The sequence below is a fragment of the Streptomyces sp. NPDC045899 genome, assembly GCF_056431485.1.
Genome location: NZ_JBWKKP010000004.1, coordinates 225,609 through 283,279 on the forward strand (window position 1 = coordinate 225,609; position 57,671 = coordinate 283,279).

The following is a 57,671-nucleotide window of genomic DNA, read 5'->3' on the forward strand; positions in this document are numbered from 1 at the left end:
ATCCAACGGCGCGGAGTGTCGGGGTTCCGGTGATTGACACGGTGTCGTGGTCTGGGGGACTTTCGACTCCTCGAGCGTGGGTCACCCACGTCCCGGAACCGTAGAGCGTGGTCCGTTTCGTTCGACGCATGGGGGAATCCGAGTGGCTTTGGAGCGGTCCGTCAGCCCCGCCGGTCCCGATCCCTCCGCAGGCGGAGGGAATCCACCGCCCGGAGGCCGACGGCCCGCCGCGCCACCTCCCTCCGCCGCCTCGAAGTGGTGGACGCTGACCGCCGCCGTACTCGGAACGTTCATGCTGATGCTCGACCTCAGCGTGGTGAATGTGGCGCTGCCGGTGATCCGTCAGGAGCTGGACGCCGGTTTCGAGGAGGTCCAGTGGGTGCTCGACGCCTACGCCCTCACCCTCGCGGTGTTCCTGCTCACCGCCGGTGCGCTCGCCGACACCCTCGGCCGCAAGAAGATCTTCCAGGTGGGGTTCGTGGTGTTCACGCTGGCCTCCCTGGCCTGCGGTATGTCCGACACCGGCCTGGCCCTGGACATCGCACGGGGTGCCCAGGGCATCGGCGGAGCCGTGCTGTTCGCCGTGGCGCCCGCGCTGATCTCCCATCAGTTCCGGGGGAAGGAACGGGCGGTCGCCTTCTCGGTGTTCGGCGCCATCATCGGACTCGCGGTGGCTCTGGGCCCGCTGATCGGCGCCGCGCTGGTGACCACGGCGAGCTGGCGGTGGATCTTCTACCTCAACATCCCCATCGGGGTGTTCGCCATCGTCATCACCGCCGTGTTCGTCCGTGAGTCACGCGACCCCCGGGCCCGGGGCGTGGACGTCCCCGGTCTGCTGGTGCTCTCCGTCGCGTTGCTGGCCCTCGTCCTGGGGCTGATCCGGGGCCCGCAGGACGGCTGGGGCGATCCGCGGATCGTCGGGCTGGGGATCATCGCGGTGGCGGGCCTCGCACTGTTCGTCGTGGTGGAACGGAGCCGGGGTCCCGCCGCGATGCTGGATATGAGCCTGTTCCGCAATGTCACCTTCGTGGGACTGGCCCTGGTCGCGCTCTTCGCCTACATGGCCGGTACGACCTCCATCTTCCTGGAGGCCAACTACGTGGAGAACGTGCTCGGGCTGAGCGCGTGGGACACCGGTGTCCGGTTCCTGCCACTGACCTTCGGCATGCTGGTCGCCGGGACCGTCGCGGGTATGGTGATGAACCGTGTGCCGACCCGGCTGCTGCTGTTCGGCTGCGGTGTGTTCCTGTGCGCCGCGATGCTCCTGGTGCTGCTGGCCGACCAGCATTCGTCGTGGACGGCGCTGCTGCCGAGCATGGTCGCCGCCGGTATCGGGATGGGGGCCTTCAACCCGCCGCGCGCGTCCGTCGCGATGCTGGTCGCCGAACCGTCCCGGGCCGGGATGGCCTCGGGTGCGAGCGAGACCTTCCAGCAGATCGGCGTGGCACTGGGAATCGCCGCCACCGGTTCGCTGTTCCAGAACCATGTGGCGCGGGAATTCTCCGACAGTGCGGTCGGCCGGCAGCTCGGCGCCGCCGGAGTGGACACCCACACCCTCGGGGTCACCATCGCGGGTGGCGGCGCCAGAGAAGCGAGTGAGTCCATTCCGGAACCATTGCGGAATGACTTTCTCCGCTCCGCCGACAGTGCATTCGTCAGCAGTATGCATCTGTGTTTCGTGGTACTCGCGGTGGTCGCGGGGATCGGTGCCGTCACCGCTCTGCTGTTCATCCGGCGGCGTGACATGCGGGAAGACGTTCCCGAGGACGAGGAATCCGAGAACGCGCTGTCAACGCTGGCCGTTTCGGACCGGTGACGCGTAAGCTCTTCGCATCATCAGCGCACGGCATCATCAGCCTAGGGGAAGGAAACGGGGCGTGCCTGTCTTAACCCCCTCGATCGGCATCGCGGGGACCGGGAATTACCTGCCGAATGCGCCGATCAGCCTGGATTCGTACGTCGAGGCGGGTCTGGAACTGAGCCCGATGGACAACGGACCGCTGTTGCGCGCACCCCAGTGGCGCCACCATGTGGCTCCCGGCGACCGGGCCGGCGAGATGATCGAGCGGGCCGCGGTGCCGATGTTCGAACGGCTGGGTGTCGATCCCGCCCGTGAGGTGGACGTACTGGTCACCAATGTGCTGTTGCCCGACGACCTGTTCACCGGATGCGGTGCGGACACCGCCCACCGGATGGGGATGTCGCCCGAGTGGATCATCGATCTGCACAACGGCGGCTGTGCGTCCTTCCAGTACATGCTGAAGGTCGTGGCGGCCATCATGGCGAGCGAGGGCGCCAGAACCGCGCTGATAGCCAATGTGCAGAACACCGCGGGCCAGATCTTCGCCCAGGACGGCAACCGCTTCAAGTCCCACTCCGTCGCCGCCGGTGACGGGTGTGGAGTGGCCCTGGTCACCGCCGACCCCGGTCCCGGCACCCCGCGGCTGCTGGGCACCCGCGTCCGCCACACCCCCGCCACCGCGCGCGACCTCGGCATGGCGACCCCGGACGGCCGCCACCACTGGCAGACCGGTGACAGCGTGCTCGATGTGCGGTTCGACGCCGCGAAGACCAAGGAGACCCTGGAACTCGGCAATCGGCTGGTGCCCGAGCTCGTCCGGGAACTGGGGGAGCGGTGCGCGTTCGGCGTGGACGAGATCGACGTCCTCATCACCAACCAGCCGAACCGCGTCTTCCTGCGCAACTGGCGCAACGCGCTCGGGATCGACGCCGAGCGCCATGTCGACACCTATGACCGCTTCGGCAATCTCTACGGCGCCGGAGTGCCCGTCACCCTGCACGAAGCGGTCTCCGACGGCCGGGTCAAACCCGGCGATCTCGTGGTCACCGCGGGTTTCGCGCACGCCGGGGACTTCGCCGCCGCGGCCGCCTTCCGATGGTGAACCCGTGCCACACCGGGAAACGACCGCACACTCAATGATCCGAAAATGTCGCGGAGTTGACGTTGAGGAAAACCGGGTTATCCCCTCGTATGGCTGAACCGCCTGGCGAGCGCGTCGGGCGAGGAAAACCGACACATCATCCTCCCCTCCCGCCACCGGGGCCACCGGCCCCCTTTTACGGCCCGACCGAAGGTTCGTAGAAAGGGTGGACAACGTGGGGACTTCAGCAACCGACGGCACACCGTCCGGCGATTCCCTGGCCGACCGGCTGGCGGAAAGCCCGGCACATGAGCGGCTGCGGATCGTGCTCGATGTGGTGGTGGGGGAAACGGCGGCGCTGCTCGGCCGGCCGCCCGGCGACATCGACCCGGGGCGCCCGTATCTCGACTACGGCTACAACTCCCTCGCCGCCGTGGCGCTGACCGAGGAGCTGAGCTCCCGCTGTGCGGTCGAGTTGCCACTCACCATGTTGTTCGACCAGCCCACCCCCGACGCGGTCGCCCGCTATCTCCTCTCCCGTATGGGACTGTCGGACGACGAGTCCGCCCTTGAGTCCGATTCCCCGTCCGTGCGGGGCGCGGAGGATGCGGACGGGGAAGCGGACGACGAGAAGACGGACGACGAGAAGACGGACGACCCCATCGCCGTGGTGGGCATGGCCTGCCGCTATCCCGGTGGTGCCGGGACTCCCGAAGATCTCTGGCGGCTGGTCGACGAGGGCCGTGACGCGATCACCGGCTTCCCGGACGACCGCGGCTGGCCACTGGAAGAGCTGTACCACCCCGACCCGGACCACCCCGGCACCGCGTACACGCGATCGGGCGGTTTCCTCCACACCGCCACCGAGTTCGACGCGGAGTTCTTCGGCATCAGCCCCCGCGAGGCGCTGGCCATGGATCCACAGCAGCGGCTGCTGCTGGAGGGCGTCTGGGAGGCGTTCGAGGACGCCGGGATCGACCCCGGAACCCTGCGCTCCAGCCGCACCGGGGTGTTCGCGGGTGTCTCCGGCGTCGACTACAGCTATGTGGCCCGCTCCGGCGGCACCGGACTCCAGGGCTACTGGGGCATCGGCACCCTGCCCGCCGTGGCCTCCGGCCGGGTGGCGTACACCTTCGGTTTCGAGGGTCCGGCGCTGACCGTGGACACCGCGTGTTCCTCCTCGCTGGTGGCCACTCATCTGGCGATGCGCTCGCTGCGCGACGGCGAATGCTCGATGGCCGTCGTGGGCGGGGTCACCGTGGCAGCCACTCCCACTGTGTACCTGGAGTTCTCGCGGCAGCGGGCGCTCTCACCGGACGGCCGCTGCCGGTCCTTCGCCGAGACGGCGGATGGCACGGGGTTCTCCGACGGTATGGGTGTGCTGTTGCTGGAGCGGTTGTCGGATGCGCGTCGGAACGGTCATCGGGTGCACGCGGTGTTGCGTGGTTCGGCGGTGAATCAGGACGGTGCGAGTAATGGTATGACGGCGCCGAGTGGTCCGTCGCAGGAGCGGGTGATTCGGGGGGCGTTGGTGGATGCGGGGTTGTCGGGGGGTGAGGTGGATGTGGTGGAGGGGCATGGGACGGCGACGGTGTTGGGGGATCCGATCGAGGTGGGGGCGTTGTTGGCGACGTATGGGCGTGGGCGGTTGGGGGAGCCGTTGTGGTTGGGGTCGTTGAAGTCGAATATCGGGCATGCGCAGGCGGCTGCGGGGGTGGGTGGTCTGATCAAGATGGTGATGGCGTTGCGGGCGGAGCGGTTGCCCGCGACGTTGTATGCGGGGGTGCGGTCGTCGAAGGTGGACTGGTCTTCGGGTGCGGTGGAGTTGTTGACGGAGGCGCGTCCGTGGCCGCGTGGTGGGCGTCCGCGCCGCGCGGGGGTGTCCAGCTTCGGTGCCAGTGGTACCAACGCCCACCTCATCATCGAGGAGGCACCGGCCACGACGTCCGCCGGGTCCGTCCCCCCGGCCGACGGTCCCACGCCGCCCGTGGACACCCCGACCGTCTGGGTGCTGTCCGGGAAACAGCGGTCCGGACTCGCGGCGCAGGCACGCGCTCTGCGCGCACGGCTGCTGGCCGATCCCGGACTGGACCCGGTGGACGTGGGTTACTCCCTGGCCACCACCCGTGCCGCACTCCCGCACCGCGCGGTGGTCGTCGGCCACGACCGCGATGACCTGCTCGGCGGACTGGCCCGGATCGAACACCCGGACCCGGCGGACGAGACGACCGGTACCGGCGCCCGGCCGGGCCGGGTGGCGTTCGTCTTCCCCGGCCAGGGATCCCAGTGGGCGGGCATGGCCCAGGCGTTGCTGGTGTCCTCACCGGTGTTCGCCGAGCGGATGCGGGAGTGCGGGGAGGCTCTGGAGCCGCACACCGGATGGCGTCTGTCCGATGTGCTCGCCGGTGGCCCGGACGCTCCCTGGCTCGACCGGGTCGATGTGGTCCAGCCCGCCCTGTTCGCCATGATGGTGTCCCTCGCCGCCCTGTGGCGCTCCTACGGTGTGGAGCCGGACGCGGTGATCGGCCACTCCCAGGGCGAGATCGCCGCCGCCTGTGTCGCCGGTGCCCTGACCCTCGACGACGCCGCCCGGGTGGTCGCGCTGCGCAGCAAGGCGATCGCCACCCTCGGCCGCGGCGGCGGGATGCTGTCCGTCGCCGAGTCCGTGGAAGAGGTGAGCGCACGGCCGGCCGTGGTGTCCGGCGAGGTGTCCGTGGCCGCGGTCAACGGTCCGTCGTCGGTCATCGTCTCCGGTGACACCGAGGCGCTGGACCGGCTCTTGGAGGACTGTGTCGCGGAGGACGTCTGGGTCCGCCGGATCCCCGTCGACTACGCCTCCCACTCACCGCGCATCGAGGAGCTCCGCGAACGGCTGCGCACCGCGCTCGCGCCGGTGCGACCGCGGGCGGGGCAGCCGGCCTTCCACTCCACCGTGGCGGGAAAGGCCGTCGAGACCACCACACTCGACGGCGACTACTGGTACGCCAATCTGCGCAACCCCGTGCTCTTCGAGCAGACCGTCCGCGACATGGCCGACCGGGGTTTCCGTGTGTTCATCGAGATCAGCCCGCATCCCGTGCTGACCGCCGCTCTCCAGCAGAACCTGGAGGCGGCCGGGGACGGCCTCGACACGGTGATCCTGGGGTCGGTGAGACGGGATCACGGACGGCTCGAGGACTTCCTCGGCTCGCTCGGCGAGGCATATGCGCGCGGTGTCGCGGTGGACTGGTCGGCCGCCTTCGACGGGCGGTCCGCCCGCCGTGTCGACCTGCCCCGCTACGCCTTCACCCGGCAGCGGTACTGGGCCACCGGTGGTGAGGGCACGGGCGATCCGCGTCCCGCCGGACTCGTCTCCGCGCGCCATCCACTGCTGGCCGGGCAGGTGCGGCTGGCGGGCGGACTCGGCTCGGTGTTCACCGGGCGGCTCGCGCTGGATCAGGTGCCGTGGCTCGCCGACCACACCGTGTTCGGTGAGGTGTTCGTGCCGGGCACGGCGCTGGTGGACCTCGCCGCGAGCGCGGGCCACCGGCTGGGCATGCCCGTCGTGGTGGAACTGACCCTGGAATCACCCCTGGTGGTGCGGGAGGCGGGGATCGCCATCCAGCTCCAGGTGGCCGAGCCCGACCCGGCCGGGAGGGCCGCCTTCACCCTGCACTCCGAGGACGGCGCGAACGGCGAGGACGGCTGGACGCGGAACGCGTCCGGGGTGCTGGCGGTGGCCGCCGACGCACCATCCACCGAGGCGCCGCCCACCGACGTGGCGCCCGCCGTCTGGCCCCCGGAGGGCGCGGTCCCCCTCAGTACCGGCGACCTGTACGACCGCCTGGCCGACCGGGGCATGGAGTACGGCGGGATGTTCCGGGGGCTGCGGGCCGCCTGGCGGTGCGGGGACGAGATCTGGGCCGAGGTCCGCCTCGACGGCGGCGATGAGGACATCGACCCCCGGCACCTCCTCCATCCCGCGCTGCTGGACACCGCCTTCCACGCGGCCCTCGTCGATCCCGCGGACGACGGCGGACCCGGCTCCGCGTGGCTGCCGTTCGTCTGGTCCGGGGTGCGGATCCGGCCTGGTGACCGCACCGCGACCGCTCTGCGCGTCCGGCTGACCCCCCTCGGCGCCGACACCCTGCGGATGTCCGCCCGGGACGTGGACGGACTCCTCCGCGTCTCGGTGGACTCGGTGCTGGCACGGCCGGTGTCCTCGGCCCAGCTCGCCGCCGCCCGTTCGGTGACGGCCGACTGTCTGTTCGGTGTGGACTGGGTGGCCGCCACCCCGGCCGCCCCGGTGTCCGCCGACGCCATGGCCTTCCTCGGCACCACGGAGGGGCTGGAGGCGAACCGCACGCCCCTGCACACCTGTTCCGGTCTCGGCTCGCTCCCGGCGGGCGACGACGGCGCCCCACCCCGGTGGGTCGTCGTGCCCATCGGACCGCCCGCCGCCGCGACCCCGCCCGAGGCGGTGCGGACGGTGACGGGCCGTGTGCTGTCACTGCTGCGGGAGTGGCTCGCGGATGAGCGGCTCCAGGGCTCCGGCCTGGTGTTCGTCACCCGGACCGCGGTGGCGGCGCTCCCCGCCGACGAGCCTTCGCTGGAACTGGCTCCGCTGTGGGGTCTGGTGCGCAGCGCCCAGTCCGAGAACCCCGACACCTTCCGGCTGATCGATCTCGACGCCGCATCGGGCATGGACTCCCTCGCCTCCGCCCTGGCCGTCGACGCACCCGAGCTGGCCGTGCGGGGCGAGGCGTTGCTGGTGCCCCGGGCGGTCCGGATCCGGCCCGCGCCGTCCACCCCGTCCTTCGACCCGGGAGCGACGGCCCTGATCACCGGCGGCACCGGCGGTCTGGGAGCGCTGGTGGCACGCCATCTGGTCGCCGAACACGGGGTGCGCCATCTGCTGCTGGCCAGCCGCCGCGGTCCGGTGGCAGAAGGTGCCAGGGCCCTGACGGACGAACTCACCGCCCTGGGCGCGCGGGTGAGGATCGCCGCCTGTGATGTGTCCGACCGCGGCGCCGTGGCAGAGCTGCTCGCCAAGGTCCCCGCGGACCATCCGCTGAAGGCCGTCGTCCACGCCGCCGGGGTGCTCGACGACGGCCTCATCCCCGCCCTGACCGATGAACGGCTCGATCGGGTGCTGAGCGCCAAAGCCGACGCGGCATGGCATCTGCACGAGCTGACGGCCCATCATGACCTCAGCACCTTTGTGCTGTTCTCCTCGCTCGCGGGGGTCCTCGGCGGTCCCGGACAGGGCAACTACGCGGCCGCCAACACCTTCCTGGACGCCTTGGCGCACCGGCGCCGCGCGCGGGGCAGGCCCGCCGTGTCCCTCGCCTGGGGGCTGTGGGAGGAGGCCGGTGAGATGACCGGCCGGCTCAGCCGCGACGACACCGACCGGCTGGCCGACAGCGGGGTGATCGCCCTGACCGCCGGGGAGGGGCTGCGACTGCTGGACGCCACCCTCGGAGCGACCGCCCCGCTGGTCCTGGCCGCCCGGCTGGACACGGCTGCCCTGCGCGCCCAGGCCGCCGCGGGCGCGGGCCCCGCCCTGCTGCGCGGTCTGGTGCGCGGTGTGCCCACCCGTACCCCCGCCACCTCCGCGGCGCTCAGGGAGGAGCTGGCCGAACGGACCGGACCGGAGCGCGCCCGCCTGCTGCTGCGGCTGGTGCGCACCGAGATCGCCGCGGTGCTCCGGTATCCGGGGCCGGACGCGGTGCCCCCGGACCGGGCCTTCAGCGAACTCGGCTTCGATTCCCTGGGAGCCGTCCAACTGCGCAACCGCCTGAACCTGGCCACCGGCCTCGGCCTGCCCGTGACGGCGGTGTTCGACCACCCCACCCCGCGGGCCGTGGCCCTGTTCCTGGCGGGCAGGCTCGCCCCCGCCGGAGAGAGCACCGGGAGCGGTGACGGCCGTCACGGTGACGGTTCCCGTGGTGAGGGCTCCCGTGGTGACGGCGCGCCCGACGCGGCGGCCGAGCTCGACGACATGGACGCCGAAGGCCTCGTCCGCCTGGCCCTGCGCGGCAACGACTCGTGATTGGACCCGTACCGATGCCCGTCGACCATGAGGATGTCGTAGAAGCACTGCGCGCGGCCATGAAGGACAACGTCCGGCTGCGTCAGGAGAACGAACGGTCCCGGGAGCCGATCGCCGTCATCGGCATGGCGTGCCGCTACCCCGGCGAGGTGATGTCCGGTACGGATCTGTGGGAGCTGGTGGCCGAGGGCCGGGACGCCATCTCCGGTTTCCCCGACGACCGGGGCTGGGACCTGGACGCCCTCTACGATCCCGACCCCGGCCACCCGGGCACCAGCTATGTGCGCACCGGTGGCTTCCTGTCCACCGCCACCGAGTTCGACCCCCGCTTCTTCGGCATCAGCCGCCGTGACGCCCTCGCGATGGATCCACAGCAGCGGCTCTTGCTCGAAGGTGTGTGGGAGGCGTTCGAGGACGCCGGGATCGCCCCCGACGCGATGCGCGGCAGCGCCACCGGGGTGTTCGCCGGGGCCATGTTCCAGGACTACGCCTGGCTGGCGCGCCAGCGCGAGGACCAGGTCGGTGGCCGCTGGGGGCTGGGCAACCTGGGCAGCTTCGTCTCCGGCCGGGTGGCGTACACCTTCGGTTTCGAGGGTCCGGCGCTGACCGTGGACACCGCGTGTTCCTCCTCGCTGGTGGCCACCCATCTGGCGATGCAGTCGCTGCGCCGTGGCGAATGCCCGATGGCCCTGGCCGGCGGGGTGACCGTGCTCGCCACGCCGGGCGTCTTCGTGGAGTTCTCGCGGCAGCGGGCGCTCTCACCGGACGGCCGCTGCCGGTCCTTCTCCGCATCGGCGGACGGCACCGGATGGGCCGAGGGCATGGGTGTGCTGTTGCTGGAGCGGTTGTCGGATGCGCGTCGGAACGGTCATCGGGTGCACGCGGTGTTGCGTGGTTCGGCGGTGAATCAGGACGGTGCGAGTAATGGTATGACGGCGCCGAGTGGTCCGTCGCAGGAGCGGGTGATTCGGGGGGCGTTGGTGGATGCGGGGTTGTCGGGGGGTGAGGTGGATGTGGTGGAGGGGCATGGGACGGCGACGGTGTTGGGGGATCCGATCGAGGTGGGGGCGTTGTTGGCGACGTATGGGCGTGGGCGGTTGGGGGAGCCGTTGTGGTTGGGGTCGTTGAAGTCGAATATCGGGCATGCGCAGGCGGCTGCGGGGGTGGGTGGTCTGATCAAGATGGTGATGGCGTTGCGGGCGGAGCGGTTGCCCGCGACGTTGTATGCGGGGGTGCGGTCGTCGAAGGTGGACTGGTCTTCGGGTGCGGTGGAGTTGTTGACGGAGGCGCGTCCGTGGCCGCGTGGTGGGCGTCCGCGCCGCGCGGGGGTGTCCAGCTTCGGTGCCAGTGGTACCAACGCCCACCTCATCATCGAGGAGGCACCCGCGGACCAGGCCCCGCACCGGGACCGGCCCGCCGCCACCGCCCCCGGTGAGCCGGTGGTGTGGGCGCTGTCGGGCAAGATGCCGTCCGGACTCACCGCACAGGCACGCCGGTTGAAGGAGTGGCTGACCGCCCACCCCGGACTCGACCCGGTGGACATCGGCCACTCACTGGCCACCGGCCGTGCCCAGCTCTCGCACCGCGCGGTCGTGGTGGGCCGGAGCCGCGAGGAGCTGCTGACCGGCCTGGACAAGGTGATCAGCGGCGAGGCGGCTCCCGGGGTGCTGCTCAACTCCGGCGCACGGGCCGGGAGCACGGCGTTCGTGATCCCCGCCCCCGACAAGCAGTCGCTGGAACCCGCCCGCCAACTCCTGTCCACCGCACCCGCGTTCGCCGCGCGGATGGCGGACTGCGTCCGGGCGCTCACCCCGCACACCGGCTGGGACCTGCTCGACGTGGTCAACGGTGTCCCAGGTGCCCCCTCCCTCGACGACCCCGGTGTCTTCGGCCCCGCCCTCTTCGCCGTCCAGGTGTCACTGGCGGCGCTGTGGCGCGCCTACGGTGTGGAGCCCGATGCGGTGACCGGTGAGCCCGGAGCCGAACTCGCCACCGAGGTGATCGCCGGACGACGTGGTCTCGAGGACGCGGCCGCCGCCGTGGCCACCGGCACCGGCACGGCGGGGGCCGCCCCCCTGCGGGACACCCTCCGCACCCAGGTCGAACAGGGCTTCCGCGCCTTCATCGAGATCAGCCCGCGACCGACCCTCACTGCGGCCCTGACCGGCGCCGTCACCGCGGCGGGCGGCGATCCGGCGGAATTCATGATCACCCAGGCGCCACCGGACGCGCCCGACGGCTCGGCCGCCTTTCCGTACACCCTGGCCCAGGCGTTCGTGGGCGGCGTACGGGTCGACTGGTCGCCCTCGTTCGCCGGGCGTGACCCTCGTACCGTCGAACTGCCCCGCTACCCCTTCCAGCGCCAGCGGTACTGGCTGGCCGGGGCCAGGGAGAGGCCCGCGGCGTCCGCGCCGGAGCGGCCTGCCCCGGCCATGACCCCGGCCCAGGACAGCCGTGGCACCCTCACCGTGCTGCTGCGCCGCGCCCATGTCGAGAACGCCATCCCGGAGGCCGTGCCGATGGTGATGGCCGCCTCGCGGTTCCGGCCGACGTTCTCCTCGACGGCGGAACGGGGCGGTGCGCCGGGTGCGGTGCTCGCGGCCGAGGGCGCGGCGTCGCCCGCGGTGATCTGCGTACCGTCGTTCCTCGCCGGTTCCGGACCGCATCAGTTCGCCCGGCTGGCTTCCGAGTTCAGCCCGCGGCTGCGGACCTCGGCGCTGATCATGCCGGGCTTCGGCAAGTCCCCCCTGCTGCCCGCCTCCTGGACGGTGGCGATCGAGGCGCTGTCGGACGCCACGGTGACGGCCGCGGCGGGCGAGCCCTTCTTCCTGGTGGGCCACTCCGTCGGCGGGCTGGTCGCCCAGGCCGTCGCGGAACGTCTGGAGCGCGGCGGACACCCGGCCCGGGGCGTCGTCATGGTCGACACCTATGACATCGACGTCCGCAGCGAACGCGAGGCCCTGTTCGTCTGGGCGATGAGCGAGATCCTCGACCGCGATCCGACCGGTCTGGTGGTCAATGACAACAACCTGATGGCGATGGGGTGTTACCTGCGGCTGTACGACGAGTGGTCCCCGGGCAGCTGCGGCGCCCCGACCCTCGCGGTGCGGGCGACCGCCGCCGACACCCCGCTGAAGCTGCCGGTCGAGCCGGTCTGGAAGGCGGCGGACACCGATGAATCCGTCCTGGCCGACCACTTCTCGATCCTCGAGGACAAGGCGGCGACCACCGCCCGGGTGATCGGGGACTGGTTCACCCGGATGTCCGCCCCCTGACGGACGGCCGGCCCGCGCCACCGACCCACCCGCCACCTCGCAGCACACGGAGCACAAGCCACCTCGCAGCACATGCGCCACAAGAGCAGCACATGCGGCACAAGAGGAGAGCTCATGGCCAAGACGGTGTTCGACCACGTCTCCGACACCGCGCGCTGGGTCGCGGAGTACCGGGCACAGGAGACCCTCCGCCCGGACGCGCTGTTCCACGATCCACTGGCGGCCGGGCTGGCCGGGGAGCGCGGCAGGATGATCGCCGAAGCGGCCAGGCGGTCGTTCGGCAACGGCTGGTTCTTCATCGCGCGGACCAGGCTGATCGACGACCTGGTCGAACGGTCCCTGGCCGAGGGGTGCGACCGGGTCGTCAACCTCGCCGCGGGTCTGGACACCAGGCCGTACCGGCTGGACCTCCCGGCCTCGCTGGAGTGGATCGAGGTGGACCTCCCGGGGATCATCGAGGAGAAGGACCGTGTGCTCGCCGATGAGTCCCCCCGCTGCAAGCTCTCCCGGGTGCCGGTCGACCTCACCGACGGGGCGGCGCGCCGCCGTTGTCTGGCCGAGGCGGTCAAGGGGGCCGCGAGGACGCTCGTCATCACCGAAGGGCTGCTGCTGTACCTGCCGGAGTCCGAGGTGCGCCGGCTCACCGCGGAGCTCAGGAGACCGGAGATCGCCTGGTGGGTCGCGGACATCATCGGACCCGCGATCCTCAAGATGTCCAGCGGTGCGGGCCGGGCGAACAACGCACCTGTGATCTTCGGTCCGGAGAACGGGATCGCCTTCTTCGAACGGACGGGGTGGACCGTCGAACGTTTCGCCTCACAGTTGCCCGCGGCCGCGCGCTGGAATCGGCTGTCGTCCGTGATGCGTTTAGTGGCCCGGCTCCCCAAAGGAAATCCGCGCCGCCCGGGCCGTTCTCTCTGGTCCGCCGTCGTCCGGTTGACTCCATGAAAAAGGCTTTGTCGGCGATGCGTTGTCGCTCGACGTCGTATCCAGGGCGACGGAAGTCGGAAACACTCCTTGACCCTGGTCAGTCCTGATCACGCCTACTGTTGGGATGTTCTATGCCCGAGATGGCTCATATCAGTCCCTTCCGTCGACTGGTGGTTGTTGTCACCGACAGCGATGTGATGGGCCCGGCTGCGGGCCGCGCGCTTTCCGATCTGGCCGGAGCGCGAGATGTCGACATCGATGTTCCACCGGCCGGGAACCCGGCGAATGACGAATATCGCGAAGTGGTGAAACGTGGTTTACGATTCCTCGATCTCGTCGCGCCCGAGGACCGGTTCACCCTTCTCACCGTCGATTCCCTCGACGCCGTCCGGGACGCGGTCCTGGAGGCGGCCCAGGCGGCCCAGGACCAGAAGACCGTCCTCAGCCTGCTGGTGATCGACCACACGGACCACCGCTACCGCATGACCTCGCCGGACGAGCTCAACGAGCGGCTGTGCGCCATCTCCCGGGAGCTGGGCGAGACGGTCGAGTTCGAGCCGAGCCCGTACACGGTGCACGTCTACACCGACGCCGATGTGGAGAGCTTCTACTCGGTGGAGCACTTCACCCCGCGCTGGAAGCCCGCCGAGGAATGGGTCGTCCCCGCCGACATCGCCTGCGCGTTCACCGACTCCGTCCAGCTGCGGAGCAACAGCCGTCTGCGGCCCGCGATGAAGCCGAGCACCATCGCCGACGCCATCGCCGACTTCCTGACCGCCCGCGCCGGTTCCGCGTGGGGGCTGCACTACTACACCGGCTCCGGCGTCGCCACCTTCATCGACGACATCGAACAGCGCGCCGTCGCGGGCGGCAATCCGGTCGTCCGCGGCCCCAGCGAGCACAGCCTCGCCTGCTCCGCGCTGGCCCGCTACACCCTCGACGGCGCCCCGTTCGCCATTGTCGCCACCAGCGGTATGCACGAGGAGTTCCGGGGCACGCTCGCCAACCACGTGGCGGTGCGCACCAGGGGCTTCATCGTCTGCTGCGACTCCCGGACCGACCAGTGGCACCCGTTCCAGGGCACCATCCACCAGACCGAGGACAGCCGCCCCTCGCTGCTGGCCCGCGGCTTCCCGGTGGTCCACATCCCGCGCTCCGACGACATCCCGCGCGGTCTCGACGAAGCCTTCGAGGCGTACTCGGCCGACCGGGGGCCGGTGATGGTGATCGCTCCCCGCGATGTCCTCCAGACCACCCTCGACCTCGACCGGCCGCCCGGGACGGCGGCCGCGGCGGAGCCGGCGGTGGAGGCCGTGCGCACTCCCGAGGTCGAGCGGCTGGCCCAGCTGCTCAACTCCGAGCGCCGCAGGCTGCTCTGCCAGGTCGGCCCGCTCGGCGACACCGCCAAGGAGCTGCTGTACGAGCTGGCGCACCGGGCGGGCATCGGCCTCGCCGACTCGGTGGCCCAGCCCGGCACCGTGACCCGCCACCACGACGGGCGTACCGTCGAGGAGTTCATCGGCACGCTGAGCATGTACGGCTACTCGGCACGCGTCCATGAGTACCTGTACCGCGACGGGCGGCTCCGCCCTGGGGACGAGCAGTCGGTGATGTTCCTCGGCACCCAGATCCCGCAGATCGACACCCCGTTCTCCGAGTCCCAGCTGCGGCAGCTGGCCCCGATCCAGATCACCGAGCGGGAGGTCGACCGGGCGCCGTTCACCGGACTGGGCATCGTGGCCGATATCGAGGGCGTGCTGAGGACCCTGCTGGACCGGCTGCAGGTGGATCCGGACGTACTGGCCTACCGGCGGGACGCCATGGCGTCCACCACCGACTCCGACGGCGATGTGATCAGTCTGCTGCCGGTGCTGCCGATGACCACCAACTACTTCTTCCGGCGGCTGCGCGGCGTCCTGGACGGCATCATCCGCGAGCATGACTACCGCTACGTCGGCGTCTACGACATCGGCCGCGCCGGACTCTCCGCCGTCAACAGTCTGCCGCGCACCGGCCCCTGTGTCTCCGGCTGGTTCGGCCGGGGGCTGATGGGGGACGGTCTGATGGCCCTGCCCGGCATCCTCACCCGGCGCGAGGAGAACGTCATCTCCTTCACCGGCGACGGCGCCGCCGCCATGACCCCGGACATCGTGCCGACCCTCGTCCAGCAGATCGCGGTCGACCGGGAGCCCTTCCGCCGCAACCTCAGCATCTTCCGTTTCGTCAACGGCAGTCACTCCGTGATCCGCACCTACCGGGAGAGCGTCAAGCCCTCGGCGGTCAGCGGCCAGACCGGGGTGCTGACCTTCACCCCGGAGGACTACGAACGCCGCTACGGCGGGCTGACGGTCCGGCACCGCCGGATCGCGGGCTTCGACGACGTGCCGTTCACCGAGCAGCTCCGGGACCCCGGGACCATCAACCTCTACTCGGTGCTGGTGGGGCACAACAACGAGGGCGACGGACTGAGCCGGTTCTCCTCGCTGGGCTGGCAGCGCGATGAGCTCTCCCCGAAGGCACTGGCCATGGCAGGGGTGCCGGTCTCGGCACAGCCCCCGGCCCCGGCCCCGTGACCGGCGGCGGGAGCGGCGCCGGAACACCGACCGAAGGAGCGGATATGGAGCGCGCCCAGTTCGAGGAGCGTGTGATCACGCTACTGGCCGAGGCCGTGGTGATGCCGCGGGAGGACGTGGCGGACCCGCGGACCGATCTCCGGGAAGACCTCGGCATGGACTCGATGGACTACGTCGACCTCATCACGGTGCTGGAACGCGAACTCGGCCGGCATGTGGAACGGGAACAGCTCTCCTGGGTCCGCACCGTCGGCGATGTGGTCGACCTGGTGTGCGAACTCGCGGCCCAGCGGGATGACAGCCAGACCCCGAGTGGCTGAACGAAGGATGCCGGGCCCGTTCCGGTGATCGGAAACGCAGCTGTCGGCCGACCGGAGGAATCCGGTCGGCCGACGTATCGCGGGCGTAACAGCGAAGCGCCGTCTTCCGGCCGTTCGTCAGCAACGGGTAAAGTGCGGGGCCTCATGGGCCGTCAGGCCGTATGGCAACGCCAGCGATTCCAAGGAGCCCACTTCCATGGCCACTGCGCGCGCACAGCGTGTCGACATTCCACGAGCACTGCTGGACGGGAAGAAATTCACGGGATTCCAATATGAGTCGGCCTTTGAATTGCCCGTCGAGGACGCGCGGGGGTCGACTCCCGAACAATGGGGACGGGCCACTTTCGAGCACGCCCCGGCCGTCCTGCGGTGGTTCCTCCGCTTCGGCTGGACCAAGGTCCTCGGTTTACGGATGGGACCGAAGACCCCGTCACCGGGGCATGTGCTGGGCTGGCACATCTCGGACACCGACGACAGCACGATGACACTCGAAGGCCATTCCGGAATCGTGGCCACCTACAACATCGTCGTCGTGAACGACGGACATGTCATCTGGGTGACGTTCGTGCGCTTCAACAAGGGGATCGCACGCGCCGTCTGGGGTATGGCCAAGCCGATCCACCAGATGGCGGTGCCCTATCTGCTGCGGCGCGCCGACCGCTTCCGCGCCACCCGCTGACCCGTCCTCCCGCGGACCCGTCCTCTCGCGGGCACGAGGAGGCCGGCCCCTGCCGGGCTCGCGCCTCCTCGTGCCGTTTCCGCGGGGGAGCACACCGCGGAGCTTCAGGGCAGCGCGACGACGGTGGCCGCGTACGACAGCCCGGCGCCGTAGCCGACCAGCAGCGCCAGGTCCCCGGGACTGGTCGCGTCCGAGGACATCAGCGCCTCCATCGCCAGCGGGATCGACGCGCCCGAGGTGTTCCCGGTGGTCACGATGTCCCGGGCGATGACGGTGGACTCGGGCAGCTCCAGCCGTTTGGCCATCGCGTCGATGATCCGTGTGTTGGCCTGGTGCGGGATGAAGGCGTCGAGATCGGCGGGCGAGATCCCAGCGGCAGCCAGGGCCTGTTCGGCCACCTTGGACACTTCGTAGACGGCCCAGCGGAACACCTTCTGGCCCTGCTGCTGGAGGGCGGGCCACCGCAGATCGCGGTCCCCGCGCAGCGCGTCCCACGGCACCGTCTGTGAGATCGCCTCCGTCTGGGAGCCGTCGGCGCCCCAGACCACCGGGCCGATCGCAGGGGTCCGCGACGGTCCGATCACCACCGCGCCCGCACCGTCACCGAAGATGACGGCCGTCGAGCGGTCGTCCAGGTCGAGCAGATCGGTCATCCGCTCGGCCCCGATCACCAGCACATGGCCGCCCCGCGACCGCACCGCGTCCGCGGCCAGCGACAGACCGTGCACGAACCCGGCACATCCCGCGGACACGTCGAACGCGGCGGCGTGCGTTCCCAGCCGGTGGGCCACCTCGGCCGCCACCGCGGGCGTCTGCCGCAGATGGGTGAAGGTGGCCACGATGACGCAGTCCAGCGCGTCGGCCGGAACCCCCGCGGCGGCCAGCGCCTTGCCCGCGGCGGGCACCGCCATATCGGCGATGGTCTCGTCGGGATCCGCCCAGCCCCGGGAGGTGATTCCGGTGCGGGTGCGGATCCACTCGTCGGAGGAGTCCACCCGGCCGCACAGCTCCTCGTTGGTCACCGCACGGCGGGGCCGGTACGCGCCCACGCCGAGGATACGGGCGTGCGGTGCGCCCACGGACGGTGTGATCCGCGCCTTCATACGCGATGCCTCCGGGGAGAGGGAGCCGGGCCGGGCGCGGGCGCCCGGACGGTGGCCGGGGGAGCGGACGGAGTGGGGGTCACGGGCGTCTCCTCCTCAGGCGAACGCCACGCGGGCCAGCGGCTCCACCCGGTCCCCGTCCAGCATCGCCCGGCAGCGGAACCGCTGGATCTTCCCGCTCGGGGTCTTCGGCAGACTGCCGCGCGGCAGGAACACGCACTCCGACAGCGCCACCCCCGACTTCTCCCGCGCCACCGCCGCCGCCCGGTCCGCGATCGGCCGGAAGTCCTTCGGCCTGCCCTGGGGTTCCAGCATCAGCACCAGCCGGGGCAGTTCCCCGGAGCCGCCGATGTCCACCACCGCCGCACACCCCTTGCGCACCTGCGGGAAGGAGTCCACGGCCGACTCGATCTCCGCGGCGTAGATCTTCCGGCCGCCCACGGACAGCATGTCGTCGGAGCGGCCCATCACATACAGCTCGCCGTCATGGAGGAAGCCCAGGTCACCGGTGCGCAGCCGACCGCCGGCGAACCGGTCGGCGGTGCGCTCGGGATCGGCGTAGTACCCGCGGGCCAGACTCGGCGAGCCGACCTCGATCTCGGCCACCTGGCCCGAGGACCCGGCCACCACCTCGACCCCGGGCAGCGCCACTCCGTTGGAGACCAGCCGAGTGGCCCGGGGGTGGTCGGCGGACACCTCCACCGCCTTCTGGTCCAGCAGCGCGGCACCGTCGAAGACCAGGGAGGCCGGGGCGTCGGCCCAGGGCTTGCCGGTCACCGCCAGGGTGGCCTCGGCCATGCCGTACGCGGGCTGGAAGGCGGTGTCGGACAGTCCGAACCGGGCGAACTTCTCGGTGGCCATGGACAGGGTGTCCCAGTCGACGCGTTCGGCCCCGATCACCGCGGCGCGCAGCCGCAGTTCCTTGGGGAGCTCCGCACGGCCCTGGGCGCGGGCGGCGAGGTACACCGCGGTGCTGGTGCCCGCGGTCATCGTGGCCCCGTACTCGGACATGTCCCGGAACCAGCTGCGGGGCGCCATCGCGAACCGTTCGGGCGTGGACAGCACGAACTGGAAGTCGTACGCCCACGCGTAGAGCAGACAGCCGAACATCCCCATGTCGTGCGAGAGCGGCAGCCAGGACACCACGGTGTCATCGGCGGGGTGGCCCCCGGTCAGCGCGAGGATGATCTGCATCTGCTCCTCGATGGCGCGGGTGGTGAGCGCACATCCCTTGGGCGTGCTGGTGCTCCCCGAGGAGTACTGGATGAACGCGATGTCATCCGGTCCCGGCGGACTGGGCTCGATGGTCCCGGAGCCGCGCAGCGAGGCCCAGCCGGCCACCGGCACCTGCGCGGCCAGGTCCTCGGGCACCAGTGCGGTCAGCCAGTCGTCCACCAGCAGCAGCACCGGGTCCAGCCGCGCCGCCACGGCGGAGAACTGACGGCGGTACTCCTCCTGGCTCTGGCCGCGGGTGGGCAGCGGCAGTGAGGCCACCGCGCCGCCGGCGAGCCAGACGGCGAGGAGTCCGCGGACCGTTTCCGGGGTGTTGGTGAGGATGGTGGCCACCCGGGTGCCGGGCCGCACTCCGTGGGCGCGCAGTCGCGCGGCCATCCCGTGGGCGTCGGCGACCACCTCGCGCCACGGGGTGTGCTCGAAGTCCTCACCGGACCAGGCGTGCAGGGTGCCGCCCGCGGAGCCGTTGGTCAGCGCGTTCCACAGTTGCATTGGGATGTCCCCCGTCGTCTCGCTCCCCGGCGGGTCCGGTCGCCCGGCCGCTCGGGTGGTGTTCCGGTTGTCTGGGTCCGGCGACCCGGCGGTGGCGGCCGGGCGGTGCGCCGGGGCTATTCGACGTCCACCACGGACGCCGTCGCGTCCCGTGAGCGGTCGGCCATGGGCGCGATCTTCTGCTGGCTCTCCAGCAGCTCCTGGCGGCCCTGCCGGCCCGCGTCCACCCGGCTGATGCCGGCCTCCCGCATGGTCAGCCGCTCGGTGTCGATGCGGATGACCTTCCAGGCCAGGCGGGTCCGCTCCAGGCTCCAGATGAGGATGGCGCTCAGGTCGAGCTCGTACCACTTCATGCCGTGCCGCGCGGAGCGGGGGAAGGCGTGGTGGTTGTTGTGCCACGCCTCGCCGAACGACGGGATGGCGAGCCAGGCCACATTGCGGGACTCGTCGGTGGTGCTGAACCGCCGCCGTCCGAAGTAGTGGCCGACCGAGTTCACCGCGTAGGTCATGTGGTTGATCAGGAAGATGCGCACCAGTCCGCCCCACAGGATGCCGGTCAGCAGGGCCTGTACCGAACCGTCGGTGATGGCGTACGCCATCACCCCGGGCAGCAGCACCCCGGCCAGCACCACCAGCACCAGGTTCTCGCTGAGCCAGCGCAGGGGCTTCTCGCGCACCAGGTCCGGGCAGTAGCGGATCGGGTCGGAGGTCAGCCCGTTGCGGAACAGCCAGCCGAGGTGGGCGTGCCACAGTCCGGCCATCGTGCCCCGGAAACCGGGCTCGAAGTCCAGGTGCGGGCTGTGCGGGTCGCCGGCTTTGTCCGCGACCCGGTGGTGGCGCCGGTGGTGGGCGGCCCAGATGATCGGCGGACCCTGTCCGGCCATGGCTCCGGCGGTGGCCAGGGCCACCCGGATGGGCCGGTACGTCTCGAAGGAACGGTGCGTCAGCATCCGGTGGTAGCCGGTGGAGATACCGAAGCCGGAGATCGCGTACATGATGACCAGGACGACCACGTCGGACCAGCCGAAGACCTCCTGCCACCAGGAGGACCATGGCGCCGAGGACCGCGATGAGCGGAATCACCGACGCGCCGAGGATGAACCAGCGGTGTTCCCTACCGTCCATGGTGCCTGACTCCCATTCTGGATCACTCTTTCCGGATCACGCGTCATGCGGCACGCGTGGGATCACCTGTGTGCTCCGGGCTCGTGGTGGCGGGACGGGCGGCGCGGCCCGTGCGGCCGACATCGGCAGCTTCATGCCAGGGGCGAGCGGAATTACTTCGTCCCGTTCTTTGGTGCCGTCGTCACTCGCTCCGTCGGTGGATAAGCCGGAGGCCGGCGAGGCCGACGCGTCCTCGCACTTCCCCAGTTGATCAGGCATGTCACCCTCTGATCGTCACATCGACTCGGTCATCGGCCCGGGGCGTCGGTCAGGGCTCGAGCGGTGATGGTCCACACGCCATTTTTTGATGCCGCAGGGAAGAAGTTCAACCCCCTACCCGGTGGCAGGACGTTGCCAATATCGCGGAAGTCCCCAGTGGCAGGACGTTGCCAATTCATGTGAAACAAGTGGCCACATGCGCCTCAGCCGTTGTGACGTGGGTGATGCTGATCTGGTTGCACGATCGAGTGCTCTCCCATGGCCCGAAACTCTACGGCACGGTGGGGGAGCTCAAGGAGACACTGGCGATGGCCTTGCCGGTCGTGCAAGATGGAGCATCCGAGTTCGTGGGGACAGCTCGGGTTCGTTCTAACGGTTCATCGCGAGTGCTGGGCGTGGTCCCGCACGGTCGTGCCGTGATTCCTCCCCCATGAGTATCGAGTTCCGGCCCGTTTGCGGTCGCGTAACCATTCCAGGAGAGGTGAAGCCCGTGATTACCGTCGAGGACGTCTGCGGTCTCATAGCCAAGAAGCTCGGCAGCAAGGCGGATTCGTTCACGCTCAACGCCGATACCGCCTTCGACGAAGTGGGTCTGTCGAGTCTTCAGATCGCCGACATCGTCTACACCATCGAGGACGACGCGGGCATCGAATTCGACCCGAGCCAGGCCGCGAGCGTGAAGACCGTGGGTGATCTGGTGAAACTGGCCGAGGCCACCAAGGCGAGCGCCGAGTGACGGTCGACTACCAAGGTGCCACCGCGGAATCGATCAGGCACCACTACGACGTCTCCAACGATTTCTACGAGCTGTGGCTGGACGAGGAGCTGACCTACACCTGCGCCCTGTGGGGTGAGGGGGACACGCTCGAGGACGCCCAGCGGCGCAAGCTGGACTACCTGATCGAGGGTGCCCGCGCGCCGGGCGCCCGCCGGGTGCTCGACGTCGGCTGCGGATGGGGCAGTCTGCTCAAGCGGCTGACCGGCACCCACGGTGTCGAGCAGGCCGTGGGGCTGACGCTGAGCAGCAGCCAGGCCGAGTACCTCAACCGGCGGGAGCTGCCCCGCACCGAGATCCGGGTGGAGAACTGGCTCGACCACGAGCCCGGGGAGCCCTACGACGCCATCATCTCGATCGGCGCTTTCGAGCACTTCGCGCGCACCGGACTGTCCCGTGCCGAGCGGGTCGAGGCCTACCGGGAATTCTTCCGGAGGTGCCGGTCATGGCTTCCGCGGGGCGGTCGGCTCGCGCTCCAGACCAATATCAAGGGCAACAACACGGTCATGGACAAGCAGACCGTCCGCGACTTGATGTTCATCATGGAGACGGTCTTTCCGGAATCTGAGATTCCTGCGCTGTCCGAGGTCCTCGAGGGCAGTGAGAAACACTTCGACGTCGTGACGTTGCGCAACGACCCGGACCACTACAGCCGCACGTGTCAGGAGTGGCTGAACCGGCTTCGCGGGAACCGCGCGAAGGCCCTGGAATGCGTTGGCGAACTCAATGTCACCAACTACGAGAGGTATCTGGGCGCGACGGTCGAGCACTTCGCCAAGCGTCACCTGGGGCTGTCGAGAATGGTTCTCGAAGCGGTGTGACCTGAAAACACTGGTGGTTCACGTCAAGGGGCCATAATTGAACACCCTGAAACATGTCGTGTACTGGCACGACACCGAGTCCGTCGTGACCGGACCCCCGCTGCGGGAGTCCGTCGACTGCGATGTGTGCATTGTCGGTGGGGGATTCACCGGACTGTGGACGGCCTACTTCCTCAAGGAGGCCGAACCGGCGCTGGACATCCACATCATCGAAGCGAAGTATTCCGGTTACGGGGCCTCCGGACGGGCGGACGGATTCGTCACCCCGACCATCGGCAAGGACCTCCAGGCGCTGGTCAAGAAGTTCGGCGCCCAGCGGGCCCTGGAAGCCACCCAGGCGGTCGGCCGGTCCATCCTGGAGATCGGCCGTTTCACCCGCAAGAACAAGATCGACGCGGGATACGAGGCCAATGACTACCTGATGGTCGCCACCGACCGCGGGCAGGTCAGACGGTTGCGGGAGGACCGCGAACTCGCCGAGCGCATCGGCGGTGTCGCGCCCGACATTCTCACCGGGGAAGCAGCCCGGGACATCATCGACTCACCCGCCGTCCAGGCCGGTATGCGCGTCGGTGGCGCCCTGGTCAACCCGTTCCGGCTGGCGCGCGGTATCGCCCGGGTGGTCCGCGACAAGGGTGTGGTCATCCATGACGACACCCCCTGTCTGCGGGTCGAACCCGGGGTGCGGACCACCGTCGTCACCGCGGGCGGACGGGTCACCGCCGACAAGGTGGTGCTCGCCACCAACGTCCACATGGACGCGTTCCGGCCGTTCCGCCACCGGGTCGTCCCCATCTGGACCTACGCGATGGTGAGCGAACCGCTGACGGACCGGCAGATCCAGCGGGTGCGCTGGGCCGGGCGCGAGGGCATGGTGGAGGCCAAGTCCCTGCTGACCTGCGCACGGTTCACCCAGGACAACCGCATCATGTTCGCCGGGGGACCCGCGCCGTACTACTACGGGCGCGACAAGCGGCAGCGCAACATGAATCGCGACGAGGTCTACCGCACCATCCGCCATGAGTTCCAGCGGTTCTTCCCGCAGTGGGACGACGTGTCCTTCACCTACGCCTACGGCGGAACCGCCGATGTCGTCCGTGACTACGCACCGCACTTCGGCCGGCTCGGCCACGGCGTGTTCTACGGCTACGGCTACTGCGGGAACGGCATCGCGGCCACCCACACCGGCGGCAAGGTCCTGCGCGATCTGGTGCTCGGCAAGGACACCGACCACTCACGGCTGCTGCTGGTCGACAACGACCAGCGCAAACCCCCGCCCCCGTTCCCGCCCGAGCCCTTCCTCTACGCCGGAGCCCGGATGGCGCCGCGGCTGATGGACTGGAAGGACGCACGGCCATGAGCGCACCGCGGACCGTACTGCTCACCGGTGCCTCCGGTGTCGTCGGCCGATCCCTGCTGCGGGAGAACACCCGCCCCACGGACGGCCGGGAGGCGGCGGGCCTGCGTATCATCGCCGCCTCCCACAGCGCCCCGGCGCCCGAGGCCGAACGGTCGGTGCCGTGCGATGTCACGGCCGAGCGCTTCGGCCTGGACGAGGAGAGCTACGCGGCGCTGGCCGGTGAGGTGGACGTGGTCATCCACTCCGCCGGGCTGACCGAATGGGGGCTGCCCGCCGAGCGGTACCGGCCGATCAACATCGAGGGCACCCGCCGGGTCGTGGAGTTCGCCGAACGGGCCGGAGCCGTCGTCCACTTCATGAGCACGGCCTTCGTCGCCGCGCTCGCGGACACCGCCCCGCTGCCCCTCGGTGAGGGCAATGTGTGCCGCAACTACATCGAGTCCAAGCACCGGGCGGAGGAACTGCTGCGCGCGTCCGGAGTGGCGCACACCGTGTTCCGGCCCACCAACCTGGTCGGCGACTCGGTGACCGGCTGGACCTCCCAGGGCCAGATCGTCCAGCTGATGTCCGACTGGATCGGCCGTGGCCGGGCGCCCTTCGTCCCCGCCCACGCCGGGATCCGGATGGACTTCGTACCGCAGGACCTGCTCTCCAAGGCGGTGCTGCGGGCCATCCAACTCGACGACGACCAGGGTGAGTTCTGGGTGACCTACGGGGCCGAGGCGATGGATGTGGCCGCATGCCTCCAGGTGGTCGTCAAACACGCCGCCGCCCGGGGCCGTGACCTCAACCCCCCGCCCGTCGTGGACCCCGCGTCGCTGGACCCGGCCGAGCTGGCGCGGATGGCCCCCATGACCCGCTCGTACCTCTCGGTGCTGCGTGACGTCAGCGAGGTCACCGCGTGCAGTGGTGGGGTGCTGCCCACCTCCATGCCCGAACTCCGCGAGCGCTACGGCGTTCCGCAGGTGGCCGACACCACGGCGTACCTCCGCAGCCTGGAGTACGCCACGGCACACCTGAGCTGATGCCCGCGCCACACAATGGAAGGACTTCAACGGTGAACGACGGCTGGAACCCACCGGACCTCAGCAAGGCGGTGGCGGTGGTCACCGGCGCCAGCCGGGGCGTGGGCCGGGGCATCGCCGCCGCGCTCGGCGCCGCGGGGGCGACCGTGTACGTCACGGGGCGCAGCGCGCGCAACGGAGACCGCACCGAGGATCTGCCCGGCACGGTGGACGAGACCGCCGAGGAGGTGACCCGGCGCGGCGGCACCGGCGTCGCCGTGCGCTGCGACCACCGCGACCCGGCGGCCAACGAGGCGCTCTTCGAGCGGATCAACGCCGATCACGGGCGGCTCGACCTGCTGGTCAACAACGCCTGGGGCGGCTACGAGCGCTCCTCCGAAGTGCGCTTCGACGCGCCGTACTGGGACCAGCCCATGTGGCGCTACGACCTCTTCGAGGGGTCGCTGCGGGCGCAGTACGACGTGACCCGCAGGCTCACCCGGCTGATGCTCCCGGAGAAGCGCGGTCTGATCGTGGGAATCAGCTTCTCCGACGGGGACATCTATCTGGGCCAGGTCGGCTACGACGTGTTCAAGTCGGCCTCGGACCGCATGTGCCGGGGATTCGCCGCCGATCTGCGCAAGACCGATATCGCGGCCGTCTCCCTGCACCCCGGTTTCGTCCGCACCGAGCGGGTGGAGGCCGCCTGGGACGCGCTCGGCAGCGGTCCGGCCGCGGTGGTGCACACACCGGAGTACGTGGGCCGCGCGGTGGTCTCGCTGCTGGCGGACCCGGAGGTCAAGGAGCACACCGGACAGGTGCTGGCCACCGGTGACCTGGCCGAGAGGTACGGCTTCGACGACGTGGACGGCAAGCGGCCCCCGGCCTTCCGGCTGGAGGGGCGGATGACGCTGGCCACGCGGATGGACCGGCTGAACCGGGTGGTCAAGCAGCGGACGGAGGAGGCGCGGACGGAGCGGTAGCCCGGCGGCTGGGCGGTGACCGGCGCTCAGCCCCGCACCGTGGACCCGGACCGCCGGTGGTGGAGCAGCACCACACCGTTGCCGAACGTCCGGGTCCTCACCAGTTCCAGCGCGGTGGTGGTGTCCGAGGGCCGGAAGAGGGGTCTGCCCCGGCCCAGCACGACCGGATGGATGTAGATCCAGTACTCGTCGATCAGGTCCAGCCGGCGGAAGGTGTCGGCCAGGTCGGCGCCGCCGAGCGCCAGATCACCGTCCAGCCGTGCCCGCATGGCCCGGATCTCGTCCACGTCGACCTCGTGCAGCACGGTGGTGTTCCAGTCGGCGTGGGTGAGGGTCCGGGAGAACACGAACTTCGGCATCTCCCGCCAGATCGCGGCGAATTCGGCCATGGCTCCGGTACACGACGGATCGGACTCGGCCGTCGGCCAGAAGTCGGCCATCAGCTCGTGGGTCACCCGCCCGCTGAGGAAGGCGCCCATGGCCGCGGCGTGCTCATTGAAGTGGCGGTGCAGCTCCTCGTCGACCTGATGCCAGTCGATCTCGCGGTTCGGTCCCTCGAAGTAGCCGTCGAGGGACACCGACATGGTCAGGATGATCTTTCCCATTTCGGTCATACCGGTGACGATACGCCCGCGGGGTGTAGCGGAACCGGTCGGACGCCGGCGCCGGGCCGACCGGTTCCGCTTCCCCCTCCCCCGGCCGGGGGAGCGCAGGTCAGACCTCGAGATCCCCCTCGATCTTGCGCAGCTGGTGACGGGCCATGGCCAGGTTGGCGCGGTTCTTGTCCAGGGCCAGGTAGAGGAACAGCCCCTGGCTGTCCCGCCCCTTCAGCAGCCGGATCAGGTGGTACTGGCTGTCGAGGGTGATGAGGATGTCCTCGATGCCGTCCTTGAGGCCGAGCTGTTCCATGGTGCGCACCTTGGCGCGCACCACATCGGTATTGCCCGCGGCGGCGACCGTCAGGTCGAGCTCCTTCCCGCCGCCCACGGTGCCCAGGGCCATACCGCTGGAGTAGTCGACCAGCGCCACACCGAGGCTGCCCTCGATGGTGGTCATGGCCTCTTTGAGCGCGGTCTGGGTGTTCGCCATGATGGACGTTCCTTTCGTTCGGGTGGGGTCCGGACGCATCCGGACGGTGTGGGTGCGGTCGTGCGAGGGCGCCGCGGCCGCGGCGCCGGAACAGGGCGTGGCGGGGCCGTGGAGTGGCCCGGCCGCGCCAGGGGGACGGGGGTGTGGTGAAGGGGGGCGCGGGCGGCGGGTTACGCGTGGTGCTCGGCCCGGGCGAGGGCGCCGCCGACCAGATCGGCGATCCGGGCGCCCGACCGGCGGGCCTCCATATGGAGCCGCCCGATGTTGGTGCGCTGTCCCGCCAGGACGGTGAGCACGGCCTGGGGACCGGCCGCGTAGGTGGCCACATAGCCGTTCTGGCCGCGCACCAGCAGTTCACGGAAGGCGCCCCGGCTGGTGGCGTCCGCGAGGGACTGGGAGACCCCGAGGGCCGCGGCGGTCAGCGCGGCGACGCCCTCGGGTTCGACGGTGGCCGTGTCATGCGCCAGGACGAGACCGTCACTGGTGGCGGCCAGGGCCCCGGTGACGTCGGCGACCCGGGCCCGTAACCGCCGGAGTTCCTCGAGCACGTCGGGTTCGGCGGCCATCAGCTGTTTCCTCTCCGTGCGCTGCCGCAGGGTGCGTCTCATGACGGTGCACAGGAGGCGGCGGGGGCGGTCGGACGAATCACAGGGTTGCCTCCAGGGCGTCACGGAGCCGGCGCAGCAGATCGATTCCGGGGTCGGCGAAGACGGTGTCGGGGACGGTGTCGGGCCAGGCCACCGCGCCGGGCCCGGGGGAGCGGGCCGGGGGCGCGGTGGCCTGGGGCCGGGGGGTCTCGACATGTCCGGCGGCCGCCAGCCGCCGGATGTCGATCAGGGTGTGGAACGCGGGGCGGCCCAGGCACCGTGCGATGTCGGCGGGGGTCCGGACGCCGTCGGCCAGCTCCAGCACCGCGCGCTGACGGCGGGTCACGGCCGGGGACCGCGGATCCGGACTGCGGAGCACCACGGGCGCGGTATCGACTTGCGGACAAGGCCATAAGTCGTCGAGGAGTCGGCCGCGGCGCCGTGTCTCGCGTTCGACGGCGTCGGCGCCCACCGGGCGGACGGGCCCCAGCCAGTGGGCGGCGTCCCGCTGGAAACCGCGCGGACCGGTGCCGGTGCCCAGGGCGAAGTAGGCCGCGTCGAACAGCGCCCCCAGATGGCAGATCTCCAGCTCCGCGTCGGACAGCCGTCCGGTGTCGACCAGGAACCGGCCGACGCCGCCGGGGCCGTCGGTGTGGCCGACCGCCTCTCGCCAGGTCTCCGCGGTCAGCCGTCCGCCGGTGGTGAGCAGTACGTCGATACCGGGGGCCACCGGGCTCTCGGCGTGCACCACCCGGCCCTCGGAGAGATAGACGGTGCCCGCTTCGCACAGCAGGGCGCCGCTGGCCCGTTCCCCCGCGAGCTCGGTGAGGGTGGGCCCGGTTCCGGTCCGGCCGCCGGGTCTCGCGGGAGGGGCTGGGGGAACGTCGGTGTGAGGGTTCATATCAGGGCCAGCCGCTCGGACAGATCACGCAGCCGCATCCGGGCGAGCGCCAGGTTCCCCTCGCGGCGGTCCAGCCATAAGTAGAAGAACACGCCGCTGTCGAAGGCCGTGTCGACGAACCGCAGCAAGTGGTAGCAGGTGCCCGTGGTGACGATGACGTCCTCCACGGACGACGCCCCCTCCGCGTCGCCGCCCTTCTCCGCGTCGTCCGCCCCGACCGCCGCGAACGCCCGCTGCTCGGCGGCCATCCTGGCCAGCTCGGCCGTCTCGGCGGCCGTGGCCTCGGGATCGTCGTCCCGTACCTCGCCGACCATCCCGAGCGCGAGTCCGCTGGTCCACTCGATCACGGCGGCCCCGCGGGCGCCGTTGACGGTCATGGCCTCGAGCAGACACTCGTCGATCCCGGGCATGCGGTCTCCCCTCCCTGCGGTACCCGTGGCGCGCACCGATGGCGCTTCAACAGTGACCGTGAGGTTACGCACCGTTCAGCACGAGGGGGTGAAATCCGGTAATGCTATGAAACGGCCGGTGTGTTGTAGTAGGGTCCGCGACCCCATGGGTCTCATGGGCCCCAGCAGCCCCATCCGCCACAGGGGTTCAGCGAATCCCCTGGGTACGGCGCCACCGGCCGACCCCCTGCCCGGACCTCGGTCGACGGCCGCCGAACTCTCGCGCGTCGGCGGTCGTTTCGGTTCGTGGTCGACTCATAGCGCGGAGTGGTCCGTGCGGCCAAGAGCCTGGAGGAGCATATTCCATAGTCCTATGTGCGGGCAGCAGACTAGACCAGCTGTCCGCCGCTCCGGGGACATGACCGGAATCAGACATGCGGAATACGCCGCTTCTGCGTCCGGTGGCTGATGCCGTACGCCATCGACCGACGGCGCCGTGCGTACGCCTCGCGGAACGAGCCGTCACCCCACGCCGGGACGTCCGGGTCCCGGCCGTTCGCCCCGGTCGTCGCCGATCGGCGGATCAGTCGCTGGTCAGCGCCGCTTCCGCGCGGGCGAGGGCCGGGGGGTGGCCGAAGAGGCCGGGGAGGCCGCCCGAGTGGAGGAGCACGGTGCGCAGACCGGGGAGGATGTCGCCGTCGCGCACGGCGGCCGTCAGACCCGCCAGGGCGCGGCCGGTGTAGATGGGGTCGAGGACGAGGCCCTCGGTGCGGGCGGCGAGGGTGAGGGCGGACATGACCGGTTCGGTCAGGATGGCGTAACCGTCGCCGACCTGGTCGAGACGGACCCGGAGGGCCTTGGGCGGACAGGGGGTGTCCGTGAGGGTGGTGGCGAGCGCCGAGACGGTGGTCGCGGGAGCGGGGACGGCGCCGCAGTGGACGCCGAGCACCCGGTCGGGGCCCAGCCCGGCGACCAGGCCGGCCATCGTGCCGCCGGAGCCGAGCGCGGTGACCACCGTGGTCAGCTCCGGGGCTTGGTCGAGGAGTTCACGGGCGCACTCCAGATAGCCGCGGGCACCCACCGGACTGGAACCGCCGAAGGGGATGACCGCCGGAACGGCGCCTTCCTGACGCAGCCGCTGGGCCATGTGTTCTGCGGCGGTCGCCAGGGTTCCGGCGTCGCCCTCGCCCGCCCACTCCACCCGCGCGCCGAAGAGGCCGTCCAGCGCGAGGTTGCCGGACGAGGAGGAGCCGGGGGAGCCCGCGAGGACCAGGACCACGTCCAGACCGAGGCGGGCCCCAGCGGCGGCGGTCAGCCGTGCGTGGTTGCTCTGCGGCGCGCCGGTGGTCACCAGCACGGTGGCGCCGTCGGCCATCGCCGCGCCGCACAGCCACTCCAGTTTGCGCACCTTGTTGCCGCCACCGCCGAGGCCGATGAGGTCGTCACGTTTGATCCACAGGTCGTCCTCACCCAGACCGAGCGCGCGGGCCAGCCGTGGCGCGGGCTCGAGGGGAGTGGGCCAGGTGGCGAGGGGCGCCCGTGGCGGAGTGCGGTGGCCGGAGGTCATGGCCACCACCTTGGCACACCACGGCGCCCGCGCCCCGGTTCACTTCCCCGTGGTGGCGGGGGAGGGATCGGGCAGACCCGGACCGGTGCAGCGGATGTCCCGCGCCGGGACGGTGCCGTCGACCAGGTACGCGGCGGCCGTATCGTCCACACAGGAGTTGCCCCGGCTGGCGAACACCCCGTGCGAGTAGTCCTGTTCCAGCGTCACCAGCCGCGCCCGGGGCAGCCGTCGCCGGAGTCCGTGGGCGCCCGCGACCGGGGTGACCGGATCGTGTGCGGAGGCGATCAGCAGCACCGGCGGGACACCGGGCCCGCCCAGCGGGGTCCGCCGCGCCGGGCGGTGGTGCCAGTAGGCGCAGGCGGACGCCTCGAGACCGGTGATGACCGGATGCGGATCGAGCCGGCGCAGCCGGCGGATGTCGGCCACCACCCGGCGGGGTGCGGGACCGGGACCGTCCGCACACTTCACGATGCGGTTGGCCGCCTCGTAGTTGCGGGACTCCGCACCGTCGAAGGCGGTGGCGGGACGCAGGAGGCGGGTGTCGCCATCGCGCAGCGAGGCGCGCAGACCGTCGGCGAGCGTGGACCAGCGTTCGGTGCGGCCGAGGGAGCGGTACACGGCGCGGTCGTACTCGGCCGCCCCGAACCCGTCCACCGGGTGGGCCGTGAGTTCCGCGCGCACCCGCAGGTACGCGGTGCGCACCGCGGCCGCGTCGTCCCCGAGCCGGAAGCGGTCCGTGTGCCGCGCGGTCCAGCCGAAGAACACCTCGCGCTGGCGCAGCAGGGCGCGGGCCTGGCGCAGGTCGAAGTCGTACCAGTCCTCGGGGCCGACCACGCTGTCGAGCACCATCCGGCCCACCCGGTGCGGAAACCGCGCGGCGTACGCGGCGCCGAGCCAACTGCCGTACGACACCCCCAGATAGTGGGTCCGCCGTTCGCCGAGGGCCGCGCGGATGGCGTCCATGTCATGAGCCGTCTGCTCGGTGGACAGCTGCGGCAGGGTGTCCGCCGCGCCCGCCGCGCAGTCATCGGCCAGTCCGCGCAACCGGTCGAGACCGGCTGATTCGGCGGCGCGGCCGGCCGGCACCGGATCCGGCCCCGGGGTGTCGAACAGCCCGCCCATGGCACCGCAGCCGGCGGGTGCGCTGCGGCCGACGCCGCGCGGGTCGAAGCCGATGACGTCGTAGGCGCGGCGTACCCGCTCGGGCAGCTTGGCGCGTTTGGTCACGGCGTAGGACAGTCCGGAGCCACCGGGGCCACCCGGGTTGACCAGCAGGACGCCACGCCGCTCGGCGGGGGTGCCGGAGGCGCGGACCCGGGAGACGGCGATGTGGAGGTCCACGCCCTCCGGGTGGTCCCAGTCCAGCGGAACACGCAGCCGGCCACAGCTGACCCGGTCGGGCGCGGGTGGCCGCGGCACCGAGTCGGGACACGCGGTGAAGCGCAGTGGCCGGGCGTGGACGCCGGGGTCATGCGGAGCGGAGGCGGCGCCGGTGTCCGCGGGGAGCAGGGCAGTGGCGCTCGCCACGAGCGCACACAGCAGGGAGAGGCGTTGCACAGCGGGGGTCATGGACTCGCAATCGGAAGGGTGGGCGTCGAATGGCTGGATGACAATGAAAACGATTATCGATACCGTGTGGATCGGTCAAGGCGGGTCGCCACCCCGGCGCCGGTGACCCCGGCCTGCCCGAAAATCCCCCAACCCCATCGGGAAGAAGGAGAGTTGTGGCCCATCTGCTGATGGTCGAGAGCTGGGTCGGTTCGATGAGCAGACTGCTGCCGAGGGCGATCCTCGAAGGCGGTCATGAGTTCACCTTCCTCACCCGTGACCTGCATCACTACCTGCGCTCCGCGGCCGAGGGCACCGCCCATCCCCTGCTCGCGGCCCGCCATGTGCTGACCGCCGACACCAATGACACCGCCACCCTGCTGCCCACCGTGGAACGGCTGCACGGCGCACTCGGCTTCGACGGTGTCATCACCTCCTGCGACTACTACCTGCCCACGGTGGCGCGGATCGCCGACCGCCTCGGCCTCCCCGGCCCCGCCCCCGAGGCCGTGGAGAACGCCTGCCGCAAGGACGCCACCCGCCGGGTGCTCCACGCCGCCGGACTGCCCGGCCCCCGTCACGCGGTCTGTCCGGACGGGGCGCGCGCCGCCGAGGCGGCGCGTGGCATCGGCTATCCGCTGGTGGTCAAGCCGGTGGACCTGTGTGCCGGGATGTTCGTCCGGCGGGTGGACGACGAACGCGAGCTGAAGGACGCCTGCCGGGCGCTCGCCGGGTTCCCCGTCAACGCCCGCGGCCAGCGCCGCGACCCCGTCGTACTGCTCGAGGAACTGCTCGAGGGGCCGGAGGTCAGCGTCGAGACCGTGTCCTACGACGGGGTGACCGAGGTGATCGGGGTGACCGACAAGAGTCTCGGCGGCACGCCCGCGTTCATCGAGACGGGCCATATGTTCCCGGCCGCGCTCACCCCCGCCGACACCGAGGCCGCCGGACAGACCGCGCTGCTCGCCATGAAGGCGCTGGCCCTCGACGGGGCGGTGGCGCACACCGAGATCAAGCTCACCGCCGACGGCCCCCGGGTGGTGGAGGTCAACGCCCGCCCCGCGGGCAACCGCATCACCGAACTCATCCGCCATGTCACCGGCATCGACCTCGCCGCGGCCGCCGTGGACCTCGCCCTCGGCCGCCGGCCCGATCTGCGCGGCTGGGACACCGGACTGCGCAGCGCCGCCATCGGCTTCCTGGTGCCCGAGGCCGACGGCACCCTCACCGCGATCGACGGCGGGGACGCCGTACGGGAGGCACCCGATGTGCTCGAGGTGCAGCTCGCCGAGCCTGGCCGCGCGGTCCGGGCCGACGGGAGCAACAACACCTACCTCGGACACGTCATGGCGGCCGACACCACCGGCCGGGGCGCCCGCGACCGGGTCACCGAGCTGCTGTCCGGTCTGCGCCCCCGGGTGGTGAACCACTGATGGCCACCCCTGTGCCCACCCGCCCCGCACCGCCGTCGTGCACCTCCTCCGCGGAACTGGTCGAGCGGGTGCTGGACGGTGCCTACGGACCCGATCCGCGCACCCAGCACATCGCCCTCGCCTTCACCACCCGCCAGGCCGTACGCCACCCCGGCCGTACCGGCGGCTACCGCAACGAGGTGTTCAGCCTGCGGCTGGGCGCGGCCGTCGGCTCGTGCGCGGTCGAGCCGGGAGCGCTGCCCGACAGCGCCGTCGAGGAGTGTGTCGGTGCCGATGTGGCACGGCTGCTCCACCACGAACTGACCGCCGTGCGCGTGGCCGCACTCGACGCGTACCTCCTGCACACGGTGCCGCACACCACGGCACCCGGCGCCCGGCCGCTGTCCCTGCCGGCCGGGACCACCCTGGACCGGTCCCGTGCCCGGGCCGGGGCCGTCGTCGACCTGCTCGACCTCGCGCCGGGCCGGACCGTCCTCGTCATCGGGGTCGTCAACTCCCTTCTGGAGCAGTTGCGTTCGCGCGGGCTGCGCTATGTGCCCTGCGACCTCAAGGGCGGTACCACGGAGTGGGGCGAGCCCGTGGCCACCGACGCCCACGCCCATCTGGAGCGCTGTGACGCGGTGCTCGCGTCCGGGATGACCCTCGGCAACGGCAGCTTCGAACCACTGCGGGAACACGCCCTGCGCCACGCCAAGCCGCTGGTGATGTTCGCCCAGACCGGCAGCGCCATCCTGCCGCGACTGCTCGGCGCCGGGGTCAGCGCGGTGTGCGCGGAGCCCTACCCCTTCTTCTGGCTCGACGGCGGCCCCGGGCTGATCCACCGCTACGGGGGCGCCTCATGACCACCACCGCCGTCCACCACCCCACCGCCAACCGCGAACTGCTCTCGCTGCTCGGCCGTACCCCGCTCGCCCGTGTCACCACTCCGCTGCCCTGCCCCCACCCCGGCTTCTGGGCCAAACTGGAAGGGCTCGGCGCCGGTGGGATGAAGGCCCGTGCCGCGGTGTCCATGCTGCTCGGCGCCCGCGAGCGCGGCGAACTGCGGCCCGGTGCCCCCGTGGTGGAATCCACCTCCGGCACCCTGGGCATCGGCCTGGCCTTCGCGGGTCAGGCGCTCGGCCACCCCGTCGTCCTCGTCGGCGACACCGAGCTCGAGCCCTCGATGCGACGGTTGCTGCGCACCCACGGGGTCCGGCTGGAGCTCGTCGACCGCCCGGCGGCCGAGGGCGGCTGGCAGGCCGCCCGGCTGGCCCGGCTGCGCGAACTGGTGGCGCTTCTGCCGGACGCGTACTGGCCCGACCAGTACAACAACCCCGACAACACCGCCGGTTACGCCTCACTCGCCGCCGAGCTCGCCGTCCAGCTCGACCACCTCGACGTCCTGGTGTGCAGCGTCGGCACCGGAGGCCACAGCGCGGGCATCGTCGGACCGCTGCGCGCACACTGGCCCGCGCTACGCCTCATCGGTGTGGACGCCACCGGCTCCACCATCTTCGGCCAGCCCGCCCGGCCCCGGCTGATGCGCGGGCTGGGCAGCAGCATCCATCCCCGCAACGTCGCCTACGACGCCTTCGACGAGGTCCACTGGGTGGGCCCAGCCGAAGCGGCGGACACCTGCCGCAGACTGGCCAGGGGCGCCTTCGTCAGCGGTGGCTGGAGCACCGGAGCGGTCGCGCTGGTCGCCGCCTGGGCCGCCCGGGTGCACCCCGGCGCCGTCGTGGCCACCGTCTTCCCCGACGGTCCGCACCGCTATCTGGACACCGTCTACGACGACGACTTCGCCACCGCCCACGACCTCGCGCCGGACACCGCGGCCACCCGGCCGGTACAGATCCCGCACCCGGGCGCCGCCGTCGCCACCGGCTGGACCCGCTGCACCACCGTCACCGATCCGCTGACCCGCGGAGCCCCGACCCCGGAAGACACCCCGTGAAAGCCACCCAGCGCACCGTACGGCTCGAACTCGCCGAGCCGCTGCGCATCTCCCGTTCCACCATGGCCGCCCGCGAGGCCGTCTGGCTGACCGTCGAACACGACGGACAGCGTGGCCACGGCGAGGCCGTCACCAGCGCGTACTACGGACTCGACACGGCCACCCTGGAGCGGCTGCTGTCTCTGGCGGCCGCTGAACTCGCCCGGTTCACCGACCCCGAAACCGCCCTGGAGGCCCTGCGCGAGGGCGCCATCGCCCGGCAGCGGGCCGCCGTCACCGCGGCCGTGGAATCCGCCCTGCTCGATCTGTGCGGGGTGCGCGCCGGACGGCCCGTCCACCAGCTCCTGGGCGCCACCGCCGCGCCGCGCGCCACCACCGCGCGGACCCTGGGCATCCTCCCCGTCGAACGGGCCGTGGCCCTTGCCCGGCGGCTGACCCGCGGTGGCTTCTCCGTCCTCAAGCTCAAGGCGGGCACACCGGACACCGAGGACGACCTGGCGCGGATACGCGCGGTGCGCGCCGCCGCCCCGCACGCCCGGCTGCTGCTCGACCCCAACGGGGCCTGGACCCCGGCGAAGGCGCGTGAACTGCTGCCGCGCTACGCGGAGTCGGGGGTGGAGGCCGTCGAGCAACCCCTGGCACCGGGCGATCCCGAAGTGCTGGCCCGCCTCGCCGAGCACTCGCCCCTCCCCGTCATCGCCGACGAGGACGCGGTGGACCTCGAGGACGTCCGCCGCCTCGCCGGACGGGTGCACGGCGTCAACGTCAAACTGGCCAAATGCGGCGGTGTCCATACCGCCCTGCGGATCGCCGCCGCGCTCGAGGGCAGTGGCACCGAGCTGATGCTGGGCTGTCTGACCGCGAGCACCCTCGGTATCGCCCCGGCCGTACACCTCGCCGACCGGGCCCGCTGGATCGACCTGGACGGCCATCTGCTGCTCGCCCACGACCCATGGACCGGTATCGGCGGGACCGACGGTGTGGTGCGCGCCGGGGACCGCCCCGGTCTCGGCGTCCGTCGGCGCGCCACCACACCGTACGCCGCCGCACCGCGGGGGGCCGGGGAGCCGGAGGGGAGGGAACACCATGACGACATGGCGTGAGTTCCGCGGCTTCCCCCTCGCCATCCGCCTTCTGCTGGTCAATCAGCTCGGCGTCAACACCGGCTTCTACCTGCTGATTCCCTATCTCGCCACCCATCTGGGCGAGGACCTGGGCATGTCCGCCGCCGTGGTCGGCATCGTCCTGGGCGTACGCAATCTCAGCCAGCAGGGCCTGTTCATCATCGGGGGCTCGGCCGCCGACCGGCTCGGCGCCCGACGGGTCATCATCGCCGGATGCGCCCTGCGCACCGTGGGCTTCGCGCTGTTCACGCTCGGCGACGGACTGGCCGTACTGCTGGCCGCGTCCGTGCTCAGCGGGCTCGCCGGGGCACTGTTCAACCCAGCCGTACGGGCCTATCTCGCCCAGGAGGCGGGGGAGCGCAAACCCGAGGCCTTCGCGCTGTTCAATGTGTTCGCCACCACCGGCGCCCTCATCGGCCCGCTGCTCGGCAGCGCGCTGCTGCTGGTGGACTTCCGGGCCTCGGCGCTCAGCGCCGCGGGGCTGTTCGCGGTGCTCACCGTCGCCCAGGCGCTGGTGCTGCCCGACCGCGAGGTCACGCCCCCGCCCGGCGGTGTGCTCGCCGACTGGCGGCAGGTGCTCGGCAACCGCGCCTTCGTGGCGTTCTCCCTCGCCATGGTCGGCATGTTCACCCTGGAGAACCAGCTCTACCTGCTGCTGCCCGCCGGGGCGCGCGGGGCCACCGGCTGGGACGGCGCGGCCGGACTGGTCTTCCTCGTCGGCACCCTGACCAATCTCGCCCTGCAACTGCGCCTCACCCGGGCGCTCAAGCGGCGCGGCAGCCGGGGACGCTGGATCGGGACGGGGCTCGCCCTGATGGCCCTCGCCTTCGTACCGCCGATGGCGGTCGCCGGAGCGGCACCGGACGGTCCGGCGGACGCGGTGCTCCACGCCCTGCCCGTGCTGGCCGGAGCGCTGCTGCTGTACCTCGGGGTCATGGTGGCGCAGCCGTTCGTCATGGAGCTGATCCCCGGCTTCGGACGGCCGGAGCTGACCGGCACCTACTTCGGGCTCTTCTACATGGTCTCCGGGGTGGCCGCGGCGGCGGGCAACACCGTCGTCGGCTGGGCCATGGACACCGGGGACGACCGGGGGCACGCCTGGCTGCCCTGGCTGTGCTGTGTGCTGTTCGGCCTGGCCTCGGCGGCCGGTGTCAGCTGGCTGCACCGCGCCCGTGCGCTTCCGGGCCGGCCCGCACCCGCACCCGCACCCGCACCGGTGGTGGCCTCATGAGCGCCACCGGCGACCGCAATCTGCTCACCGACAGCCCCGAGCTCTACGAGGCGCGGTTCCCCGACCCCGGACGGATCGCCGGACACTGGGCGGAGGACTGTCTGCGCCGGTACGGCGCGGGACCTCGGGTCCTGGACATCGGCTGCGGCACCGGGCGCGACGCGGCCCATCTGCACAGCGCGGGACGTGAGGTCACCGGGGCCGACCGGTCCGCCGCGATGCTCCGTCACGCAGGACGGCACCACCCCGGACCGGTGTACGTCCCCGCCGATCTGCGCTCCTTCGACCTCGGCACCTTCGACGCGGTGGTGTGTCTGGACAGCTCGCTGCTGTACTGCCACACCAATGACGAGCTCGACGGGTTCCTCGCCTCCTGCCGGGCGGCGCTGACCCCCGGCGGACTGCTGGTGGCGGAGATGCGCAACGGCGCCCACTTCCTGGGCCGCACCGATCTGCTGGACACCCCGGCGCACGCCGCCTTCACCTGGCGCGGCGCCACCTACCGCTCCACCACCACCCTCCGGATCGACCGGGCTGCGCAACTGCTGCGCCGCACCCGGGTGTGGACCACCGACGACGGGCCCGCGCCGGTCGAACAGCACTCCGCGTGGCGGCTGCTGCTGCCGCAGGAGCTGCGCCACTTCCTGGCGGCCCACGGCTTCACCGTCCTCGCGCTGTACGACCTGCCCGGACCGCGTACCGAACCGCGGTGGCGGCCGGGGGACACCCCCGCTGCCACGGCCGACGGCGACCGGCTGCACCTCATCGCCCGGCTCACCCGCTGAACCCCCGGCCCCCTGACCCCCGGCCCCCTGCGCGTCGCGACCCCTGCGCGGCCCGCCACTCCGCCCCCCGGCAAAGGACCTCCGCCATGCACCACGCATCCGATCCGCACCGCCATCCCCACCGCCGCGGTGTGCTCACCGCCGCCACCGGTCTGGCCGCCGGACTCGGCGCCCTCGCCCTCACCGGCTGCTCCTCCGGCGCCCCGGGACCGAGCGGTGCGAAGGACGAGGGCCCGCCCCGGCGCGGCGGACGGCTGCGCGCCGCCTTCGCCGGTGGCGGCGCGGGCGAGAGCCTCGACCCGCATCTGGGCAATCTCTTCGCCGACGCCGCCCGTGCCAAGGCGCTCTTCGACAAACTGGCCGACTACGGCGCCGATCTGACCGCCCGGCCGCGACTGGCCTCGGCCTGGGAACCCAACGCCGGCCTGGACCGCTGGAAGGTCACGCTCAGAAAGGCCACCTTCCACAACGGGAAGCCGGTCACCGCCGAGGACGTCCTCTACAGCTACCGGCGCATCGCCGACCCCGGGCGGGCGTTCCGCGCCAAGGCATCCCTCGAACCCATCGACCTCGAGGCCAGCCGCGCCGTGGGCAGGCGCACCGTGGAGTTCGTCCTCAAGCGGCCCACCGCGGAGTTCCCCAACGTACTGGCCGCGTTCGGGGCGTACATCGTCCCCGACGGCGCGGAGGAGTTCGACCGCGGCGCGGTGGGCAGCGGTCCGTTCCGCCTCGTCTCCTTCGCCCCCGGCCGCTCCACGGTGCTGCGGCGCCACGCGGACTACTGGGACGGCGCCCCCTATCTCGACGAGCTGGAGTTCACGGTCGCCAACGAGGAGGCGGCACGGGTGAACGCGCTGATCGGCGGCCAGGTCGAGTACGCCCATGAGCTGAATCCCACCACCGCTCGCGCCCACCAGGGCAAGGGCCAGATCGAGATCATGCGACTGCGCAACAGCGCCATGCAGGCGTTCGCCATGAAGACCGACCGCCCGCCGTTCGACGACAAGCGGGTCCGCGAGGCGTTCTTCCTCATCGCCGACCGCGAGGAGCTGATCAAGGGAGCCCTGTCCGGCGCGGGCGAGGTCGGCAACGACCTGTTCGGCAAGGGCTACGCCTACTACGCCACCGGGCTGCCACAGCGCACCCAGGACCTCGACCGGGCACGGTCCCTGCTGCGGCGGGCGGGTGCCGACGGGCTGAAGGTCACCCTCGACACCTCCGCCGTGGCCGCCGGATTCACCGAGGCCGCCGGGATCTTCCGGGACCAGGCCGCCAAGGCCGGGGTCACCGTCACGGTCAGGACGGGCAGCAAGGACTCCTACTGGAACGACATCCTCGACTCCGGCACGCTGTGCTGCTACCGCTCCGGTGCCATGCCCATCGAATCCCACTTCTCCCAGCGGCTGCTCACCGATTCCACCACCAACGCCACCGCCTGGCGGCACAAGGACTTCGACGCCCTCTACCGCCAGGCCCAGTCCACCCGCGACGAGCGGGACCGCGCCGCGGTGTACGCGCGGATGCAGCGCCGGCTCCACGCCGAAGGGGGCTTCCTGGTCTGGGGGTTCGCCGACTGGATCATCGGCACCGCCCGCACCGTACGGGGGGTCGAGCGCACCGCCCCGGCCAACACCCTCGACTGGGCCCGCTTCGACAAGGTCTGGCTGGCGTGAGCGGACTGCGTTCCTGGCTCGCCCGCCGGTTGCTGGCCGGTGTGGCACAGACGGCGGCCGTGGTGGTGCTGGTGTTCGCCCTGACCGAGGCGCTGCCGGGCGACGCCGCCGTGGCCCTCGCCGGTGACCAGCCGGATCCGGCCAGGATCGCGGCCATCCGGGAGACCATGGAACTGGACCGGCCCGCCGCCGTACGACTGCTGGACTGGGCCACCGGACTGCTCCACGGAGACCTCGGCACCTCGCTGGTCTCCGGACGCCCCGTCAGCGCCTATGTGTCCGACGGTTTCGGACCCACCCTGCTGCTCGCGGCGCTCACCCTGCTGCTCCTCGTCCCCGTCGGGATCGGGCTCGGTGTGCTCGCCGCCCGCCACGCGGGGCGGTGGCCCGACCGGGTCATCAGCTCCGTGACGCTCGGTGTGTACGCGGTCCCCGAATTCGCGCTGGGCACCCTGCTGGTGACGGTGTTCGCCCTGCGGCTGGGGTGGTTTCCGCCGACCGCCGTCGGTTACGGCGGCGATCTGTCCGCCCACCCGGCCGCGCTGGTGCTGCCCGTCCTGGTGCTGCTGTCCCGGCCGGTGTGCTCGCTGTCCCGGCTGGTGCGCGCGGGCATGATCGACGCGCTGGCCGCACCGTACACCGCACAAGCCCGCCGCTACGGCGTCGGCGGTGCCCGGGTGCTCCTCGCGCACGCCCTGCCCAACGCGGTGGCCCCGGCCGCCCAGCAACTCGCCCGCACCGTCGACTGGCTGCTGTGCGGAGTGATCGTCGTGGAGGCGCTGTTCGTGATCCCCGGACTGGGCACCGTACTGATGAACGCGGTCGCCGAACGTGATGTGCCGGTGGTGCAGGGGCTCGCCGTGGTCTTCGGGGTGCTCACCGTCGTCCTCAACCTGGGCGCCGATCTGGTCGCCCGCCGGCTGACACCCCGGGCGGAGGTGGCGGCGTGAGCGCATCTCGGCCGGAACGGCGGCCGGGCCGGACGAGGGTGGCGCTCGCCCTGCTGATCGCGGGGGTGCCGCTCGCCCTGGCCCTGCTGGGACCGCTCTTCGCGGGCGACCCCGGACCGCGGGCCACCTCCTTCGCACTCGGTGACGGCCACTGGCTCGGCACCGACTTCGTCGGCCGGGACGTCCGGCGGCAGATCCTGCTCGGCGGGCGCTCGGTGGTGGTCAGCGCGCTCGCCGCCACCGCCCTCGCCTATCTGGTGGCCCTGCCGGTCGGGCTCATCGCGGCCCTCACCCACCGGCGGTGGCTGGAGGAGGCGTTGCTGCGGCCGTTGGACGTACTGCTCGCCGTGCCCTCACTGCTGCTGATCCTGCTGGTGGCCACCGTCCTCGTACCGGGTGCGCCGGGTCTGGCCCTGCTGGTTGCACTCGTCAACGTCCCGGACGCGGCCCGGATCGTCCGCGCCGCCGCGGCCGAGGCCGCCGCGCGCCCGGCCGTGGAGGCGCTGCGGATGCAGGGCGAGAGCTGGTGGCGGATGGGCGTCGGTTACGTCGGGCGCTCGATGCTGCGCACCCTGGCCGCCGACGTCGGTGTCCGGCTCACCGGAGTGCTCTACCTGGTGTCCACCGCCGCCTTCCTGGGCGTCGGGGTGGCACCGGACGCCGCGGACTGGGCGGTCATGGTGGACCGCAATCGCACCGGTCTGTGGGTGCAGCCGTGGGCCGTGGTGGTGCCCGCGCTGCTGATCGTGGCCCTCACCATGGGCGGCAATCTGCTGGTCGACGCCGCGCTGGGGAAGGGCAGGCAGAACGCGCCGGGAGGGAAGCGGATATGAACGCGGACGCCGCCGTGGCCGAGATCAGGGAGCTGCGCGTCGAAGTCGACGGCCGTGTGGTGGTGGACGGGATCGGCTTGCGGGCGCTGCCCGGTACGGTGACGGCGCTGATGGGGCCGTCCGGCAGCGGGAAGACCACCATCGGGCTGGCGCTGCTGGGCGAGTATCCGGAAGGGGCTCGTATCACCGGCCGTGTCCGGGTGTCCGGTGATGTGGTCGGCCATGTGCCCCAGCATCCGTCCGCGGTGCTCAACCCGGCCCGGAGGGTGGGGGCGCTGCTGTACGACATCGCACGCCGCCAGGTGCGCACGCTGCCCCGTGCGCGGCGGCGCGCGGAAGTGCGCCACCGGGTCCTGACCGCCCTGGATGAGGCCCAACTGCCGGACGGTGAAACGGTGTTGCGCCGGTATCCGCACCAGTTGTCGGGTGGTCAGCAGCAACGGGTGGTGCTGGCCCAGGCCCTGCTGCTCGGCGCCCGGGTGGTCGTGGCGGACGAGCCCACCACCGGCCAGGACGCGCTCACCAAACGCCGGATCGTGGAGCGGCTGGCCGCCGTCGCGGCGCGGGGCATCGCGGTGGTGCTGCTCAGCCATGACCTGGATGTGGTGCGGGCGCTCGCGGACGAGGTCGTGGTGGTGCGGGGCGGACGGGTGGTGGAGTCGGGCCCGGCCGAGCGGGTGTTGCGTACGCCGGAACACCCCTGGACGCGGCGACTCCTGGCGGCCGACACCATTCGCGGGGAGGAAACCGCCCCCGAGGATCCGGCGGCCGCCAGGCCCGTGCCCGCCCTCGAGGTGCGCGGGCTGACCGCCCGCCACGGCGGGGTCCCTGTGCTCCGCACCGACACCCTGGCCGTCCACTCCGGGACCACCCTGGCCGTGGTCGGCCGCTCGGGCAGTGGGAAGACCACCCTGGCCCGTGTGATGGCCGGACTCCACCGCGACCACGACGGCACGGTACTGCTCGACGGCGCGCCGCTGCCCCGCGCGCTGCGCTCGCGCAGCCGGTGGCAGACCGCCGCCGTGCAGTACGTGTTCCAGGACGCACGGGCCGCCTTCGATGAACACCGCCCGGTCCTGGACCAGGTGGCGCGTACCGCGGTACGGCTGCGCGGCGCGGACCCGGTGGCAGCCCGCGCCGAGGCCTCGGCCACGCTGGAGCGGCTCGGACTCGGGGCCGAGACGGTACGGCGGCGTCCGGCCGGGCTCTCCGGCGGTGAACTCCAGCGCGTCGCACTGGCCCGCGCCCTGCTCGCCCGCCCCCGGGTGCTGGTGTGCGACGAGATCACCTCCGGACTCGACGCCCTGACCCGTCGGGGCATCCTGGACCTCCTCACCACGCTGCCGCGCGACCGCGGCGGTCTCGCCCTGGTCCTGGTCACCCACGATCTGGACACCGCGGCCCTGGCCACCCGGATCGCCGTACTGGACGATGGCGAGATCGTGGAACAGGGCCCGGCCGGACGGATACGGACGGCGCCGCATCACCCCTTCACCGCCTCGCTGCTCCAGGCCGCGTCATGGCGGCGGCCCGCCGCCGGTGCGGGCTACGGTGCGCCACCGGGCTCCGGACCCTCGTAGCCCGGCCGGGACGAGGTGTCGATGCCCACCGTGTGGCGGGCCCCCGGAGCGAGGGTGTTGCGGCCGACGTGGGCGCAGGAGCCGGTGGCGTGGCGGGTGCACCGCGTGGCCCCGGTCTCCGCCCCGCTCGACTTCCAGGGTCCGGCCAGTACGGCCAGCAGTGCGAGCAGCGAGACGGCGAGGAAGCCGATGACCGGTTTCCGTGTGATCCGCATGGCGGACACCGTAGGCACGGGCCCCGGGGACCGGTCCCGGATGCCCTCAGGACCTAGTCGGCCACCTGGGCCGCCACGGGGGCGGCCACCGGTGCGGGTGCCGGGGTGGCCACCGGGGCGGTGAACCCGTCCGCGCGGATGTGGGCCATGGGGTGTCCGGCCACCCGGTAGCGCCCGTTCGGCACCTCGCGGGACCAGGTGACGTGGACGGTCAGCGGGCCCGCCCATTCGTAGCCGTGCTTCTCCGCGTGGCGCAGCAGACTGTCGGTGAGCACCTGTCCCACCGTGCAGCCGCGCCGGGTCAGTTCCCCGTACACACCCTCCGCCAGTTCGACGTCATAGGCGTTGGGGACCACCGTCCGCTCCGGTCCGCAGACCACGGCATGATCGTCGCACTCCCGTCGCAGCGCTTCGACGAGTTCCACGGGCTCGCTCCGGAACATCTTGGCGAGGAGTCCTTGTTGCCAGCGTTCTATCGCTCGTTCCCATCGGCTCAGCGTCTCCATGGCCTCCCGGGTTCCCTGAAAGGATCACCTCATGCCCGGTCGGTGCCCCCGCCGTTCCGGCGCTGGTCAGCCGTGCAGCGGACCGAAGAAGACACGCAGGTCGGCAGCGACGCTGCCGGGCAGTTCCATGGTCACGAAGTGGTGGCTGCCCGGGTTGCCCTCCGGCCAGTGGGTGATGGTGTTGTGGCGCTCGGCGAGCCGCCGGATCCCGGGCGGGCCGCTGTACACGCCGGTCGGCACCGCCTTCTGACCCTCCGGCCAGACGAACTCGGTGGACTCGTACATGGGCCAGGAGGAGGAGCCGAAGGTGTCGGTGAGCCAGTAGAGGGCGAAGTTGGTCAGCAGCAGATCGCGGTCGAGGATCTCGTCCGGCAGCTTGTCCGCCATGCTGAACTCGTTGAACTTCTGCATCATCCAGGCCAGCGCCCCGACCGGGGAGTCGTACCAGGCGTGGGCGAAGGTCTGCGGCGCGGCGCGCAGCAGCCTGTGGTGGTCGACCCCGGACATCCAGTCCTGGCTCTGCATGAAGGCGAAGGCGGCCCGCTCCTCCTCGTTCATCTCGGGGACATCGGCCTCGGTGGGGAAGCCGAGCCCGCCGATCACATAGACCCCGACCACATGGTCCGGGGCGGCCTTGGCCACCTCGGGGGCGATGTACGCGCCGAGGTCCCCGCCCTGGACGCCGTAGTGCTCATAGCCCAGGCGGCGCATCAGTTCGGCCCACATGCTCCCCACCCGGGCCACGTTCCAGCCGGTGACGGGCGGCGGGCCGGAGAAGCCGAAGCCGGGCGGCGAGGGGATCACCACATGGAACGCCTGGGCGGGGTCGGCGCCGTGGGCGCGCGGGTCGGTGAGGTGGCCGATGATGTCGAGGAACTCCACGAAGGAGTTGGGCCAGCCGTGTGTCAGCAGCAGCGGCAGGGCGTCCGGCTCGGCGGAACGGACATGCAGGAAGTGGCTGTCGATCCCGTCGATCTCGGTCATGAACTGCGGGAACTCATTCATCCGGGCCTCCTGGCGGCGCCAGTCGAAGCCGGTGCGCCAGTGGTCGGCCAGCTCCTTGAGGTACGCGGTGGGAACACCACGGCTCCAGCCCTCGCCCGGCAGCTGCCGGGTCCAGCGCGCACGGGCCAGGCGGTCGGTCAGATCGTCCAGGGCGGCCTGCGGTATGTCGATGCGGAAGGGGCGGATCTCGGTGCTCATCTTCATGTCCTCCACGGGGAGTTCCTGGGCGTCCGTCGTGCGATGTGAAGAACGGTAAGGGCCATATAGGCCAGATCTTGACCTCTGTCCGCCCTCTCTCGCATCTCTGTGGAATCCGGCTCCGGGGCCGTGAGTAGACACTGTCTACTCACGACTGGTAGACAGTGTCCATGGATGAGCGCGACAGAGGGCTGCAGGCCCGACTGGTGGACGTGGGAGTCGATTTGGTGACCAGAGAGGGGGTGCAGGCGCTGACCCTGCGCGAGATCGCACGCCGGGCCGGGGTCTCGCACGGTGCGCCGCGCCGCTACTTCCCGACCCATCTGGATCTGCTGTCCGCCATCGCGCGGCAGGGCTTCGCCGACCTCGCCGCCCGCACCGCCACGGCGCTGGCGGACACCGAGGTGGCGGCCCGCGCCCAGATCACGGCACTGGGCCGGGTCTACCTCGACTTCGCACGCACCGACCGCGGCATGTTCGAGCTGATGTTCCGCCACGATCTGCTGGAGAGCGGCCAACTCCGGCTGCGGGACACCAGCCTGCCGCTGTTCGGGGTGCTGGTGGACCTCGTGGCCCGGGCCCGGCCGTCCTCCGGTGCCGAACCGGCCGTCGTGGCGGCCGCGCTGTGGGCGAATCTGCACGGCATCGCCCAGCTGTGGGGCTGGGGCAGCCTCCAGCTCGCCACCGGCACCGAGGACATCGAACCGCTGCTGCGCGCCGCGGTGGACGCCCACCTCGGACCGGAGGCCCGATGAGCACCGTACGCCGCAGGCGCCTCACCCTCGTCAGCAGCATCACCGGAGCGGTCATCGTCGCCCTGGACGGCACCGTGCTGACGGTTGCCCAGCCCGCCCTGGGCCGGGACCTCGACGCGGGCTACGCCCAGGTCCAGTGGACCAGTACCGGCTACCTCATCGCCGTGGCCAGTCTGCTGGTGTTCGCGGGACGCCTCGGTGACGCCTACGGCCACCGCCGGATCTTCGCCGCCGGGATGCTGGGTTTCGCCGCCACCTCGGCCGGGATCGGGCTGGCGGACGACATCGGCTGGGTCATCGCGCTGCGCGTCGCCCAGGGTGTGTGCGGTGCGCTGTTGCAGCCCGCCACGCTCGGCATGCTGCGCGCCGCCTATCCGCCCGACAAGCTCGGTATGCCCATCGCGCTGCGCACGGCCGCCATCGGCGTGGCGGCCGCGGCCGGTCCGGTCCTCGGCGGCGCGCTCGTCGCCGAGTCGGGCTGGCGGGCGGTGTTCTTCCTCAATGTCCTCCCCGCCGTCGCCGTGGGCGTCCTCGCCCTCACCGACCGGATACCGGAGCCGAAGCCCGCTCCGGACGGCGCCCGGGGGCTCGACCTGTCCGGTGCCTGTCTGCTCGCGGTGGCCCTGATGGCGCTGGTGCACACCCTCGTGGCGCTGCCGGAGGACGGCTGGACGGCCGCCACCTGGCTGGGGCTCACCGCCGTCGTCGTGGTCGGCGCAGCCTTCGTACGGCATGAACGGCGGACGGCGAGCCCGCTGATAGCGCCCGGTGTACTGCGCTCGACTCCCGTCAGCTCGGCCCTCGGCGTCCTGGTGACCGCGTCGGCCGCGCTGTTCGGGACGCTGTTCGTCGGGACGTACTACCTCCAGGACGTGCTGGGCCTCGACCCCCTGCACAGCGCCCTGAGGTCGCTGCCGCTGGCCGTCATGATGGTGGCGAGCGCGCCCGCCTCGGCCGTACTGTTGCGGTGGCAGGGAGCCCGCCGGACGGTGGTCGGGGGGATGGTGCTCGTGGTGCTCGGCGTCCTGCTGATGTCCGGTCTCGGCCGGTCCTCGTCCGTCGTGGCCACCGGTGGCTGCTTCCTGCTGCTGGGTGCCGGTTTCGGCACCGTGATGGTCACCGCGACCCATGTGATCGTGCGTCAGGCTTCCGTGGCCACCGCGGGGGTGGCCGGTGGGCTCCAGCAGACGGCGATGAACATCGGTCCGGCGCTCGGGGTCGCGGCGGCGACCACCCTGATGGCGTTCACCGCGCCGGGCGGCGCCATCGGTGACCGGGGCGCGGGGGAGGGGCCACATCTGTCCGCGGACGCCTTCCTCACCGCCATGCGGCCGACGTTCCTCGCCCTCGCGGCCGTGGCCGCCGTCGGTGCGGTGCTGGCCACCCGGCTGCCCGGACGCGCTCCGCTCCGGCCCGAGGCGTCGGAACCCGCTCCGCCGGTGACCCCCGATCCGGATCCGGCGGCACGGACCTGATGCACCCGGCGCCCGGTGGCCGACAGCGGTGCGCCGCGCCCCTTGGAGAGCGTCCGGCAGCGTGGTGACGCCAGGGGCGCCACAGGACACCACCGGGCGGTGGGCGCTCGCCGGCACGGCCGAACCGCCCCGCGGGCGGGGGACAGCACTCCACGGCGCGGTGGACTCCGGCCACGACGGCCGCCGCCGGAACGGCTCCGTGCGGACCGCGGGACATCCCCGCCCGGTGGGACGTCAGCCGCGCGGAGCGGCCGGGCCGTTACGCCTGAGCGCCGACCGTGGCGTCCGGCCCGCGCTATCCGGCGTCCGGCCGTGGCGGCGCGGGGAGCTCATCGGCGCCGCTCGCCCCCTCCGCGGCGGCGGTGGCCTCGTCCTCCGCGGCCCGGCCCAACTGGGCCGCCACCGCGTCCGTACGGCGCCGCAGGGCGCGCACCCGCTCGGCGGCTCCGACCTCCAGCGGCCCAGGCGCCGCCGGGAGGACCGGCACCCCCAGGGACTCGGCGGTGACGACCAGACCGTGCGCCACATCGGGCTGCTGTGCCAGCAGCGCGGTGGTGAACAGATGGGCCCGCAGCGACTTCTCCCGGCCGAACGCGCCCCGGTAGACGATCTCGCAGGCCACCTCTCGGGAGTCCAGCCGCTGGTCACCGGAAGTCTCCAGGGCGGCGAGGGCCACCGCGCCCAGACCCTCGACCACCTTGGTCACCGCCCACTTGCGGCCGGGGAGCGGTGGCAGCAGATCACGGACGCGGTCGATCTCGGCGTCGAAGCCGTCCGTGGTCATCGCGCTGAAGGCATCGTGCAGTTGGAGCCGCAGAACCTGCTGCCACGGGATGTCCTCCCCGTCGAAGCCCACCGACTCCGGACCGAAGCGCAGCGCGCCGATCGAGTCCAGCGGCCGCAGGGCCCGCGCGGTGACGGCGGGCACCCGCGGATGGCGGCAGACCAGCGCCCCGAGGGAGAACTCCCACTCCTCGGTCGCCGGAGCGGCCGGGGCGGGCAGCGTGCCGAGCACGCCGACCGCCCAGTCACCGGACGCCGCCACCCCCGAACGGCCCGCGGCGGCGCCGCGGTTCAGTACCGTCCTGCCCGCACCGGCCGCGGCGGACGTCGCCGCGCCCGCCGCCGACGTCACCGTGCCGGCGGCGGATGTCACCGCGTCACCGATGCCGCGCAGCCTGCTCCGTGCCCCCATGCGACACCATGTCCTTCCTTCCGGCCGAGTGCCGGAAGGAAGTGTCTCAGTCCAGGGCGACGAGCAGGTCTCCGCCCTCCACCTGCTGGATCGCGTTGATGGCGATCCGGGACACCGTTCCGGCCTTCGGAGCGGCGATGGTGGCCTCCATCTTCATCGCCTCGATGGTGGCCACCGTGGCACCGGCCTCCACCTCGTCGCCCTCGGACACCGTGAGGGTCACCACACCCGCGAACGGGGCCGCGACATGGCCGGGGTTGGACCGGTCGGCCTTCTCGGTGACCGGGACGTCGGTCGCCGCCGAGGTGTCCCGCACCTGGATCGGGCGGAGCTGGCCGTTGAGGGTGGACATCACCGTGCGCATACCGCGTTCGTCCGCGTCACCCACCGCCTCCAGCTCGATGAGCAGCCGGACACCGGGGTCGAGGTCCACGGTGTACTCCTGCCGCGGGCGCAGCCCGTAGAAGAAGTCCTTGCTGTCCAGCACGCTGGTGTCGCCGAACGCCTCGCGGTGGGTCTCGAACTCCTTGGTCGGCCCGGGGAACAGCAGCCGGTTGAGCGTGGCCCGCGGCTCCTTCGCCAGCTGCTCCCGGTCCTCCGCGGACAGTTCGCCATCCGTCGGCTTGGACGCGGCGCGGCCCTCCAGCGCCCGGGTGCGGAACGGCTCCGGCCAGCCCCCGGGCGGGTTGCCCAGCTCACCGCGGAGGAAGCCGATGACCGAGTCCGGGATGTCGAAGCGGTTCGGCTCGGCCTCGAAGTCCTCCGGCGACACACCCGCCCCCACCAGGTGCAGTGCCAGGTCGCCGACCACCTTGGACGACGGGGTGACCTTCACCAGGTGGCCGAGGATCCGGTCCGCGGCGGTGTACATCGCCTCGATCTCCTCGAAGCGGTCCCCGAGTCCGAGCGCGATGGCCTGGGTGCGCAGGTTGGACAGCTGGCCGCCGGGGATCTCGTGGTGGTACACCCGCCCGGTCGGCGAGGCGAGCCCCGCCTCGAACGGTGCGTAGATCTTGCGCACGGCCTCCCAGTACGGCTCCAGCGCGCCGACCGCCTCCAGGCTGAGCCCGGTGGGCCGGTCGGAGTGGTCGGTGGCGGCCACGATCGCCGACAGCGACGGCTGCGAGGTGGTGCCCGCCATCGACGCCACCGCCCCGTCCACCGCGTCCGCCCCGGCCTGGACCGCCGCGAGGTAGGTGGCCAGCTGGCCACCGGCGGTGTCATGGGTGTGGATGTGCACCGGCAGGTCGAACTCCCGGCGCAGCGCGGACACCAGCTTCACCGCGGCCGGGGCGCGCAGCAGCCCCGCCATGTCCTTGATGGCCAGCACATGGGCGCCCGCGTCCACGATCTGCTCGGCCAGCCGGAGGTAGTAGTCCAGCGTGTACAGCTGCTCCGAGGGATCGGAGAGGTCCGAGGTGTAGCAGAGCGCGACCTCGGCCAGCGCGGTGCCCGTCTCCCGGACCGCGTCGATGGCGGGCCGCATCTGCCCGACGTCGTTGAGCGCGTCGAAGATACGGAAGATGTCGATCCCGGTGGCCGTGGCCTCCTGGACGAAGGCGTTGGTCACCTCGGTGGGGTAGGGCGTGTAGCCCACCGTGTTCCGGCCGCGCAGCAGCATCTGCAGACAGATGTTCGGCACCGCCTCGCGCAGGGCGGCAAGACGCTCCCAGGGGTCCTCGGCGAGGAAGCGCAGCGCCACGTCGTAGGTGGCGCCGCCCCAGCACTCCAGGGACAGCAGCTCGGGCGCGGTGCGCGCCATCACGGGGGCGACGGCCAGCAGGTCCTTGGTGCGCACCCGGGTCGCCAGAAGCGACTGGTGGGCGTCGCGGAAGGTGGTGTCGGTGACGCCGATGGTGGGGGACTCGCGCAGCCAGCGCGCGAAGCCGTCCGGACCGAGCTCGGTGAGCCGCTGCTTGGATCCGGCGGGCGGTTCGCCGGCGGGCAGCCGCGGCAGCTTGTCGGCGGCGTCGATGAGGTGGGGCCGCTCGCCGTGGGGCTTGTTCACCGTGACGTCGGCGAGGTAGGTGAGCAGCTTGGTGCCGCGGTCGGCGGAGTGGCGCGCGGTCAGCAGATGCGGCCGCTGCTCGATGAACGAGGTGGTCACCCGCCCGGCCTGGAAGTCCGGGTCGTCCAGCACCGCCTGGAGGAACGGGATGTTGGTGGACACCCCGCGGATCCGGAACTCGGCGACGGCACGCCGGGCGCGGCCGATGGCGGTGGCGAGGTCGCGGCCCCGGCAGGACAGCTTGACCAGCATCGAGTCGAAGTGGGCGCTGATCTCGGTACCGGCGTGGGCGGTGCCGCCGTCCAGACGGATACCCGAACCGCCGGGGGAGCGGTAGGCGCTGATCATGCCGGTGTCCGGGCGGAAGCCGTTGGCCGGGTCCTCGGTGGTGATCCGGCACTGGAGGGCGGCCCCACGGGTGTACACCGACTCCTGGGCCAGCCCGAGGTCGGCCAGGGTCTGCCCGGAGGCGATCCGCATCTGCGACTGGACCAGGTCCACGTCGGTGATCTCCTCGGTCACCGTGTGCTCGACCTGGATGCGCGGGTTCATCTCGATGAACACGTGCTGGCCGTCGCGGTCGAGCAGGAACTCCACGGTGCCCGCGTTGCGGTAGCCGATCTGCCGCGCGAACTTCACCGCGTCGGCGCAGATCCGGTCGCGCAGTCCGGGGTCGAGGTTGGGCGCGGGCGCGAGCTCGATGACCTTCTGGTGGCGCCGCTGTAGCGAACAGTCGCGCTCGAAGAGGTGGATCACATTGCCCTCGCCGTCGGCGAGGATCTGCACCTCGATGTGGCGCGGCTCGACGACGGCCTTCTCCAGGAACACCGTGGCGTCGCCGAAGGCGGCGTCGGCCTCGCGGGACGCGGCCTCGATGGATTCGCGCAGCGTCGAGGCGTCCTCGACCCGGCGCATTCCGCGCCCGCCGCCACCGGCCACTGCCTTGACGAACACCGGGAAGCCGAGCTCCTCCGCCGCCCGCACCAGCTCGTCGATGTCGGTGGAGGGCTCCGAGGAGCCGAGCACCGGAACCCCGGCGGCGCGGGCCGCGGCCACCGCGCGCGCCTTGTTCCCGGTCAGCTCGAGGGTGTCCGCGCTGGGGCCGACGAAGGTGATCCCCGCCTCCTCGCACGCCCGTGCGAGGTCGGGGTTCTCGGAGAGGAAGCCGTATCCCGGGTAGACCGCGTCCGCCCCGGCCTTGCGGGCGGCGGCGACGATCTCCTCGACGGACAGATAGGCGCGCACCGGATGGCCGGGCTCCCCGATCTCGTACGCCTCGTCCGCCTTGAGCCGGTGCAGCGAATTGCGATCCTCGTGCGGGAAGACCGCGACTGTCCTCGCCCCCAGCTCATAGCCGGCGCGGAAGGCGCGAATGGCGATTTCTCCACGGTTGGCGACCAGCACCTTGCGGAACATGCCCGATCCCTTCTACCTGCCCGGTACGACCACAAGCCCGCCCGGTGGGGGCATGAGCTCGCGGGGCGACACTACTGCCGAGTTGTGCGGCGGCCGCCCTCGTGTGATCCACTTCTCGTGACGTATGCGGTGCTCCTACCCAGCCGACCGGAAACATCCCGCCACTATGTGAGACGCCTGGGTGGCGACCGTCACGCTACCCGGCGCGTCTACGGTGGTACGCCGGTGTCCGCCCCTTGAGAGGACCGCCCCGTATGCCCGCCCCCGCCTCCGGTCCGCGGTCCGTGGACCGTGCGCTGGACATCCTGGACGCCGTGGCGGACGCCGACCGCCCGGTCACCGCGAAGGCGCTCGCGCGACGGCTCGAATGCTCGCTGTCCACCGTCTACCACCTGCTGGGCCCGCTGACCGGCCGTGGCCATCTGACGCGCACCGGTGAGGGCTATGTGCCCGGACCGCGGGCCGTCGCGCTGCACCGATCCTTCCAGCGGCAGCTGGGGGCGGGCCCCGGTGCGGCCGAGCTGCTGCGGCGGGTGCGGGAGACGACGGGGCTCCCGGTGTATCTCACCGTGTACCGGGACGGGCGGATCACGATGATCGACTCCACCGCCCCGGCCACCGCGCAGGACGACCCCTTCGCGCCCGGTCCCGAGGTGCGGGCGCACGCCACCGCACACGGCAAGATGCTGCTGGCCCAGCTGCCCCGGGCGGTCCGCCACCGCTATCTGGGCTCCCACGGCATGGCCCGGCTGACCGAGCGGACCATCACCGGCGCCGAGCGGTTCGAGGCCGAGCTGGTCCGGGTCCGCGGGGACGGTGTGGCCGTCTCGATCGGCGAGGCCGATCCGGCGTACGCATGTCTCGCGGTGCCCCTCACACCGCCGGGGGACGGCGGGCCGGGCCGGGTGGCGCACGCCCTGTCGGTCTCCCTGCCCGCCGAGGACTTCCCCCGGCGGCACGGCGAGGTGCGGGCGGTACTGGCCCGGGAGGCGGCCCGGCCGGTCTCCGGCGGCCTGCGCCCGTAGCCGCCTGCCGGCGGGTTTTCCGACCGTGGCGGAATCGGCGCACCCGTGAGGTGCGGATGGCCCGTACCGGCAGGACAGTGGCAGGACACGCCGCGTCCGCGCGGCTGCCGCAGTTCCGTGTCCGGTCCGCACCCCAGCGCGAAAGCAGCTTCCATGATCTTCATCGCCGTCAAGTTCACCGTCCGTCCCGAGCACAGCGCCGACTGGCTCGACCTCGTCGACGGCTTCACCCGTGCCACCCGCGAGGAGCCGGGCAATCTCTTCTTCGAGTGGTCACGCAGCGTGGCCGACCCGCATGGGTTCGTCCTGCTGGAGGGGTTCGCCGACGCCGACGCGGGGGCGGCGCACGTCCGGAGCGCGCACTTCACGGCCGCCATGGAGACCATGGCCGAGGCCATCGCCACCACCCCGGAGATCATCAACGTGGAGGTCCCGGGCCAGGGCTGGAACACCATGGCCGAGCTGACCCCGCGCAACCCGGCCTGAGCCCGGTCCGCGGCCGTGCCCGGCCGGTCCGATGGCGGGACGGCCGGGCGCCCACCAGACTGGTCCGCGGGGTGTCCGGCCCCGTCCGGGAGCCCCGTGGAAGCGCCGCACGCGGAAGGACACCGCCATGACCGACGAACCCCGGCCCGGTCCGCTGCGGGTCCTGGTCCTCGGCGCCGCGCTGCGGCAGGGCTCGACCAATGTCCGGCTCGCCTCCCTGGTGGCGCGTCTGATCGACGGCCACGGCGCGGTCGCCGATTTCGCCCCGCTGCCCGAGTTCGACATGCCGCTGTACAACGCCGACGTGGAGGAGGCCCACGGGCTGCCGCCGGGTGCGCTGGCCCTCCGCGACCGGCTGGAGTCGAGCGACGCCTTCGTGATCGCGTCGCCCGAGTACAACGCCTCGGTGCCCGGGGTGCTGAAGAACGCCATCGACTGGGTCTCCCGGGTCCGGCCGCAGCCGTTCAAGACCAAGCACGCGCTGCTGGTGTCCGCCTCCCCGTCGATGGCGGGCGGCAACCGCGGGCTGTGGGTGCTGCGGGTTCCGCTGGAGCATCTGGGCACCCGCGTCTACCCGGACATGTTCAGCCTCGCCAGGGCGCACGAGGGGTTCACCGAGGACGGGGACCTCGCCGACCCCGGTCTGCAACAGCGGCTCACCGACACCGTCCACGGCTTCCTCGGCCTGGTCGAGGCGGACCTCCGTTACGGCTGTCTCCGGCGCCGGTGGTATGAGTTCCTGGGCGACCGCACCGGGGCGCCCGTCACCCAGCGTGCCGAGGACTGACGTCCGGCCGGTGCCCGGCCATCCGTGAGACGACCCGAGGGGAAGGCCGTCACGGCGGCGGAAAACGACCATGCGCCCGGTCATGGCCAATTCCGGGTTCTCCGCTCATCATGCCGCCATGGCAGCGAATCTGACGCGACGTCACATTCTTGGGCTGGCCGCGCTGCAGAGCGCCGCGGCCCTCGGGCTCACCCGTATCGCTATCACCCCGGCGGCGGCCGCCACGAGCGCCGACCATGTCCCCGCGGTCGTGGTCGGATCCGGCTACGGGGCCGCGGTCGCGGCGCTGCGGCTGGGCGAGGCGGGCATCCGCACCCTGGTCATCGAGATGGGGCGGCTGTGGGACGCCCCCGGTGGGGACGGCCGGGTGTACTGCCCGATGACCTCCCCCGACGGGCGCTCCATGTGGTTCAAGAAGCGCACCGAGGCGCCCCTGTCCACCCTCCTGTGGCTGGACGTCATCAACCGGGACATCGCCCCCTACCCCGGTGTGCTGGACCGGGTCCGCTACCCCGGGATGTCCGTCTACGTCGGACGCGGGGTCGGCGGGGGTTCCCTGGTCAACGGCGGGATCGCGGTCACCCCGCCGCGCGCGTACTTCGAGGAGGTGCTGCCGGGCATCGACGCCGAGACGATGTACGGCACCTACTTCCCGCTGGCCAACCGGATGCTCGGCACCTCCACCGTGCCGTCCGCCTGGTTCGAGTCCACCGAGTGGTACGGCTACGCCCGGGTCGCGCGCTCCCAGGCACAGCGCGCGGGGCTGAAGACCGTGTTCGTGCCCAATGTGTACGACTTCGACTACATGCAGCGCGAGGCCGCCGGGACCGCCACCAAGTCCGCCCTGGGCCAGGAGGTCATCTACGGCAACAACTTCGGCAAGCGCAGCCTCGACAAGACCTATCTCGCCGCCGCGCTCGGCACCGGCAATGTCACCCTCCACACCCTCAGCCGCGCCAGGGCGATACGGCAGGACACCGACGGCTCCTACGTCCTCACCGTGGACCGCATCGACTACACCGGTTCCGTCACCGCCACCGACGAGATCTCCTGCCGCTCGCTCTTCCTCGGCGCGGGCAGCCTCGGCACCTCCGAACTGCTGGTACGGGCCCGCGAGACCGGCGCGCTGCCCCGGCTCAGCGCGGAGGTCGGCCGGGGCTGGGGCGGTAACGGCAATGTGATGCTCGGCCGCGCCAACCACGTCTGGAACCCGACCGGGTCGCGTCAGTCCACCATTCCGGTGATGGCCATCGACGCCTGGTCGGACAGGAACCCGGTGTTCGCCGAGATCGCTCCGCTGCCCGCAGGTCTGGAGACCTGGGTCAGTCTCTATCTGGCCATCACCAAGAACCCCGAACGCGCCACCTTCACCTATGACGCAGCGCGGGACACCATCGTCCTGAACTGGACCCGCGGCCAGAGCGCCCCCTCCGTGGCCGCCGCCAAGGCCCTCTTCGACCGGATGAACCTCGCCAACGTCACCATCTACCGGTACGACCTCTTCGGCGACACCCGGGCCTTCGCGGACGACTTCTGCTACCACCCGCTCGGCGGCTGTGTCCTGGGCCGGGCGACCGACACCTATGGCCGCGCGACCGGGTACGAGCGGCTCTATGTCACCGACGGCTCGCTGATCCCGGGATCCATCGGGGTCAATCCGTTCGTCACCATCACCGCCCTGGCCGAACGCACCATGGCCCGGGTGCTGGCCGAGGACGACGTGGGGCGGTAGTCCCCGTCCACGCGTCCCCGGCCGGCGGGTAGGTTGTCGCACACACGATCAGGTGACCGAGGCGACGGAGGACAGATGGAAACGGCCGAGGCCGCGCGGAACACCCGGGGGGCCGGGACACCGCTGGTGCCGGGGCCCTCCCGCACCTGGCCCACCTCGCTCAAGTGGGCGCTGCTCATCCCGGTGTTGAGCACCCTGGCGGGCTGGTTGGCCCAGTACCCGCACGGCATGTGGCTCGGGATCCCGCTCACGTTCTTCACCGCCGGTGCCGCGGCGGTCGTCGTCGGGGGCCTGTGGCACCGCGGGGGCGCCGCCACCGCGGCGGGAATCGGCGCGTTCGTGCTCGCCTTCTTCGCCGGGCCCGCGCTCTACGAGGTCTACGCGAAGCAGGCCGGTGAGGCGGTCGACGCCGTGGTGACCGCGACCGGCCAGCGCGAGTCCATCAGGCACAAGCCGCTGGAGAGCTGCACCGTGGCCGAACCCTCGGGCGCCGTGCACCACATCTCCCAGCAGCAGAACTGCTTCGGCCAGTTCCGGACCGGTCAGCCCGTGATCCTCTACAAGGACCCCGCCGGGCTGCTCGAACCCTTCGCCGACACCCCGGGCAACCGCGCCCCCGACATCACCGGACTGGCCGTGACCGCCGGACTGTTCGCACTCACCGGGGTGAGCGTGTTCCTCGCGGGGCAGCGGCGGCGCTGACACCGGCACCGCCGCCGTGGTGTCGTCCTGGTCGTCCTAGCCGAACGGGATGGTCAGCCAGGGGCTGGCCGGGTCGGTGGTCAGGATGCGGTGCGCGGTGAGCATGTCCTCGTACCAGCTGCCGAACTCCTCCTCGTCGAAGTGGAGACAGCGCCCGAGGATGTAGGCGGCGGAGAACTCCTCCCAGGAGCGGTAGTTGGCCTGCGCCGCGCGGCTCGCCCGCAGTACCGCGTGTTCGGCCTCCGGCAGGGTGCAGAACCGGGCGGCCAGTCCCCAGCGAGCCATCCCCGAGGCCCGGCCGTAGTCCCACGCCTCCACGGTGCGGATGAACGTGCCCTCGGTGAGCAGCCCGTCGGCCCGGAACCGCGCCTCGTACCGGGCGATCCGCCCGATCAGCCGCTGGACACCCGCGACCTGTGCCTCCACCTCCGCGTTCTCCCGCGGTTCGGTCCTGGTGACCCCGTCGGGGGTGATCTGGAACTCGGCCTCGGCCGCGTTGCGCCGCAGCACCCGCTCGGCCACCGCCCGCCAGTGGTCGACCCCGACCGGTCCTGCGAAGTCCAGGGCCAGCGAGCGGCGGACGCCCAGCGCGAACTCCCAGACACCGCTGATCATTTCGGCGGTGAGCAGCACCTCCTGGGTGCGCTGCCACTCCGCGCGGCTGGTGACCCCCCACCACTCCTTGAGCCGGTTGCGCTC

44 protein-coding genes and 2 pseudogenes (1 of these 46 only partly in view) are annotated in these 57,671 nt (G+C 71.7%); 30 read left to right on the forward strand and 16 right to left on the reverse strand.

Going from position 1 to position 57,671, the window contains the following annotated elements:
• Window positions 1-142: 142 nt before the first annotated feature.
• From AC07FT_RS07875 to AC07FT_RS07910, 8 genes and pseudogenes are all read left to right on the forward strand, one after another.
• The gene (locus AC07FT_RS07875; RefSeq protein WP_479174865.1) at window positions 143-1,816 is read left to right on the forward strand and encodes an MFS transporter; all 1,674 of its coding nucleotides are present in this window, start codon (window positions 143-145) and stop codon (window positions 1,814-1,816) included.
• A gap of 61 nt (window positions 1,817-1,877) precedes the next feature.
• On the forward strand, window positions 1,878-2,903 hold the full coding sequence (locus tag AC07FT_RS07880) for a 3-oxoacyl-ACP synthase III family protein (protein WP_471200178.1): 1,026 nt from the start codon (window positions 1,878-1,880) through the stop codon (window positions 2,901-2,903).
• Between the two features lie 238 nt (window positions 2,904-3,141).
• Window positions 3,142-8,913: pseudogene (locus tag AC07FT_RS07885) on the forward strand (type I polyketide synthase); the annotation flags it as partial.
• A gap of 38 nt (window positions 8,914-8,951) precedes the next feature.
• A pseudogene (locus tag AC07FT_RS07890) lies at window positions 8,952-12,188 on the forward strand (type I polyketide synthase); the annotation flags it as partial.
• A gap of 114 nt (window positions 12,189-12,302) precedes the next feature.
• The gene (locus tag AC07FT_RS07895) at window positions 12,303-13,136 is read left to right on the forward strand and encodes a class I SAM-dependent methyltransferase (RefSeq protein WP_479174867.1); all 834 of its coding nucleotides are present in this window, start codon (window positions 12,303-12,305) and stop codon (window positions 13,134-13,136) included.
• Between the two features lie 287 nt (window positions 13,137-13,423).
• Window positions 13,424-15,691, forward strand: a complete 2,268-nt coding sequence (locus AC07FT_RS07900) for a hypothetical protein (RefSeq protein ID WP_479174869.1) — start codon at window positions 13,424-13,426, stop codon at window positions 15,689-15,691.
• A gap of 44 nt (window positions 15,692-15,735) precedes the next feature.
• The gene (locus tag AC07FT_RS07905) at window positions 15,736-16,011 is read left to right on the forward strand and encodes an acyl carrier protein (RefSeq protein WP_479174871.1); all 276 of its coding nucleotides are present in this window, start codon (window positions 15,736-15,738) and stop codon (window positions 16,009-16,011) included.
• A gap of 196 nt (window positions 16,012-16,207) precedes the next feature.
• Window positions 16,208-16,690 carry a DUF2867 domain-containing protein gene (locus AC07FT_RS07910; RefSeq protein WP_479174872.1) on the forward strand — a complete coding sequence of 161 codons (483 nt, stop codon included), beginning with the start codon at window positions 16,208-16,210 and terminating at the stop codon, window positions 16,688-16,690.
• A 104-nt stretch (window positions 16,691-16,794) separates the two neighbouring features.
• On the opposite strand, the gene AC07FT_RS07915 is transcribed toward AC07FT_RS07910, so the two are convergent.
• From AC07FT_RS07915 to AC07FT_RS07925, 3 genes are all read right to left on the reverse strand, one after another.
• A complete protein-coding gene (locus AC07FT_RS07915) occupies window positions 16,795-17,793 on the reverse strand; it encodes a beta-ketoacyl-ACP synthase III (RefSeq protein ID WP_479174874.1) in 999 nt (332 codons plus the stop codon).
• Window positions 17,794-17,889: 96 nt separating this feature from the next.
• Entirely contained in the window at window positions 17,890-19,518 is a 1,629-nt protein-coding gene (locus AC07FT_RS07920; RefSeq protein ID WP_479174876.1) for an AMP-binding protein, read from the reverse strand.
• Between the two features lie 116 nt (window positions 19,519-19,634).
• Window positions 19,635-20,531, reverse strand: coding sequence for an acyl-CoA desaturase (locus AC07FT_RS07925; protein WP_479174878.1), 897 nt, complete (start codon window positions 20,529-20,531; stop codon window positions 19,635-19,637).
• An 860-nt stretch (window positions 20,532-21,391) separates the two neighbouring features.
• On the opposite strand from AC07FT_RS07925, the gene AC07FT_RS07930 reads away from it, so the two are divergent.
• The 5 genes from AC07FT_RS07930 to AC07FT_RS07950 are packed head-to-tail and all read left to right on the forward strand — an operon-like array spanning window position 21,392 to window position 25,844.
• On the forward strand, window positions 21,392-21,637 hold the full coding sequence (locus AC07FT_RS07930; protein ID WP_176187738.1) for an acyl carrier protein: 246 nt from the start codon (window positions 21,392-21,394) through the stop codon (window positions 21,635-21,637).
• Entirely contained in the window at window positions 21,634-22,497 is an 864-nt protein-coding gene (locus tag AC07FT_RS07935) for a class I SAM-dependent methyltransferase (RefSeq protein ID WP_479174880.1), read from the forward strand. Before AC07FT_RS07930 ends, AC07FT_RS07935 begins: the two co-directional genes overlap by 4 nt.
• Before the next feature lie 37 nt (window positions 22,498-22,534).
• Window positions 22,535-23,857, forward strand: a complete 1,323-nt coding sequence (locus tag AC07FT_RS07940; protein WP_479174882.1) for an NAD(P)/FAD-dependent oxidoreductase — start codon at window positions 22,535-22,537, stop codon at window positions 23,855-23,857.
• A complete protein-coding gene (locus AC07FT_RS07945) occupies window positions 23,854-24,882 on the forward strand; it encodes an SDR family oxidoreductase (RefSeq protein WP_479174884.1) in 1,029 nt (342 codons plus the stop codon). The genes AC07FT_RS07940 and AC07FT_RS07945 overlap by 4 nt, the downstream gene beginning before the upstream one ends.
• A gap of 32 nt (window positions 24,883-24,914) precedes the next feature.
• Window positions 24,915-25,844 (forward strand): SDR family NAD(P)-dependent oxidoreductase, encoded by a 930-nt coding sequence (locus AC07FT_RS07950; protein ID WP_479174886.1) that lies wholly within the window; start codon window positions 24,915-24,917, stop codon window positions 25,842-25,844.
• 26 nt (window positions 25,845-25,870) lie between these two features.
• On the opposite strand, the gene AC07FT_RS07955 is transcribed toward AC07FT_RS07950, so the two are convergent.
• From AC07FT_RS07955 to AC07FT_RS07985, 7 genes are all read right to left on the reverse strand, one after another.
• A complete protein-coding gene (locus AC07FT_RS07955; protein WP_479175211.1) occupies window positions 25,871-26,449 on the reverse strand; it encodes a dihydrofolate reductase family protein in 579 nt (192 codons plus the stop codon).
• Between the two features lie 109 nt (window positions 26,450-26,558).
• Window positions 26,559-26,933, reverse strand: a complete 375-nt coding sequence (locus AC07FT_RS07960) for a hypothetical protein (RefSeq protein ID WP_254753091.1) — start codon at window positions 26,931-26,933, stop codon at window positions 26,559-26,561.
• 170 nt (window positions 26,934-27,103) lie between these two features.
• Entirely contained in the window at window positions 27,104-27,541 is a 438-nt protein-coding gene (locus tag AC07FT_RS07965) for a roadblock/LC7 domain-containing protein (RefSeq protein ID WP_478770741.1), read from the reverse strand.
• 37 nt (window positions 27,542-27,578) lie between these two features.
• Window positions 27,579-28,421 (reverse strand): transcriptional regulator, encoded by an 843-nt coding sequence (locus AC07FT_RS07970; protein WP_479174888.1) that lies wholly within the window; start codon window positions 28,419-28,421, stop codon window positions 27,579-27,581.
• A complete protein-coding gene (locus tag AC07FT_RS07975; RefSeq protein WP_471198903.1) occupies window positions 28,418-28,831 on the reverse strand; it encodes a hypothetical protein in 414 nt (137 codons plus the stop codon). Before AC07FT_RS07975 ends, AC07FT_RS07970 begins: the two co-directional genes overlap by 4 nt.
• A gap of 562 nt (window positions 28,832-29,393) precedes the next feature.
• Window positions 29,394-30,377 (reverse strand): D-cysteine desulfhydrase family protein, encoded by a 984-nt coding sequence (locus AC07FT_RS07980; protein ID WP_479174890.1) that lies wholly within the window; start codon window positions 30,375-30,377, stop codon window positions 29,394-29,396.
• A 39-nt stretch (window positions 30,378-30,416) separates the two neighbouring features.
• Entirely contained in the window at window positions 30,417-31,946 is a 1,530-nt protein-coding gene (locus AC07FT_RS07985; protein ID WP_479174892.1) for an alpha/beta fold hydrolase, read from the reverse strand.
• Between the two features lie 155 nt (window positions 31,947-32,101).
• On the opposite strand from AC07FT_RS07985, the gene AC07FT_RS07990 reads away from it, so the two are divergent.
• From AC07FT_RS07990 to AC07FT_RS08035, 10 genes are all read left to right on the forward strand, one after another.
• Window positions 32,102-33,358 (forward strand): ATP-grasp domain-containing protein, encoded by a 1,257-nt coding sequence (locus AC07FT_RS07990; RefSeq protein WP_479174894.1) that lies wholly within the window; start codon window positions 32,102-32,104, stop codon window positions 33,356-33,358.
• Entirely contained in the window at window positions 33,358-34,200 is an 843-nt protein-coding gene (locus AC07FT_RS07995) for a Rossmann-like domain-containing protein (protein ID WP_479174896.1), read from the forward strand. The genes AC07FT_RS07990 and AC07FT_RS07995 overlap by 1 nt, the downstream gene beginning before the upstream one ends.
• On the forward strand, window positions 34,197-35,291 hold the full coding sequence (locus tag AC07FT_RS08000; protein ID WP_432009802.1) for a PLP-dependent cysteine synthase family protein: 1,095 nt from the start codon (window positions 34,197-34,199) through the stop codon (window positions 35,289-35,291). The genes AC07FT_RS07995 and AC07FT_RS08000 overlap by 4 nt, the downstream gene beginning before the upstream one ends.
• Window positions 35,288-36,394 carry an enolase C-terminal domain-like protein gene (locus AC07FT_RS08005; RefSeq protein WP_479174898.1) on the forward strand — a complete coding sequence of 369 codons (1,107 nt, stop codon included), beginning with the start codon at window positions 35,288-35,290 and terminating at the stop codon, window positions 36,392-36,394. Before AC07FT_RS08000 ends, AC07FT_RS08005 begins: the two co-directional genes overlap by 4 nt.
• Window positions 36,378-37,646, forward strand: a complete 1,269-nt coding sequence (locus tag AC07FT_RS08010; RefSeq protein ID WP_479174900.1) for an MFS transporter — start codon at window positions 36,378-36,380, stop codon at window positions 37,644-37,646. Before AC07FT_RS08005 ends, AC07FT_RS08010 begins: the two co-directional genes overlap by 17 nt.
• Window positions 37,643-38,431, forward strand: coding sequence for a class I SAM-dependent methyltransferase (locus AC07FT_RS08015; RefSeq protein ID WP_479174902.1), 789 nt, complete (start codon window positions 37,643-37,645; stop codon window positions 38,429-38,431). The genes AC07FT_RS08010 and AC07FT_RS08015 overlap by 4 nt, the downstream gene beginning before the upstream one ends.
• A gap of 86 nt (window positions 38,432-38,517) precedes the next feature.
• Window positions 38,518-40,104, forward strand: coding sequence for an ABC transporter substrate-binding protein (locus AC07FT_RS08020; protein WP_479174904.1), 1,587 nt, complete (start codon window positions 38,518-38,520; stop codon window positions 40,102-40,104).
• On the forward strand, window positions 40,101-41,054 hold the full coding sequence (locus AC07FT_RS08025; protein ID WP_479174906.1) for an ABC transporter permease: 954 nt from the start codon (window positions 40,101-40,103) through the stop codon (window positions 41,052-41,054). Before AC07FT_RS08020 ends, AC07FT_RS08025 begins: the two co-directional genes overlap by 4 nt.
• Entirely contained in the window at window positions 41,051-41,887 is an 837-nt protein-coding gene (locus tag AC07FT_RS08030) for an ABC transporter permease subunit (protein WP_479174908.1), read from the forward strand. The genes AC07FT_RS08025 and AC07FT_RS08030 overlap by 4 nt, the downstream gene beginning before the upstream one ends.
• Window positions 41,884-43,467, forward strand: coding sequence for an ABC transporter ATP-binding protein (locus tag AC07FT_RS08035; RefSeq protein WP_479174910.1), 1,584 nt, complete (start codon window positions 41,884-41,886; stop codon window positions 43,465-43,467). Before AC07FT_RS08030 ends, AC07FT_RS08035 begins: the two co-directional genes overlap by 4 nt.
• On the opposite strand, the gene AC07FT_RS08040 is transcribed toward AC07FT_RS08035, so the two are convergent.
• The 3 genes from AC07FT_RS08040 to AC07FT_RS08050 all read right to left on the reverse strand — a co-directional run bounded on the left by AC07FT_RS08040 (window position 43,434) and on the right by AC07FT_RS08050 (window position 45,391).
• Window positions 43,434-43,682, reverse strand: a complete 249-nt coding sequence (locus AC07FT_RS08040) for a hypothetical protein (RefSeq protein WP_479174912.1) — start codon at window positions 43,680-43,682, stop codon at window positions 43,434-43,436. The two genes, AC07FT_RS08035 and AC07FT_RS08040, sit on opposite strands and share 34 nt — an antisense overlap.
• A gap of 53 nt (window positions 43,683-43,735) precedes the next feature.
• A complete protein-coding gene (locus AC07FT_RS08045; RefSeq protein ID WP_471198864.1) occupies window positions 43,736-44,188 on the reverse strand; it encodes a DUF3662 domain-containing protein in 453 nt (150 codons plus the stop codon).
• Window positions 44,189-44,254: 66 nt separating this feature from the next.
• On the reverse strand, window positions 44,255-45,391 hold the full coding sequence (locus AC07FT_RS08050) for an epoxide hydrolase family protein (RefSeq protein WP_479174914.1): 1,137 nt from the start codon (window positions 45,389-45,391) through the stop codon (window positions 44,255-44,257).
• A 170-nt stretch (window positions 45,392-45,561) separates the two neighbouring features.
• Here AC07FT_RS08050 and AC07FT_RS08055 point away from each other — a divergent pair, with 170 nt between their 5' ends.
• The gene (locus AC07FT_RS08055; protein WP_479174916.1) at window positions 45,562-46,146 is read left to right on the forward strand and encodes a TetR/AcrR family transcriptional regulator; all 585 of its coding nucleotides are present in this window, start codon (window positions 45,562-45,564) and stop codon (window positions 46,144-46,146) included.
• A complete protein-coding gene (locus tag AC07FT_RS08060; protein ID WP_479174918.1) occupies window positions 46,143-47,621 on the forward strand; it encodes an MFS transporter in 1,479 nt (492 codons plus the stop codon). Before AC07FT_RS08055 ends, AC07FT_RS08060 begins: the two co-directional genes overlap by 4 nt.
• 295 nt (window positions 47,622-47,916) lie before the next feature.
• On the opposite strand, the gene AC07FT_RS08065 is transcribed toward AC07FT_RS08060, so the two are convergent.
• Complete coding sequence (locus AC07FT_RS08065; RefSeq protein WP_479174920.1) at window positions 47,917-48,816, reverse strand: hypothetical protein; 900 nt, start codon at window positions 48,814-48,816, stop codon at window positions 47,917-47,919.
• A 46-nt stretch (window positions 48,817-48,862) separates the two neighbouring features.
• Window positions 48,863-52,240: a pyruvate carboxylase gene (locus AC07FT_RS08070; RefSeq protein ID WP_479174921.1), complete on the reverse strand. Its 3,378-nt coding sequence runs from the start codon at window positions 52,238-52,240 to the stop codon at window positions 48,863-48,865.
• A 254-nt stretch (window positions 52,241-52,494) separates the two neighbouring features.
• On the opposite strand from AC07FT_RS08070, the gene AC07FT_RS08075 reads away from it, so the two are divergent.
• The 5 genes from AC07FT_RS08075 (at window position 52,495) to AC07FT_RS08095 (ending at window position 56,972) form a co-directional block, all read left to right on the forward strand.
• Complete coding sequence (locus tag AC07FT_RS08075) at window positions 52,495-53,265, forward strand: IclR family transcriptional regulator (RefSeq protein WP_479174923.1); 771 nt, start codon at window positions 52,495-52,497, stop codon at window positions 53,263-53,265.
• A gap of 153 nt (window positions 53,266-53,418) precedes the next feature.
• Entirely contained in the window at window positions 53,419-53,751 is a 333-nt protein-coding gene (locus AC07FT_RS08080) for a putative quinol monooxygenase (protein ID WP_479174925.1), read from the forward strand.
• Window positions 53,752-53,878: 127 nt separating this feature from the next.
• Window positions 53,879-54,538, forward strand: a complete 660-nt coding sequence (locus tag AC07FT_RS08085) for an NADPH-dependent FMN reductase (RefSeq protein ID WP_479174927.1) — start codon at window positions 53,879-53,881, stop codon at window positions 54,536-54,538.
• Between the two features lie 118 nt (window positions 54,539-54,656).
• A complete protein-coding gene (locus tag AC07FT_RS08090; RefSeq protein WP_479174929.1) occupies window positions 54,657-56,270 on the forward strand; it encodes a GMC oxidoreductase in 1,614 nt (537 codons plus the stop codon).
• A gap of 75 nt (window positions 56,271-56,345) precedes the next feature.
• On the forward strand, window positions 56,346-56,972 hold the full coding sequence (locus AC07FT_RS08095; protein ID WP_479174931.1) for a hypothetical protein: 627 nt from the start codon (window positions 56,346-56,348) through the stop codon (window positions 56,970-56,972).
• A 36-nt stretch (window positions 56,973-57,008) separates the two neighbouring features.
• On the opposite strand, the gene AC07FT_RS08100 is transcribed toward AC07FT_RS08095, so the two are convergent.
• Window positions 57,009-57,671, reverse strand: partial view of a DUF1266 domain-containing protein gene (locus AC07FT_RS08100; protein WP_479174933.1) — the 3' portion only. Its footprint extends 612 nt past the window's final position; only the last 663 of its 1,275 coding nucleotides appear in the window; its start codon lies off the right edge, out of view — the gene reads right to left on this strand; the stop codon is at window positions 57,009-57,011.

Bases quoted from the DNA above. Each gene is read 5' to 3' on its own strand.
- AC07FT_RS07895 (WP_479174867.1), top strand. From the start codon at position 12,303: ATGGCCAAGACGGTGTTCGACCACGTCTCCGACACCGCGCGCTGGGTC.
- AC07FT_RS07905 (WP_479174871.1), top strand. From the start codon at position 15,736: ATGGAGCGCGCCCAGTTCGAGGAGCGTGTGATCACGCTACTGGCCGAG.
- AC07FT_RS07910 (WP_479174872.1), top strand. From the start codon at position 16,208: ATGGCCACTGCGCGCGCACAGCGTGTCGACATTCCACGAGCACTGCTG.
- AC07FT_RS07915 (WP_479174874.1), bottom strand. From the start codon at position 17,793: ATGAAGGCGCGGATCACACCGTCCGTGGGCGCACCGCACGCCCGTATC.
- AC07FT_RS07920 (WP_479174876.1), bottom strand. From the start codon at position 19,518: ATGCAACTGTGGAACGCGCTGACCAACGGCTCCGCGGGCGGCACCCTG.
- AC07FT_RS07945 (WP_479174884.1), top strand. From the start codon at position 23,854: ATGAGCGCACCGCGGACCGTACTGCTCACCGGTGCCTCCGGTGTCGTC.
- AC07FT_RS07955 (WP_479175211.1), bottom strand. From the start codon at position 26,449: ATGGGAAAGATCATCCTGACCATGTCGGTGTCCCTCGACGGCTACTTC.
- AC07FT_RS07960 (WP_254753091.1), bottom strand. From the start codon at position 26,933: ATGGCGAACACCCAGACCGCGCTCAAAGAGGCCATGACCACCATCGAG.
- AC07FT_RS07965 (WP_478770741.1), bottom strand. From the start codon at position 27,541: ATGAGACGCACCCTGCGGCAGCGCACGGAGAGGAAACAGCTGATGGCC.
- AC07FT_RS07970 (WP_479174888.1), bottom strand. From the start codon at position 28,421: ATGAACCCTCACACCGACGTTCCCCCAGCCCCTCCCGCGAGACCCGGC.
- AC07FT_RS07975 (WP_471198903.1), bottom strand. From the start codon at position 28,831: ATGCCCGGGATCGACGAGTGTCTGCTCGAGGCCATGACCGTCAACGGC.
- AC07FT_RS07980 (WP_479174890.1), bottom strand. From the start codon at position 30,377: ATGACCTCCGGCCACCGCACTCCGCCACGGGCGCCCCTCGCCACCTGG.
- AC07FT_RS07985 (WP_479174892.1), bottom strand. From the start codon at position 31,946: ATGACCCCCGCTGTGCAACGCCTCTCCCTGCTGTGTGCGCTCGTGGCG.
- AC07FT_RS07995 (WP_479174896.1), top strand. From the start codon at position 33,358: ATGGCCACCCCTGTGCCCACCCGCCCCGCACCGCCGTCGTGCACCTCC.
- AC07FT_RS08000 (WP_432009802.1), top strand. From the start codon at position 34,197: ATGACCACCACCGCCGTCCACCACCCCACCGCCAACCGCGAACTGCTC.
- AC07FT_RS08010 (WP_479174900.1), top strand. From the start codon at position 36,378: ATGACGACATGGCGTGAGTTCCGCGGCTTCCCCCTCGCCATCCGCCTT.
- AC07FT_RS08015 (WP_479174902.1), top strand. From the start codon at position 37,643: ATGAGCGCCACCGGCGACCGCAATCTGCTCACCGACAGCCCCGAGCTC.
- AC07FT_RS08020 (WP_479174904.1), top strand. From the start codon at position 38,518: ATGCACCACGCATCCGATCCGCACCGCCATCCCCACCGCCGCGGTGTG.
- AC07FT_RS08035 (WP_479174910.1), top strand. From the start codon at position 41,884: ATGAACGCGGACGCCGCCGTGGCCGAGATCAGGGAGCTGCGCGTCGAA.
- AC07FT_RS08040 (WP_479174912.1), bottom strand. From the start codon at position 43,682: ATGCGGATCACACGGAAACCGGTCATCGGCTTCCTCGCCGTCTCGCTG.
- AC07FT_RS08045 (WP_471198864.1), bottom strand. From the start codon at position 44,188: ATGGAGACGCTGAGCCGATGGGAACGAGCGATAGAACGCTGGCAACAA.
- AC07FT_RS08050 (WP_479174914.1), bottom strand. From the start codon at position 45,391: ATGAGCACCGAGATCCGCCCCTTCCGCATCGACATACCGCAGGCCGCC.
- AC07FT_RS08055 (WP_479174916.1), top strand. From the start codon at position 45,562: ATGGATGAGCGCGACAGAGGGCTGCAGGCCCGACTGGTGGACGTGGGA.
- AC07FT_RS08060 (WP_479174918.1), top strand. From the start codon at position 46,143: ATGAGCACCGTACGCCGCAGGCGCCTCACCCTCGTCAGCAGCATCACC.
- AC07FT_RS08065 (WP_479174920.1), bottom strand. From the start codon at position 48,816: ATGGGGGCACGGAGCAGGCTGCGCGGCATCGGTGACGCGGTGACATCC.
- AC07FT_RS08070 (WP_479174921.1), bottom strand. From the start codon at position 52,240: ATGTTCCGCAAGGTGCTGGTCGCCAACCGTGGAGAAATCGCCATTCGC.
- AC07FT_RS08075 (WP_479174923.1), top strand. From the start codon at position 52,495: ATGCCCGCCCCCGCCTCCGGTCCGCGGTCCGTGGACCGTGCGCTGGAC.
- AC07FT_RS08080 (WP_479174925.1), top strand. From the start codon at position 53,419: ATGATCTTCATCGCCGTCAAGTTCACCGTCCGTCCCGAGCACAGCGCC.
- AC07FT_RS08085 (WP_479174927.1), top strand. From the start codon at position 53,879: ATGACCGACGAACCCCGGCCCGGTCCGCTGCGGGTCCTGGTCCTCGGC.
- AC07FT_RS08090 (WP_479174929.1), top strand. From the start codon at position 54,657: ATGGCAGCGAATCTGACGCGACGTCACATTCTTGGGCTGGCCGCGCTG.
- AC07FT_RS08095 (WP_479174931.1), top strand. From the start codon at position 56,346: ATGGAAACGGCCGAGGCCGCGCGGAACACCCGGGGGGCCGGGACACCG.